The organism is Chitinophaga deserti, assembly GCF_003149455.1.
GTDB classification, from domain to species: Bacteria; Bacteroidota; Bacteroidia; order Chitinophagales; family Chitinophagaceae; genus Chitinophaga; species Chitinophaga deserti.
The window spans coordinates 852,291-909,414 of sequence record NZ_QFFK01000001.1 but is presented as its reverse complement, the minus strand read 5'-3'; the positions used below and the strand labels follow the sequence as shown (position 1 = coordinate 909,414).

Annotated in this window: 60 protein-coding genes (2 of these 60 only partly in view); 42 read left to right on the top strand and 18 right to left on the bottom strand. The window is 49.7% G+C overall.

Translation table 11 applies throughout. The features are described 5' to 3' along the window. The 6 genes in view from DEV76_RS03660 to trmB are tightly spaced (at most 45 nt apart) and all read right to left on the bottom strand, a layout consistent with a single transcriptional unit that may run on beyond the window. A protein-coding gene (locus DEV76_RS03660; protein WP_157962698.1) for a histidine kinase crosses the window boundary here: on the bottom strand, positions 1-1,128 show its 5' portion. Its footprint begins 939 nt before the window's first position; the window shows 1,128 of its 2,067 coding nt (coding positions 1-1,128); it begins with the start codon at positions 1,126-1,128; its stop codon lies off the left edge, out of view. An 8-nt stretch (positions 1,129-1,136) separates the two neighbouring features. Beyond that, positions 1,137-1,376 carry a 4a-hydroxytetrahydrobiopterin dehydratase gene (locus DEV76_RS03655; RefSeq protein ID WP_109695168.1) on the bottom strand — a complete coding sequence of 80 codons (240 nt, stop codon included), beginning with the start codon at positions 1,374-1,376 and terminating at the stop codon, positions 1,137-1,139. A gap of 45 nt (positions 1,377-1,421) precedes the next feature. Then, the gene (locus DEV76_RS03650; RefSeq protein ID WP_109695166.1) at positions 1,422-1,865 is read right to left on the bottom strand and encodes an IPExxxVDY family protein; all 444 of its coding nucleotides are present in this window, start codon (positions 1,863-1,865) and stop codon (positions 1,422-1,424) included. A 30-nt stretch (positions 1,866-1,895) separates the two neighbouring features. Beyond that, positions 1,896-2,309 (bottom strand): MGMT family protein, encoded by a 414-nt coding sequence (locus DEV76_RS03645; RefSeq protein ID WP_109695164.1) that lies wholly within the window; start codon positions 2,307-2,309, stop codon positions 1,896-1,898. After that, positions 2,242-2,439 carry a DUF5522 domain-containing protein gene (locus DEV76_RS03640; RefSeq protein ID WP_109695162.1) on the bottom strand — a complete coding sequence of 66 codons (198 nt, stop codon included), beginning with the start codon at positions 2,437-2,439 and terminating at the stop codon, positions 2,242-2,244. Before DEV76_RS03640 ends, DEV76_RS03645 begins: the two co-directional genes overlap by 68 nt. After that, entirely contained in the window at positions 2,411-3,118 is a 708-nt protein-coding gene (trmB, locus tag DEV76_RS03635; protein ID WP_109695160.1) for a tRNA (guanosine(46)-N7)-methyltransferase TrmB, read from the bottom strand. Before trmB ends, DEV76_RS03640 begins: the two co-directional genes overlap by 29 nt. Positions 3,119-3,779: 661 nt before the next feature. Between trmB and DEV76_RS03630 the strand changes: the two genes are divergently transcribed. Then, positions 3,780-4,247: an Lrp/AsnC ligand binding domain-containing protein gene (locus DEV76_RS03630; protein ID WP_109695159.1), complete on the top strand. Its 468-nt coding sequence runs from the start codon at positions 3,780-3,782 to the stop codon at positions 4,245-4,247. A 76-nt stretch (positions 4,248-4,323) separates the two neighbouring features. Here DEV76_RS03630 and DEV76_RS03625 read toward each other — a convergent pair whose 3' ends face one another. Continuing rightward, on the bottom strand, positions 4,324-5,364 hold the full coding sequence (locus DEV76_RS03625; protein ID WP_109695157.1) for a tryptophan 2,3-dioxygenase family protein: 1,041 nt from the start codon (positions 5,362-5,364) through the stop codon (positions 4,324-4,326). A gap of 119 nt (positions 5,365-5,483) precedes the next feature. Continuing rightward, positions 5,484-6,269, bottom strand: a complete 786-nt coding sequence (locus DEV76_RS03620) for an SDR family oxidoreductase (RefSeq protein ID WP_109695155.1) — start codon at positions 6,267-6,269, stop codon at positions 5,484-5,486. A gap of 173 nt (positions 6,270-6,442) precedes the next feature. Between DEV76_RS03620 and DEV76_RS03610 the strand changes: the two genes are divergently transcribed. The 11 genes from DEV76_RS03610 (at position 6,443) to DEV76_RS03560 (ending at position 19,512) form a co-directional block, all read left to right on the top strand. Further along, complete coding sequence (locus DEV76_RS03610; RefSeq protein ID WP_109695153.1) at positions 6,443-7,141, top strand: DUF4290 domain-containing protein; 699 nt, start codon at positions 6,443-6,445, stop codon at positions 7,139-7,141. Then, positions 7,138-8,451, top strand: a complete 1,314-nt coding sequence (murA, locus tag DEV76_RS03605; RefSeq protein ID WP_232826863.1) for a UDP-N-acetylglucosamine 1-carboxyvinyltransferase — start codon at positions 7,138-7,140, stop codon at positions 8,449-8,451. Before DEV76_RS03610 ends, murA begins: the two co-directional genes overlap by 4 nt. Before the next feature lie 5 nt (positions 8,452-8,456). After that, a complete protein-coding gene (gene gmk / locus DEV76_RS03600; protein ID WP_109695151.1) occupies positions 8,457-9,026 on the top strand; it encodes a guanylate kinase in 570 nt (189 codons plus the stop codon). A 57-nt stretch (positions 9,027-9,083) separates the two neighbouring features. Continuing rightward, entirely contained in the window at positions 9,084-10,355 is a 1,272-nt protein-coding gene (locus tag DEV76_RS03595) for a hemolysin family protein (protein WP_109695149.1), read from the top strand. 625 nt (positions 10,356-10,980) lie between these two features. Continuing rightward, entirely contained in the window at positions 10,981-11,826 is an 846-nt protein-coding gene (tatC, locus tag DEV76_RS03590) for a twin-arginine translocase subunit TatC (RefSeq protein WP_109695147.1), read from the top strand. A 39-nt stretch (positions 11,827-11,865) separates the two neighbouring features. Further along, on the top strand, positions 11,866-12,324 hold the full coding sequence (rpiB, locus tag DEV76_RS03585; RefSeq protein WP_109695145.1) for a ribose 5-phosphate isomerase B: 459 nt from the start codon (positions 11,866-11,868) through the stop codon (positions 12,322-12,324). A gap of 122 nt (positions 12,325-12,446) precedes the next feature. Beyond that, positions 12,447-13,964: a M28 family peptidase gene (locus DEV76_RS03580; RefSeq protein ID WP_109695144.1), complete on the top strand. Its 1,518-nt coding sequence runs from the start codon at positions 12,447-12,449 to the stop codon at positions 13,962-13,964. Between the two features lie 127 nt (positions 13,965-14,091). Beyond that, entirely contained in the window at positions 14,092-16,425 is a 2,334-nt protein-coding gene (locus DEV76_RS03575; RefSeq protein ID WP_109695142.1) for an ATP-dependent helicase, read from the top strand. Between the two features lie 62 nt (positions 16,426-16,487). Further along, entirely contained in the window at positions 16,488-16,949 is a 462-nt protein-coding gene (locus DEV76_RS03570; RefSeq protein ID WP_109695140.1) for a regulatory protein RecX, read from the top strand. Positions 16,950-17,023: 74 nt separating this feature from the next. Continuing rightward, positions 17,024-17,815, top strand: a complete 792-nt coding sequence (locus tag DEV76_RS03565) for an amidohydrolase (RefSeq protein WP_109695138.1) — start codon at positions 17,024-17,026, stop codon at positions 17,813-17,815. 32 nt (positions 17,816-17,847) lie between these two features. After that, positions 17,848-19,512, top strand: coding sequence for an ArnT family glycosyltransferase (locus DEV76_RS03560; protein WP_109695136.1), 1,665 nt, complete (start codon positions 17,848-17,850; stop codon positions 19,510-19,512). Positions 19,513-19,571: 59 nt separating this feature from the next. Here DEV76_RS03560 and thiL read toward each other — a convergent pair whose 3' ends face one another. Both thiL and DEV76_RS03550 read right to left on the bottom strand, forming a co-directional pair. Then, positions 19,572-20,600 (bottom strand): thiamine-phosphate kinase, encoded by a 1,029-nt coding sequence (thiL, locus tag DEV76_RS03555; protein ID WP_109695134.1) that lies wholly within the window; start codon positions 20,598-20,600, stop codon positions 19,572-19,574. 3 nt (positions 20,601-20,603) lie between these two features. After that, positions 20,604-21,377 carry an inositol monophosphatase family protein gene (locus tag DEV76_RS03550; protein WP_109695132.1) on the bottom strand — a complete coding sequence of 258 codons (774 nt, stop codon included), beginning with the start codon at positions 21,375-21,377 and terminating at the stop codon, positions 20,604-20,606. Between the two features lie 85 nt (positions 21,378-21,462). Between DEV76_RS03550 and DEV76_RS03545 the strand changes: the two genes are divergently transcribed. Further along, entirely contained in the window at positions 21,463-23,004 is a 1,542-nt protein-coding gene (locus tag DEV76_RS03545; RefSeq protein ID WP_109695130.1) for a GH3 family domain-containing protein, read from the top strand. Between the two features lie 11 nt (positions 23,005-23,015). Beyond that, positions 23,016-23,654 carry a LysE family translocator gene (locus DEV76_RS03540; RefSeq protein WP_109695128.1) on the top strand — a complete coding sequence of 213 codons (639 nt, stop codon included), beginning with the start codon at positions 23,016-23,018 and terminating at the stop codon, positions 23,652-23,654. A gap of 105 nt (positions 23,655-23,759) precedes the next feature. Here the strand turns inward: DEV76_RS03540 and DEV76_RS03535 are convergent, their stop codons facing one another. The 6 genes from DEV76_RS03535 to DEV76_RS03510 form a co-directional block, all read right to left on the bottom strand. Then, the gene (locus DEV76_RS03535; protein ID WP_109695126.1) at positions 23,760-23,945 is read right to left on the bottom strand and encodes a hypothetical protein; all 186 of its coding nucleotides are present in this window, start codon (positions 23,943-23,945) and stop codon (positions 23,760-23,762) included. Positions 23,946-24,007: 62 nt separating this feature from the next. Then, a complete protein-coding gene (locus DEV76_RS03530) occupies positions 24,008-24,457 on the bottom strand; it encodes a DUF6934 family protein (protein WP_109695124.1) in 450 nt (149 codons plus the stop codon). 227 nt (positions 24,458-24,684) lie between these two features. Continuing rightward, on the bottom strand, positions 24,685-25,722 hold the full coding sequence (locus DEV76_RS03525) for a 2-oxoacid:ferredoxin oxidoreductase subunit beta (protein ID WP_109695122.1): 1,038 nt from the start codon (positions 25,720-25,722) through the stop codon (positions 24,685-24,687). 32 nt (positions 25,723-25,754) lie between these two features. Then, positions 25,755-26,099 carry a carboxymuconolactone decarboxylase family protein gene (locus DEV76_RS03520; protein WP_109695120.1) on the bottom strand — a complete coding sequence of 115 codons (345 nt, stop codon included), beginning with the start codon at positions 26,097-26,099 and terminating at the stop codon, positions 25,755-25,757. Positions 26,100-26,638: 539 nt separating this feature from the next. Continuing rightward, positions 26,639-28,420 carry an N-acetylmuramoyl-L-alanine amidase gene (locus DEV76_RS03515; RefSeq protein WP_109695118.1) on the bottom strand — a complete coding sequence of 594 codons (1,782 nt, stop codon included), beginning with the start codon at positions 28,418-28,420 and terminating at the stop codon, positions 26,639-26,641. Between the two features lie 93 nt (positions 28,421-28,513). Continuing rightward, entirely contained in the window at positions 28,514-30,307 is a 1,794-nt protein-coding gene (locus tag DEV76_RS03510) for an acyl-CoA dehydrogenase family protein (RefSeq protein ID WP_109695116.1), read from the bottom strand. Positions 30,308-30,413: 106 nt separating this feature from the next. Between DEV76_RS03510 and DEV76_RS03505 the strand changes: the two genes are divergently transcribed. Beyond that, complete coding sequence (locus DEV76_RS03505; RefSeq protein WP_157962697.1) at positions 30,414-31,220, top strand: alpha/beta fold hydrolase; 807 nt, start codon at positions 30,414-30,416, stop codon at positions 31,218-31,220. A 3-nt stretch (positions 31,221-31,223) separates the two neighbouring features. Next, positions 31,224-32,369: a glycosyltransferase gene (locus DEV76_RS03500; protein ID WP_109695112.1), complete on the top strand. Its 1,146-nt coding sequence runs from the start codon at positions 31,224-31,226 to the stop codon at positions 32,367-32,369. 22 nt (positions 32,370-32,391) lie between these two features. On the opposite strand, the gene DEV76_RS03495 is transcribed toward DEV76_RS03500, so the two are convergent. Continuing rightward, positions 32,392-33,384, bottom strand: coding sequence for a terpene synthase family protein (locus DEV76_RS03495; RefSeq protein WP_109695110.1), 993 nt, complete (start codon positions 33,382-33,384; stop codon positions 32,392-32,394). Positions 33,385-33,716: 332 nt separating this feature from the next. Between DEV76_RS03495 and DEV76_RS03490 the strand changes: the two genes are divergently transcribed. From DEV76_RS03490 to DEV76_RS03385, 22 genes are all read left to right on the top strand, one after another. Beyond that, on the top strand, positions 33,717-34,847 hold the full coding sequence (locus DEV76_RS03490) for an ABC transporter permease (RefSeq protein ID WP_109695108.1): 1,131 nt from the start codon (positions 33,717-33,719) through the stop codon (positions 34,845-34,847). Positions 34,848-34,895: 48 nt separating this feature from the next. Continuing rightward, positions 34,896-35,327, top strand: a complete 432-nt coding sequence (locus DEV76_RS03485; protein WP_157962696.1) for a hypothetical protein — start codon at positions 34,896-34,898, stop codon at positions 35,325-35,327. An 87-nt stretch (positions 35,328-35,414) separates the two neighbouring features. Continuing rightward, the gene (locus tag DEV76_RS03480; RefSeq protein ID WP_109695105.1) at positions 35,415-36,485 is read left to right on the top strand and encodes a glycosyltransferase; all 1,071 of its coding nucleotides are present in this window, start codon (positions 35,415-35,417) and stop codon (positions 36,483-36,485) included. 49 nt (positions 36,486-36,534) lie between these two features. Next, a complete protein-coding gene (gene gldC, locus DEV76_RS03475; RefSeq protein WP_109695102.1) occupies positions 36,535-36,882 on the top strand; it encodes a gliding motility protein GldC in 348 nt (115 codons plus the stop codon). A 12-nt stretch (positions 36,883-36,894) separates the two neighbouring features. After that, a complete protein-coding gene (locus DEV76_RS03470; protein WP_109695100.1) occupies positions 36,895-37,347 on the top strand; it encodes a GatB/YqeY domain-containing protein in 453 nt (150 codons plus the stop codon). Positions 37,348-37,354: 7 nt separating this feature from the next. After that, positions 37,355-37,891: a CvpA family protein gene (locus DEV76_RS03465; RefSeq protein WP_109695098.1), complete on the top strand. Its 537-nt coding sequence runs from the start codon at positions 37,355-37,357 to the stop codon at positions 37,889-37,891. A gap of 74 nt (positions 37,892-37,965) precedes the next feature. Beyond that, positions 37,966-38,742, top strand: coding sequence for an alpha/beta fold hydrolase (locus DEV76_RS03460; RefSeq protein WP_109695096.1), 777 nt, complete (start codon positions 37,966-37,968; stop codon positions 38,740-38,742). A gap of 114 nt (positions 38,743-38,856) precedes the next feature. Then, entirely contained in the window at positions 38,857-39,519 is a 663-nt protein-coding gene (locus DEV76_RS03455) for a CBS domain-containing protein (protein WP_109695094.1), read from the top strand. A gap of 19 nt (positions 39,520-39,538) precedes the next feature. Next, the gene (locus DEV76_RS03450; protein WP_109695092.1) at positions 39,539-40,981 is read left to right on the top strand and encodes a POTRA domain-containing protein; all 1,443 of its coding nucleotides are present in this window, start codon (positions 39,539-39,541) and stop codon (positions 40,979-40,981) included. Then, positions 40,982-41,872 (top strand): NAD kinase, encoded by an 891-nt coding sequence (locus DEV76_RS03445; RefSeq protein ID WP_109695090.1) that lies wholly within the window; start codon positions 40,982-40,984, stop codon positions 41,870-41,872. A 59-nt stretch (positions 41,873-41,931) separates the two neighbouring features. Continuing rightward, positions 41,932-42,795, top strand: coding sequence for a type IX secretion system protein PorG (porG, locus tag DEV76_RS03440; protein ID WP_109695089.1), 864 nt, complete (start codon positions 41,932-41,934; stop codon positions 42,793-42,795). Between the two features lie 139 nt (positions 42,796-42,934). Next, positions 42,935-43,696 (top strand): isoprenyl transferase, encoded by a 762-nt coding sequence (locus DEV76_RS03435; RefSeq protein WP_109695086.1) that lies wholly within the window; start codon positions 42,935-42,937, stop codon positions 43,694-43,696. Beyond that, positions 43,677-46,418, top strand: coding sequence for a BamA/OMP85 family outer membrane protein (locus DEV76_RS03430; protein WP_109695084.1), 2,742 nt, complete (start codon positions 43,677-43,679; stop codon positions 46,416-46,418). Before DEV76_RS03435 ends, DEV76_RS03430 begins: the two co-directional genes overlap by 20 nt. Before the next feature lie 52 nt (positions 46,419-46,470). After that, positions 46,471-46,986: an OmpH family outer membrane protein gene (locus DEV76_RS03425; RefSeq protein ID WP_109695082.1), complete on the top strand. Its 516-nt coding sequence runs from the start codon at positions 46,471-46,473 to the stop codon at positions 46,984-46,986. 69 nt (positions 46,987-47,055) lie between these two features. After that, on the top strand, positions 47,056-47,592 hold the full coding sequence (locus DEV76_RS03420) for an OmpH family outer membrane protein (protein ID WP_109695080.1): 537 nt from the start codon (positions 47,056-47,058) through the stop codon (positions 47,590-47,592). Positions 47,593-47,828: 236 nt separating this feature from the next. Then, positions 47,829-47,984, top strand: coding sequence for a 50S ribosomal protein L34 (gene rpmH / locus DEV76_RS03415; protein WP_012788729.1), 156 nt, complete (start codon positions 47,829-47,831; stop codon positions 47,982-47,984). Next, positions 47,981-48,409: a ribonuclease P protein component gene (locus DEV76_RS03410; RefSeq protein ID WP_317048070.1), complete on the top strand. Its 429-nt coding sequence runs from the start codon at positions 47,981-47,983 to the stop codon at positions 48,407-48,409. The genes rpmH and DEV76_RS03410 overlap by 4 nt, the downstream gene beginning before the upstream one ends. Next, a complete protein-coding gene (gene yidD, locus DEV76_RS03405) occupies positions 48,406-48,639 on the top strand; it encodes a membrane protein insertion efficiency factor YidD (RefSeq protein ID WP_109695076.1) in 234 nt (77 codons plus the stop codon). Before DEV76_RS03410 ends, yidD begins: the two co-directional genes overlap by 4 nt. Before the next feature lie 43 nt (positions 48,640-48,682). After that, positions 48,683-50,341: a S41 family peptidase gene (locus DEV76_RS03400; protein ID WP_109695073.1), complete on the top strand. Its 1,659-nt coding sequence runs from the start codon at positions 48,683-48,685 to the stop codon at positions 50,339-50,341. A gap of 102 nt (positions 50,342-50,443) precedes the next feature. Further along, complete coding sequence (locus DEV76_RS03395) at positions 50,444-51,253, top strand: endonuclease/exonuclease/phosphatase family protein (protein WP_109695071.1); 810 nt, start codon at positions 50,444-50,446, stop codon at positions 51,251-51,253. Positions 51,254-51,337: 84 nt separating this feature from the next. After that, entirely contained in the window at positions 51,338-52,726 is a 1,389-nt protein-coding gene (locus DEV76_RS03390; protein ID WP_109695391.1) for a Gfo/Idh/MocA family protein, read from the top strand. Between the two features lie 14 nt (positions 52,727-52,740). Further along, complete coding sequence (locus tag DEV76_RS03385; protein WP_109695069.1) at positions 52,741-53,517, top strand: 3-keto-disaccharide hydrolase; 777 nt, start codon at positions 52,741-52,743, stop codon at positions 53,515-53,517. Between the two features lie 68 nt (positions 53,518-53,585). Here DEV76_RS03385 and DEV76_RS03380 read toward each other — a convergent pair whose 3' ends face one another. Then, positions 53,586-54,182, bottom strand: a complete 597-nt coding sequence (locus DEV76_RS03380) for a superoxide dismutase (protein WP_109695389.1) — start codon at positions 54,180-54,182, stop codon at positions 53,586-53,588. A gap of 257 nt (positions 54,183-54,439) precedes the next feature. Between DEV76_RS03380 and DEV76_RS03375 the strand changes: the two genes are divergently transcribed. The 4 genes from DEV76_RS03375 to DEV76_RS03360 all read left to right on the top strand — a co-directional run. Continuing rightward, a complete protein-coding gene (locus DEV76_RS03375) occupies positions 54,440-55,132 on the top strand; it encodes a LuxR C-terminal-related transcriptional regulator (protein WP_198651927.1) in 693 nt (230 codons plus the stop codon). A 208-nt stretch (positions 55,133-55,340) separates the two neighbouring features. Then, complete coding sequence (locus DEV76_RS03370; RefSeq protein ID WP_109695065.1) at positions 55,341-55,550, top strand: hypothetical protein; 210 nt, start codon at positions 55,341-55,343, stop codon at positions 55,548-55,550. A 184-nt stretch (positions 55,551-55,734) separates the two neighbouring features. Continuing rightward, positions 55,735-56,679, top strand: coding sequence for an SPFH domain-containing protein (locus DEV76_RS03365; protein WP_109695063.1), 945 nt, complete (start codon positions 55,735-55,737; stop codon positions 56,677-56,679). Between the two features lie 32 nt (positions 56,680-56,711). Continuing rightward, positions 56,712-57,124: the beginning of a hypothetical protein gene (locus DEV76_RS03360; protein WP_109695060.1), read on the top strand. The gene runs 1,030 nt beyond the window's last position; the window shows 413 of its 1,443 coding nt (coding positions 1-413); its start codon is at positions 56,712-56,714; its stop codon lies beyond the right edge, outside the window.

Sequence of the window (57,124 nt, the reverse complement as noted above, 5' to 3'; positions counted from 1 at the left end):
CACGGGTTCCGTATTCCGGAAAAATGACCAGATGGCCAGCAGGTATAAACTGAGAGAGCCGAAAAGGAAAAAGCGTATCAGTGGGTGGTGGCGCATCCGCCGCCCGAGGGCTATGAATGATATTCCGAATGGTATCAGAGAAAGAAAGGTGGCCCAGGTGAATATCTCTCCCGGTATCGTGAAATCGCCCATGGCCATAAATACCCAGCAGGCCACGATACATGCCGCATAGAAGATGTTACTGTAAAAGTAATACCGTTCCATCAGCGGGTACCGCTCCCGGAGGTTCAGGAACGCATTCCCGAAAAGCATAGCCATTAGGTAGAAACACCCGATCAGTGCAGGTACATCCCAGAAATATTTCAACAGTGGCGTAGCGTGGAAAAACGACAGCTGGTAAGGCTTTGTTTCCAGCCTGAGGCAGAAAAATAAGATTAGCCCGAGGAGGTAAGCTGCGAAATACATGCTGGGCTTATCGGGCAGCTGCACATAATTAATGACGGTAATGCTGAGCAATACGATCAGCATGCCGATAACGATCTGGATCAGCAGCACTTCTCCTTTATAAACATTCGCTTCCCGGTGGCGGAACTGTGCATAATGAATGGCGTCGTACAACACGGGCATCAGTTCGTTTTCACGGTAGTAAGGGTTTACGAGATGAAGGTAAAAGGTACGTGCCTGGCCGGCAGGTACTTTAAGGGGAAAGGCGTAATTGTCCCAGCGATCAGCGTCGGGAACATATAGCATCATGCCTGCGGTAGCTTCCAGCCGGAGCTGCCCGTTATCGCCGGAGGAGTAAAAATATAGTTGCTCCTGCCAGCCGGTAAAGAGGTACACGAGGGAGTCTACCGGCCCGCTGTTATGGAGGGTGAGGCGGAACCAGGCGTCGTGTTTATTGTGAAGGAGTTTTTTGCGGGGGTGGAATACGGAAGTGTCTTGCTGATAAGCCAGTCCGGGCGCCTGGCTCACCGTAGCCTGTCCGGCAAAAACGGTGAAGTAGCTCCGGATGTCGATGCCATTTACAGGGCGCGACAGGTTGAGCGACAGTGTATCCTGTGCGCTGACGGGTTCCATCCTGAGGAGGGCGGAACAAAACAACAGGCATATCAGGGATAAGCGATTCACTCTGCGGATTACGGATTTGGGACGATTTTATCAATAATACCAGCCAGTGCACGGTCTTTTTCGGTGACGGTGTTACCTGCGCTATGGGTACTCAGCCAGATCTCCACCTTGTTCCAGGTGTTGGTCCAGGTGGGATGATGGTCCATTTTTTCCGCGGCGAGGGCCACATTGGTCATGAAGGCGAATGCTTCGCGGAAGTTTTGGAAGGTGAAGGCGCGGTAAAGGTGCCGTTCTGTTTCCTGCCACATATCAGATATTTTTTGCGGTGAACGGTTAAGGGGTGGGTGGCTACGTTAGAATATGAGATTAATGCGGTTGCGGATATCCCGCAGGTCCAGCAGCGACGCCATTTGAACTAATTCGGCCTTTCTGCACTGTTCAACGAGGGCTTTCACATCGGGAGCCTGGTAATAATTGCCTTTGATAAGCCAGAGGTAATCCACATGCTTCAGTTCCGGGAGCAGGAATTCGGCCTTGCAATGGTTATTATAGAAGTAATGCGCGGCTGATTTGGTGAGCTCCTGATGTTCGTATACGGTAAAAAAGAAACCCCGGCGGTGCTTGGTAAGATTAATTTCCAGCGAGTTATTTACCCTGAAGTCAAAACCCAGCTGTTTGTTGAGTTGCCAGCAAAGCTGGTAGTCTTTCGCCTGGGAAATAATCCCGGCCAGCCATGCGTCTTCAAAAAAATCTTCCACCAGTTGGTCCTGGTCCAGCTTCAACTTTAGTACAGACATGCGGTAAAGTTATCGAAAAAGGGGATGGACCTACCGTATCTTTTTGGGTAACGCTGTGTTCTTTTTGGGCAACGGCGGGTTCCAGAACTTATCCGCGAAGCCGACGACCTGATTATTGCGTATTTCGACCCCTTCCTGTTCGAGGAGTTCCTGCATAAGTGTGGGGGTGGCGAAGTGATCTTTACCGGTCAGGAGGCCTTTGGAGTTAACAACGCGGTGTGCGGGAACGGGAGGGTGAGCTTTCCCGGCCTGGTGCATGGCCCAGCCCACCATACGGGCGGTAAGGCGGATGCCCGCACGCTCGGCAATAGCGCCATAGCTGGTAACACGCCCCCTTGGAATCTTGCGGGCGATGGCAAAAACCTTGTCGGTAAAATCAGGCTCCGTCTTTCTGCCGGCGGGCTTCGAGGAGGAGCTTCCTTTTTTCTCCGGGGACTTTTTCATAATTAAACGGGCAATGCAGGCATCCGTTTCCGCAGCAAAATCCCCTTTCCAGGTGGAATTTTTCGGTCAATACCACATATCCCTGCTCGTTGTAATAAAAATCAATATGTTCCTGCAGCTGCTTCTTCATCCGTTGCGAGATTCGCGGCCTTCCAGTCTATCGGGGCAGCCGGTAAGGCAAATTTAAGAAAACGGATAATGCGCCCGTCGGCCAGGTGCATCCCTTCATAATATGTCTGAATCTGCAACAGTTCGGGAACGGGGGAAAGGGCGTAAACGTCCGGCACATCGGTAATGAGCTGGCACCCGATTCTGGAAATCACCATTTTGGTGAAGGCATACAGCTCAGGGGAGTCGGTTTTGAGGCAAACGGTGCCACCTTCGCCAAGTATCTGCTGATAGAGGGCGAGGAACCGGGGGTGGGTGAGCCGTTTTTTGGATTTGGACTGGCGGAGAAAGGGATCAGGGAAGGTTATCCAGATATCTTTTACTTCGCCGGGCGCGAAATAATCGGTAATTTGCTCGATTTGGGTACGGAGGAAGGCTACATTGGCGATCTTTTCATCAATAGCGGTTTTGGCGCCTTTCCAGATGCGGTTCCCCTTGAGATCTACCCCCATAAAATTCGCTTCGGGGTATTTCCGGGCCAGGCCAAGGGTATAATCGCCCTTGCCGCAGGCCAGTTCCAGGGTAAGTGGCTGGCTGTTGCCAAAGTGGCGCTGCCAGTTCCCCGGCATATCTTTCGGATAGATGAGTACGTTAGGGAAAGTCTCAATTTCCGCGAATCGCTGTAGTTTCTTATGTCCCATGAGGGCGCAAAAGTACGAAAAGGGATGAAAATGTGGCCGGCAGAAGAGAGCGGCATTTGATTATCAGGGGATTTGTATCGCGGTAAAGCTTGATTTCCAGCAGGGTTATTCCTACCTTACCCCAGGGTAACTCCTGGTTTAAAGAAGGGTTAAAGCGTACTTAATGTATATAAAAGGTACTCAAACCCAATACAGTATTGAGATTAGTACGAAAAGATATACATACAGGTAGGGAGAAGTAGCATTACAGTATCCGGGAAGTATCCATACAGGATGGGTAACGTGAAGGTGAGGAAGCTGATCGGTTGAGCTAAATGAAGAACGCACCGGCGTAAACCAGTGCGTTCCGAAGCTGTAGGAGTAGGAGTCGAACCTACACGAGGCAGTTAGCCATAGCACAAATAAGATTAGTGGTCAACCCATTACGCTACGTTTATCCCGTGATCCTCACCCTCGAGACGAGAGGGCATGTCTGCCAATTCCATCATCCCACAAAATTTGATGATTTCCCCTGGCGGGTAAGCGTTGTTTTCAACGATTATGATGCAAATCTAAAGAGAGGGGGTATTTTTTGCAAATATTTTAATAGAAATTTTGGAAATTTCGAGATTTTTTAAATATTTGCATGTAAGTTTAAAACATTCAAAAACACTTTGTCAAAATGAGCCACAATTTGAATATTGACAAACTGGACCTTCAGATCATCAGCGAGATGATGTCTAATGCTGAAATCTCCTATGCAGACCTTGGGAAGAAGCTGTTCGTATCAGGCGGTACGATCCACGTGCGAATGAAGAAGTTGCAAGAACTGGGTATAGTTAAAGGTACGAGATTACATGTAGATTTAAAAATGATCGGGTACGACGTGATCGCTTTCATCGGGATTTTCCTCGAAAAAAGCTCACTCTACGATTCCGTGGCCAAAGAATTGCGCAAAATGCCGGAAATCGTTCGGTTGAACTACACCACCGGCAGTTACAGCATGTTTGCAGAAATCATTTGTAAAGATATCACTTCGCTCCGCCGTGTATTGCACGACGAGCTACAGAAAATCAAGGGCATCGAGCGTACGGAAACGTTCATCTCCCTCGAAGAGAGCTTTACGCGCACCATTAATGTAGTGGAGTAGCAGCAATTGTTTCACGTTATGAGCAAAGGCAAAAAGGGAGACGGTTACCGTCGCCCTTTTTGCCGTTTTGGAAGTCTTATCTGAAACCTAACCTCCTCCCCATTGCCGGACTTAATGCCGGCAGCTTCCGCCGCTCAATAAGAAAGCTCGTTAACCGGGCTATATCCGCAAAGATGTAATGCTTGTCCAGCGCACCTTTCAGGTAATCCCTGCCGGTGCTGCCGCCCGTACCGATGCGGGTACCTATCACCCGTTGCACCATACTCATGTGCCGGTAACGCCAGGTACTCAGCTGTTCATCGATCTCCAGCAGGCTGTTCAGCAGCTGGAAAGGCAACTGCAGCAAGGGGTATCCGCGGTATAGCATGATGAAGAGTGCGGCACGGCTCGCCCGGGGAGATAAATGCCCGGCCCCTTCCCCGTCTCCAAATACTTTATCGAAATAAGCGCGATTGGCCTGCTCGGCTTCCGCAAGACCGCTCATATATATATTCCGGTAATCGCTGAACCAGAGGGATTCGCCGCTGGTAGCGGCATTGGTAGACGGCTGGTAGTCGGCCCAGTTGCCTGTTTCCTCAAAGAAAGGCATGCGCTCCAGCCAGTCGTTCAGGAGCTTTAGCACAGAAGGTTCCTTTTCGGCCCGGCGGATGATATCGATCTTGTCGGGGGTAAGCTGGGAAATGTAATATTCCTGCCCGAAACGGTTTTCGTATTGCAGGCCGAGCCTGGCTTCAAGGGTTTTGAACTGCCAGCTCTGGAAGCCCGATGCGGGGCGCAGCATATCGCGGAAGTCGAGGAAGTCCATCGGTGTCATGGTTTCCATGATATCGATCTGCTGAACGAGCAGCTTCAGGATGGTAACAGAGCGGTTGAGGCGGTGAACAACGGTTTGCAGCTCCGGAGAGTTGTCGTTCACGGCTGGTTTACTCATGATGTCAGCCACGGATTCCACTTCAAAAAGCAGTTGTTTGAACCAGAGTTCATAAGCCTGGTGGATGACGATGAAAAGCATTTCGTCGTGAGCGGGCATCCCGAGCTTGTCGCTTTCCGGGTGCTGAGCGTTCAATATGGCGTCCAGTTGCAGGTACGGGCCGTACTGCACATTTGATTGTTGCATGTTGGGAATTGTGATAAATAAAGGAATGGGCCGCGGGGGCGGCCGTTAGCATAATAACGGTCGGCGGCGGATCAGGTTGGACTTTTGATGATGTTTTTCCAGATATTCATGGAGTGGATTTACAGACTGGGAGTTTTGCCACCGTCTACCGGCAGGTTGATGCCGGTGATGTATGCGGCGGCGGGGGAAGCGAGGAAGGCAACGGCGGCGCCGAATTCTGCGGGGTCCCCGAATCGTTTCATGGGGATTTCGAGGCGCCATTCTTCGGCAACGGTTTCTTCAGGAACGCCACGGCTTTCCGCATTGGTGCGGAAGAGGCTGCGAAGGCGGTCGGTAGACATGGAGCCCGGCAGTACATTATTTACCGTGATGCCGAAAGGCGCCATTTCTCCGGCGAGCGTTTTAGCCCAGTTGGCCACGGCAGCGCGGATGGTATTGGATACTCCGAGGTTGCGGATGGGCGCCTTCACGGAAGTGGAGATGATCTGTATGATGCGGCCGAAGCCTTCGGCTTTCATGCCGGGGATCACAGCCTGGGCCATGATCTGGTTACAGACCACATGCATCTGGAACGCCTGAAGAAAGGCGCCGCCTTCTGCAGCGAGGATGGGCCCGCCGGAAGGACCTCCTGTATTGTTGACAAGGATGTGAACGATGGTTTTGTCGGTAATGGCAAGGATGGTGGCCTGTACCTTTTCGGGATGGTTGAAGTCTGCCGTGCGGTAGTCGTGCTGCTGGCCTTTCGATGTGTCGAGGGAGGCCACGGCGTCTTTCAGCGCTGCGTCGCTGCGGGCGAGCAGGATGCAGTTAGCGCCTAAAAGGGCGATTTCCCGGGCGGAAGCAAGTCCCAGGCCCTGGGAGCCTCCGCAGATAACAGCGGTTTTACCGGTCAGCGACAAATTCATACGGTAAAAGTAAGGAATCAGGCCCGCTTCCCGTGCGGCGTATGATTTTTTTTCATTAGGTTTGCATGACGCAATACTGCACGTCTGGCCGTTCCATAATAGGTATATTTTTTGTTACTTCGCGATAGAACGGCTGAATTTCAAGCATATTTACGGATTTACAAATTAGATTAATGGAATATAACACCGCGCGCAACCACCTCATCATGCGGGAGTACGGCAGGAACGTACAGCGGATGATTGAATATATATTGACGCTGAAAGACCGTGAGCACCGTCAGGAGCAGGTATCTGCCGTGATAGAGCTGATGGGCATCCTGCAGCCGCACCTCCGTAACGTGGAGGATTTCCGGCATAAACTGTGGGATCACCTCTTCCTGGTGTCTGATTTCAGGCTGGATGTGGATTCTCCATACCCCATCCCCACCCGGGAAACGCTGAAATCAAAACCCGAGCGCCTGCCTTATCCCAAGAAGCACCCGCGCCACCGCCACTTTGGCAAGAACCTCGAAAGAGTGATCGATAAAGCCCTTGAAGCCAAGAACCCCGAAATGAAAGACGGTTTCGTTCAGGTTATAGGCAACTATATGAAGCTGGCTTATGGCAACTGGCATAAGGAAAACGTGCATGACGACGCGATCCGTGCCGAGCTGAGTGCCATCACCAGCGGAGAGCTGCAGTATTATCCCACTTCAGGCAACGCCAACCCGGCGCCCGTAATCAGCCTGGAACCCCAGTTCCGTGCCCCCGGCAACACTACAGCACCAACTGCAAGTGTGAAACGCAAACAGTTCCAGCAGGGTAAATACAAGCAGAACAATAACAACAACAACAAGAACAAACACAACAAATACAAAAACAGGAACAAGTGATTAACGCGTTCGAAGTACGAGGCGGCAACCGTCTGAAAGGAGAAATTATACCGCAGGGAGCCAAAAACGAAGCATTACAGATTATCAGCGCGGTACTGTTAACACCCGGAAAAGTAACCATCAGTAATATCCCCGACATTGTGGATGTAAACCTGCTGATAGAATTGCTGGAGGATGTTGGCGTAAAAGTTAACCGCGTTTCCCGCTCCGTATGCGAGTTCCAGGCCGATGCGGTGAATATGGACTACCTTGAAAGCCCTGAGTTCAAAAAGAAATCCGGCCGCCTGCGCGGCTCCGTGATGATGGCCGGTCCACTACTGGCCCGTTTCGGTAAAGCTTACATCCCCAAACCCGGTGGCGACAAGATCGGCCGCCGGAGGCTCGACACACACGTGATCGGTTTCGAGCGCCTGGGAGCTTCCTTTACATACGATACCGGAGATAACTACTTCCGCCTGGAGTCGCCTAAAAGCGGCCTGAAAGGCACATATATGCTGCTCGACGAGCCCAGTGTTACCGGCACCGCCAACATCGTGATGGCTGCTGCACTGGCTAACGGAGTAACCACCATCTATAACGCAGCCTGTGAACCTTACCTTCAGCAGCTTTGCAAAATGCTTAACAGCATGGGCGCAAAGATCAACGGCGTAGGATCCAATCTCCTCGAAATAGAAGGTGTTTCCACACTCGGCGGCTGTGAGCATGCCATGCTCCCCGATATGATCGAAATCGGCTCCTTCATCGGCCTTGCGGCTATGACCCAGAGCGAGATCACGATCAAGAACGCCGGCATCCAGAACCTTGGCATCATCCCCGAAAAATTCCGCTTACTGGGAATCCAGATGGAATACCGGGGCGACGATATTTACATCCCCTCGCAGGAAAGCTATGAGATTCAGAACTTCCTCGACGGCTCCATCTTAACCATTTCGGACCATCCCTGGCCCGGCTTCACGCCCGACCTGCTGAGCATCGTGCTGGTAGTAGCCACACAGGCCCGCGGCAGCGTGATGATACATCAGAAAATGTTCGAAAGCCGCCTGTTCTTTGTAGACAAACTCATTGATATGGGCGCGCAGATCATCCTGTGTGATCCGCACCGTGCAGCCGTAATCGGACTTGGCCGCCAGCACCCGCTGAGAGGTATCACCATGAGCAGTCCCGACATCCGTGCGGGCGTATCCCTGCTCATTGCGGCACTCAGCGCAGAAGGCAAAAGCACCATTCATAACATTGACCAGATCGACCGCGGTTATCAATACATCGATGAGCGGCTACGGAACCTGGGAGCAGATATCAAGCGCGTTTAGATTACATGGCATCCAACAAGATCATTATTATCACCGCTCCTTCCGGTGCGGGTAAAACCACCATCGTACGCAAGCTGCTGGCTGATATGCCTGCGCTTGCTTTTTCTATTTCCGCCGCTACCCGTACGCCCCGCGATACGGAAGTACACGGAAAGGATTATTACTTCATGTCTCCCGAAACCTTTCAGGAACATATCGAAAAGAACGATTTCGCGGAATATGAAATGGTATATGCCGGGAAGTATTATGGTACCCTGAAAAGCGAACTGGAACGTATCTGGGCCAACGGGCAAACACCCATGGTAGATATTGACGTGAAAGGCGCACTCAGCATCAAGGAAAAATACCACGGAACTGCCATGACCATATTCATCCAGCCGCCATCGCTCGACGCATTGAGGGTGAGGCTTAGTGAAAGAGGAACCGAATCGCAGGCGAGCCTGGAAGAAAGGTTGGGGAAAGCCCGATACGAACTGTCTTTTGCCAGCGAATTTGATTATATTGTTGTAAATGAGGAACTGGATAAGGCGTACGGCGAAGTGAAAGGCCTTATCGAGAACTTTTTGGGCCGTTAACCGTTATTGATTGGGGCCTGAAACAGGCGTAACCCGCTTAAACTATATCTTGAACGGATGGATATTTACACGATTGTTTTACTGGTTTTGGTGATACTGCTGGCGGGTTTTTTCGCCGGTATGGAAACAGCATTCGCAAATATTAACCGGCTGAGCATTGAGCTGAAGAAAAAGCAGGGCCGCGTGGCCGGTAAAATATTAGCCGGTTTCAGTGATCACCCCGCCAAAATTCTTGCTACCAGCCTCATCGGGTTAACGATCAGTATCGTTATCTACAGTATGCTTGTGGCAGGATGGCTGGACAGGCTGTGGCTGACTATCTGGAAATCGGAAGAGAAAGTGGCCGAAATGGTTGCGCTGACGCTGACGATTGAGATTTGTGCTGCCACATTGCTTGTATTGTTCTTCGGGTTTTTCATTCCCCGGAGCATATTCCGTTCAAGGCCCGAAGCACTGCTGAGCTTTTTCGCCTGGCCTATTTCCTTTTTATCTAAGCCCTTTTACGTGATCGGCGCCATGCTGGAATCGATCTCGGAATGGATACTCAAATACCTGTTCAACGTGCGTATCGTGGAGAATAAGAGCTCCTTTGCACGGGTGGACGTAGAGTATTTCACCCGTCAGAGCCAGCAGCATATGGGTGAAAGCCAGGAGCTGAATACCGAGTTGTTCGAGAATGCCCTGAGCCTGGTACACGTGAAAATCAGGGGTTGCCTTATTCCGCGTAAAGAGATCGAAGCACTCGATATAACCGCAACGATTGAAGACTGCCGGAAGAAGTTTATGGACACCAAATTGTCCAAGGTGATCATCTACGAACAAAATATTGACAATATTCTCGGATATGTGCACCAGCTGGATATGTTTAAGAATCCAAAAGAGCTGAGATCAGTCATTCATCCGATACTGGCAGTACCGGAAACGATGAGCGCCATAGATCTGTTGGGAAAATTCAACAAAGAGCGCAGGAGCATTGCCTGGGTGGTGGATGAGTTTGGCGGTACAGCCGGCATTGTGACGATAGAAGATGTGCTGGAAGAGATATTCGGAGATATCAAGGATGAGCATGATGTGGAAGAGTTTGTGGAGAAGCAGATTGCTGAGAAGGAGTATATTTTCTCCGGCCGTCTGGAACTGGATTACCTGAATGAGCGCTATGGGTTTGATTTTCCGGAGGATGAAAGTGAAACGCTTTCTGGTTATATAATCTCACATTATGAAACAATTCCGCGCTTAAAGGAGCGGATTATCATCGATAATTACGAATTTGATGTGCTGAATGTGACAGATACCAGGATTGAGATGGTGAAAATGAAGATACTGGATTAAAAGAATCCGGCCTGATAATTGCAGTATTGGAAGAATATTGCTAAGCTTTTTGCGGCTGCCAAAAAATGGATATATTTATCTTAATGAGGGTTAAAAGCAGCCTAACTGCTGATTTGCAAGAGCTTAGAAAGCGATTTAAGTAAAATTTATCGTTATATATAATATATCCGTTGCAAAATCGTTTTTTACAAGAGTGGTATGAAATTAACACGAAAGGAATTACGATAGGTGCTGATACGTAACACAATAATTTGATTTTTGTTAAAAGGTTGTAAAAAACTTTGTTACAACATTGATAATACGATATTTCTTTCTATTTTTGTTTTAAGAAAATTGAATGCTTTAGTAACGATTACGAACTTACATCTGAATAGCTTGCCGTAAAGGATGCTGGTTCTAATCTAAACAGAAGCGAATAAAGACATTCTCGAATTCAACTTTTTTGGGGTTAACAAACAATGGATGAAAGGCCGGCTCTTGATTCTTCTCGGGCTGGCTCTTTTTTTTTACCCTAAATCCATCTCCACTCACTTTCTCGTAATTTTCTTTTTACCTTAGCCATCGTTTTTTTTCACAATCAACTCTTCGGGGCATGTTATATTTGTGCTCCTGATTCTGATACCGCATGTTAAAAAAGTTATTCTCGAGTAACGAAGAAAAAGCAGAGATGTCGTTTTTTGACCACCTGGAAGAACTCCGGTGGCACCTTGTACGTTCTGCCGCAGCGATTGTAATCGTGAGCATTTTGGGCTTCGTATTTACCGACTGGATCCTTACAAAAGTAATCTTCGGCCCCACCCAGGCCGATTTTCCGACTTATAAATGGCTGTGCTCCGCCAGCCATGCATTAAACCTCGGCGATAAACTGTGTATTACTCCTCCGCCTATCGTATTTCAGAACACGAAAATGGCAGGGCAGATCATGCTGCAGTTCAAACTCGCCATGATCATCGGGGTTATAGGCGCTTTCCCTTACGTTTGCTGGGAGCTGTGGCGCTTTATCCGCCCCGCTCTTAAAGACAACGAAGCGAAAGGCTCCAAAGGCGTTATTTTCTGGATCACTCTCCAGTTTATGCTGGGTATTGCTTTCAGCTATTTCCTCATCGCTCCCTTCATGATCAACTTCCTGGCCAGTTACTCCGTGTCGGAAGTGATCAAGAACGATTTCTTCATCGACGATTACTTCGGCCTGATGTCGCAGATCATTCTAGGTATGGGTGCATTGTTCGAAATGCCCATCCTCGTGTATTTCCTCACCAAGCTCGGTGTTCTCACGCCTACCTTCATGCGGAACTACCGCCGCCATGCCATCGTGGTGATCCTCGTGCTGGCTGCCATCATTACACCGCCTGATGTACTCGACCAATTACTCGTTTTCGTACCTTTATACCTGCTGTACGAAATAAGCATCCTCATTTCTGCCAGAACATACGCGAAGAAAGAGAAGGCCGAAATAGAAGAATGGTCCTGATAAAACTAAACGATAACCACCAACATAAACCCATAGGGTATGGAACAGACGACATTTGATCTTGCCTTGCCGGTAGCCATCGGGTCGGACCACGCAGGGTTCGAATACAAGGAAGAAGTGATCTCTTACCTCGAAGGAAAGGGAATACAGATAAAAGACTTCGGCACTTATTCTGCCGATTCAGTGGATTATCCTGACTTTGCACATCCTGTTGCATCTGCCGTGGAAGACGGTACGCATGCTTTTGGCATTCTTATTTGCGGTAGTGCCAACGGCGTGGCTATCACTGCCAACAAACACCAGGGAATCCGCGCAGCAATTTGCTGGGGTGATGAACTGGCCCGCCTGGCGCGCAGCCACAACAATTCCAATGTACTTTGCATCCCTGCACGCTTTGTAAGCGTACCCACCGCTACCGAAATGGTAGATGTGTTCCAGGCTACGCCTTTTGAAGGCGGCCGTCACGAAAACCGTGTAAAAAAGATCGCCTGCGTCTAAACGCGTAAGGCTGATTTTTTAGCAGATATTTACAGAGAGGCTGTGCAAACAGCCTCTTTTTATTTGAATGGTAACGGTGGCAACAGCCGTAAACCTTAATTTTAGCGCATAAAAACCTGCCAATGAAGAAACAATCAATGCTGGCCTGCTTCCTCGTAATAGGGACCGCAGCATGCGCCCAAAAGGCCTCCACGCCCCTGAAGCGCTCCGCGGCCACATCCTACGCGGAAACCATTACGCCTTCTAAGCTGAAGAAACACCTGTATATAGTAGCAGGCGATGAAATGGAAGGCCGCGAAACCGGCAAGCCCGGTCAATACAAAGCCGCCAAATACATCATCGAGCAGTTCAAAGCTGCAGGGCTTCAGCCCGGTGCAGGCAACGGAGAATGGGAACAGCCATTTTCCCTCATGCAGGACTCCCTGCAGCGCAGCACTATTCAGGCAGGTGGTAAAACCTTTACGTTCGGACAGGAATTCTATGCTTCCGTAAAAGATGCCGCTAATCAGCAACTGGGTGCTACTTCAGCCGTATTCGCCGGTTTTGGTGTAACCACCGAAGCCAATGATCCTTACAAAGGCGTTACCGCTACTGATAAAATCGTTGTGATTGCCGATGAGGAACCTGGTAAGAAAGGGGCTCCTATTACAGAACGTCTGCGTAATGCTGCCAACCATGGTGCAGTTGCCGTATTCGTTGTAAGCGAACGTAACAACCTGGGCGGCCGCGGTGGTTCCCGCATGCGGAGAACCGGCCTGTACTGGCCCATGATGAAAACCATGGAGTATATCCCCAACTGTTACTTTGTAGCGCCGGATGTGGCTGCCGCCATCTTTGGCAAACCCTGGAGCGAGCTGCAGGCTGCTGCCAAAGCAGGTAACTCTACTCCTGCAACAGGTGAGGTTACCTCCCTGGAGTTCAGCAAGGGTACAGAAGAGATCAAATCCAGTAACGTACTGGGTATATTACCCGGCACCGATCTGAAGGATGAATATGTGTTCCTGACTGCGCACTACGACCACGTGGGCATCATCAACGGGCAGATCCATAATGGCGCAGACGATGATGGCTCCGGCACTGTAGCGGTGATCGCCATGGCAGATGCTTTTATGAAAGCCAAAAAAGCCGGTAAAGGCCCCCGCCGCACCGTGGTGTTCATGACCGTATCAGGTGAAGAGAAAGGCCTGCTGGGTTCACAATACTATACGGATCATCCCATCTACCCCCTCGAGCAAACCGTTACCGACCTGAACATCGACATGATTGGCCGTATAGACGATGAGCATAAGAAAGACACCAATTACGTGTACATCATCGGCGACGATAAGCTCAGCTCCGACCTTCGCCCCATCAGCGAAGCGGCTAACAAACATACCGGTCTGAAACTCGATTACAAGTATAACGACCCTAACGATCCTAACCGTTTCTACTACCGCTCCGATCATTACATGTTCGCTCAGCATAAGATCCCCATCATCTTCTACTTCAATGGCGTGCATGAGGATTATCACCGTCCGGGAGATAAACCTGATAAAATCCATTACAACCTGCTGGCGAAGCGTGCCAAGCTGGTGTTTTACACCGCCTGGGAAGTCGCTAACCGGGCCAGCCGCCTGAAGGTGGACAGGAACGAGAAATAAAAAATTGAAAACGGTCCCGGCTCAGCCGGGACCGTTTTTTTATGCCCTGAAAGCACTGGGATTTATCCACTTATTTCGTGATCCGGCCGTCAAATCGTACTTTTACAGCCTGCAAATTTTTTCAGTGATGAGTGCAAACTATTTAGAAGGATTAAACGCTCCTCAGCGTGAAGCGGTGGTCACCCTACAGGGGCCTGTAATGATCATTGCCGGCGCCGGATCGGGCAAAACCAAGGTACTGACCACAAGGATCGCTCACCTCATGCGTAACGGGGTGGACTCCTTCAACATACTTTCCCTGACGTTTACCAACAAAGCCGCCAAGGAAATGAAGGAACGTGTGGAGAAGATCCTCGGCAGCAACGAGGCCCGTAATCTCTACATAGGTACCTTCCACTCCGTGTTTGCCCGCCTGCTGCGTGCAGATGCCCCGAAGATGGGATATCCCAGCGATTTCACCATCTATGATTCCGACGATGCCAAAAGCGTGGTTAAAACCATCATCAACGAACTCAACCTCGACGATAAGCATTACAAACCCAATCTCGTATATAACCGCATTTCCGCGGCTAAGAACAGCCTTATAGGGCCGGATGCTTACCAGGTGGACTATTACCTCCAGCAGGAAGACCAGCGCGCCAGCCGCCCCCTTACAGGCAAGATCTACGATATGTACGTGAAGCGCTGCTTTAAGAACGGCGCCATGGACTTCGATGATCTGCTGTTCAAAATGTACCAGCTGCTGAAAGGCTTCCCCGATGTACTGGCCAAATACCAGCACAAGTTCAAATACATCATGATCGATGAGTATCAGGATACCAACCCTGCCCAGTATGAGATCGTGAAACTGCTGGGTGCCGTACATGAGAATATTTGTGTGGTGGGAGACGATGCCCAGTCTATCTACTCCTTCCGCGGTGCTACCATCCAGAACATCCTCCAGTTCGAAAAGGATTATGACGATGTGAAAGTGGTGAAGCTGGAACAGAACTACCGTTCCACCAAATCGATCCTCCATGTGGCCAACGAAGTAATATCGAAAAACAAGGGGCAGATCGAAAAGAACCTGTGGACAGATAACATAGAAGGGGAAAAGATCAAACTGATCCGTACCAATACCGATAATGAGGAAGGCAAAAACGTGGCCGACACCATTGCCGAATTAAAGCTCCGCAATCACTACAGCAACCGCGACTTCTGCATACTTTACCGTACCAACGCACAGAGCCGCTCCTTCGAGGAAAGCCTGCGCCGCCAGGCCATACCTTACCGTATCTTCGGCGGACTGTCATTCTACCAGCGTAAAGAGATCAAGGATTTCATCGCGTATCTGCGTGTAATCATGAACTCCCGTGATGAGGAAGCCATTAAGCGTATCATCAACTACCCGGTTCGCGGGATTGGTAAAACTACCATCGAGAAAGTTTCCATCCTCGCCAACGATCAGAATATCACTTTCTGGGAAGTACTGGAAAGAGCCGGTGAGTTTGGGTTTAAAGGCGGTACGCTCGAAGCCATCAGCAACTTCGTGATTATGATCCAGAGCTTCCGTGTGATGCTGGAGAAGCAGAATGCATACGAAGTGGCCGTGCAGGTAGGTAAGAGCACCGGCATTGTGAAAGAGCTCTTCAACGACAAAACCACGGAAGGCCTTGCACGCTATGAGAACGTACAGGAGTTATTGAACTCTATCAAGGAATTTACTGAAACGCCCACTGAAGATGGTGAGCTGCTCAACGATAAAACACTCGGCATCTACCTCCAGCAGATTACCCTGCTTACGGATGCTGATAACACCAACGATGAGAACAGCGATGTGGTGAAACTCATGACCATCCACGCTTCCAAAGGGCTTGAATTCCCGGTGGTATTCAACGTAGGGCTGGAAGAAGGACTGTTCCCCAGCGGGCTTTCCATTAATTCTAGGGAAGAGCTGGAAGAAGAGCGCAGGCTCTTTTACGTGGCAGTAACCCGTGCAAAGAGCCGTTTGTTCATCACGTACGCCAATAGCCGTTACCGTTTCGGCCAATTGCAGCAGAATGAACCCAGCCGCTTCCTCGAAGAAATTCCGGAACAATACCTCGACCGCAGCTATGCCGGTGGCGGCCTCCGCAACAGTGGCAGCATGGGTGGCGGTGCTTCCTGGGGTAATATGTTTGATAAGCGCAAAGCACCAGGATCACCAGCAGGCCCTGCCCGCCCGGCTCAGCAGCAACCGCAGCCCCGGGTTATTTCATCTCCCTCCGGCAGCAACCATACCCCTTCTGCTAACTTTGCCGCAGATGATCCGGGAAATATGGAAGTAGGCATGGACGTAGAGCACATGAAATTCGGCTTCGGTAAGATCACCGGGCTGGAAGGTGCTCCCAACAACCGTATTGCAACGGTAATGTTCCCCAAGGGAGGTGGCGAAAAGAAGATAATGCTCAATTACGCCAAACTGATGATAGTTCGGCAGTAATACGATCAATATATTACTCACCGGGCCGGCCGCACAACGGCCGGCCCTTTTTATGGAATGCCATGAGTAGCAGCGAAATGGAAAAGCTCCGCCACTACTGCGCTTACCAGGAGCGGTGCCATTCGGAAGTGAAAGAGAAATGCCGGGAACTGGGGCTTTACGGTGATGCGGCCGACGAAGCCATTGCCCAGCTGGTTCAGGATAATTTCCTCAATGAGGAACGCTATGCACGCGCTTATGCAGGTGGTAAATTCAGGATGCGGCAATGGGGCAAGAAGAAGATCACCCTCATGCTGAAACAGAAACAGGTGTCGGATTATTGTATCCGGAAAGGATTGTCGGAGATAGACGGTGACGAATACGACCGTGTATTACGGCAGCTGGCAGAAAAGAAATATGCCAGTCTGAAAGGAGAACAACCGGTAAAACGCACCTGGAAAACACTACAGTTTCTGTTGCAGAGAGGTTACGAACAGGATCTTTCCAGGGGTGTTATTGAAGAAATTTCAAAAAACAGGGAATAATCCTGCCTGATTTCAAAACTTTCTAAGTCTTTGCAGTGTAATTTTGAGGTCGTTTTGCACGAATCCGTTATTGTATGTCAGATTTAACCGTTTCGCTCATTCAGGCGAATTTGCATTGGGAAGATATAGCGGCCAACCTGGCCATGTTCGATCAAAAGATCGATGCCATTAAGGAAAGGACCGAAGTGATCCTGCTGCCCGAGATGTTCAGCACTGGTTTCAGCATGCAGCCCGAAAAGCTCGCAGAAAAGATGGACGGCTCTGCTGTACAGTGGATGAAGCAGAAAGCGAAGCAAAAGAATGCCATCATCGGCGGCAGCCTCATCATCGAAGAAGATGGTGAGTATTACAACCGCTTTATCTGGATGCTTCCCAACGGACAATACGGCGTGTACAATAAACGTCATCGTTTCGGCTTTGCCGGAGAAGATAATTATTACGCAGCCGGAGAGAAACGCATCATTGCACAGGTAAAAGGCTGGAAAATCTGCCTTACCATCTGTTACGATCTCCGGTTCCCAGTATGGAGCCGCAATACGATTAAGGAAGACGGCCAGCCGGAGTATGATGTACTGGTAAATGTGGCCAACTGGCCGGAGCGCCGTAATGTGCCCTGGAGAGCCCTGCTGCAGGCACGTGCTATCGAAAATCAATGCTACATGATCGGAGTTAACCGTGTGGGTAATGACGGTAATGATATCTACCACAGCGGAGATTCCAGCATTATAGACCCTGTCGGGGAGATCGTTTATCATAAAGCACACGACGAAGATGTATTCACATACACCCTGTCGCGTCAGCATCTAACAGAACTGCGTGGGAAATTCCCCTTTATGAAGGATGCAGACAAGTTTATGATACTCTAAAAAGCGGCGGATTTGGCTAACTTCGCCCCACTATGATCCGCTTTTTTACAAAGAATCAGTACAAAAACACCATACTGGCCCTCTGGGCCATACTAGCCCTCATTCAGGCATGCTTTACAGAGCTGATGGATGATGAGGCTTATTATTGGGTGTATTCACGCCACCTCGACTGGGGTTATTTCGATCATCCCCCCATGATTGCCCTCCTGATCAAGGCGGGATATGCCATCTTCCACAATGAACTGGGTGTAAGACTGGCCATGGTGGTGCTGAATGTAGGTACCCTCATTCTTACGGATAAGCTGATTTCCCAGAAGAACAACACCGTTTTCTATCTAATTCTCGCCGGCATGGGAGCCATGCAGCTGGGAGGGATCCTGGCAGTGCCTGATATTCCACTCATCTTCTTCGCTGCATTGTACTTCTACCTCTACCGTAACTTCCTTGCCGCTCAAAACTGGAAAAACACCCTGTTGCTCGGATTGAGTATGGCGCTGATGTTTTACAGTAAATACCACGGCGTGCTGCTGGTGTTTTTCACAGTGTTGTCGAATCTCCATCTGCTGAAGCTTCCCCGCTTCTGGATGGCAGTACTGATTACGACAGCTCTCTTCTTCCCGCACCTTTACTGGCAATATACCCACGACTTCCCATCGCTTCAATACCACCTCGTTGAGCGCAATGCCAAGGCGTACCATATCAGTTTTACACTGGATTACCTGGCAGGGCAACTGCTGTTATTCGGTCCATTGGTAGGCTGGCTGCTGCTGTACTATGCATTTAGAGTACCGGTGAAGGATAGTTTTGAACGGGCCATGAAGTTTTCACTGATAGGGGTGCTTGTATTTTTTGCCATCAGTACTTTCAAAGGCCGGGTGGAAGCCAACTGGACCGTCATGATCTTTACGCCATTGCTGGTGCTGGCCCATCAGGGCATCGTGCGGCAGGGGTATTCCCTGAAGTTCCTGAAAGCCGTATGGATACCATCGTTGATTCTGGTATTAGTAGTACGGGTGTATATGATGTGGGATTTCCTGCCCGGGGTACGAATCCGTCCGGAGCTGCATCACAACAGGGAATGGACGGCTGTAGTGAAGGAGCAGGCTGCCGGCCGGCCGGTAGTATTCATCAACAGCTACCAGCAGCCTTCGAAGTATATGTTTTACCAGGGCGATATGTCATTCAGCCTGAATACGATACGCAGCCGCCGGAGCCAGTACAACTTCTGGCCTATGGAAGAAAAACTGTGGGGGAAAGAAATCTGGTTAGCTACCTCCGACAGGAATTATTTCCCCGATGAGAAGGGGATACCTACAGCACAGGGTGAATTTTTCGGTAAGTCTGTACCCAACTTTCACTCCTATACTCTTTTACAGCTGATACCGGCCCAAAAGGAATTTACCCGGACTAAAGACGGGCAGTATCGTTTTGCAGTTAAGAACCTCTACCACCAGGATCTGCCGGTTATTGGCAATGGTCCTAAACTGAAGTACCTGATCTGGGAGGATCCCGAAATGCCTCCTGTGGTTTGGGATACAGAACTGCATTTGAAGGATTTAATAGGAAAGGATTCGGTAGATATCCATATCCCGGGTTCAAAAATGCCGGGGAAGTATAAGCTCAAATTGGGGTTTGAAGCCGTTGAGGGCATGGACCCAACTCATAACAGTCCCGTTTTCAGGATAAACGATTTGTAATCAAAAAAGCCCGGTGCAACTGCTGCACCGGGCTTTTTTGATTTTATAGCGGAATTACACTATTTGAAAGCGTTCCATCCCTGAGCGGTGATTTCGTGTTTGTTACCTCCGCGGGTAATGATATGGGCACCTTCTTCAGGGCCTGTCATGTACCCGATCACGGCAATCTCTTCGTTGAGGACGATCTTGTCGTAATCTTCCTGTTTCATGGTGAAAAGGAGCTCATAATCTTCCCCGCCGCTCAATGCACAGGCGGTAGGGTCAAGTCCGAATTGCATGGCCATTTGGCGGGCATCGTCGTGTACGGGGATCTTGTCTTCGTAAAGCACGCAGCCTACTTCGCTTTGGCGGCAGATGTGGAGTATTTCGGAGCTGAGTCCGTCGCTTACATCCATCATGGAAGTGGGAAGGATCTCCTTTTCGGCCAGGAAAGTTATAATATCGGGACGGGCTTCAGGTTTCAGCTGACGGCCGATGATATATGTTTGATTTTCAAGGTCTGGCTGCACTTTTGGGTTCTCCAGGAAGATCTGTTTTTCCCGCTCCAGTATGGTAAGGCCCAGGTAGGCAGCACCAAGATTGCCGGAAACACAGAGGAGGTCGCCTTTTTGAGCGGTAGAGCGTTTTACGAATTTACCGGGAGCTACTTCCCCGATAGCGGTAACGCTGATAACGAAGCCTTTCTGGGAAGAAGTAGTGTCACCGCCGATGAGATCTACGTTATAACGTTCGCAGGCCGCATACACCCCTTCGTAGAACTCTTCGAGCGCTTCGAGGGAAAAGCGGTTGGAGAATGCGATGCTCATGGTGATCTGGGTAGGCACGGCGTTCATCGCATAAATATCAGAAAGGTTGACAATCACTGACTTATATCCCAAATGCTTCAGCGGGGTATACATCAGGTCAAAGTGAATGCCTTCCACAAGCATATCCGTGGAAACAACGGTTTGTTTACCGAAATGGTCGATCACAGCGGCATCATCTCCCACGCCGAGAATGGTGCCGGCGTTATGGATCTCAATATTACGCGTCAGGTGGTCGATAAGGCCGAACTCCCCGAGGTTATTTATTTCAGTTCTCTCTTCCATGATTTATTGAATACGGTTGATCGCTTCCAGCATGCCCTGGTGAATATGGCCGTTGGTAGCGAGGATGTGCGGTTGGTAGGGGGAATAAGCTTTTCCTTCGAAATCTGTCACTTTCCCGCCTGCTTCCTGAACAATGAGGTATCCGGCAGCGGAATCCCATGCGTTAAGGTGGTGTTCCCAGAACCCGTCGAATCGGCCACAGGCAACCCAGCAAAGGTCGATGGCTGCGGAGCCGAGGCGCCGTACGGGAAGGCCCTGCTGTACGAACGACTGGAGGGTAGCCATAGGGTTGCGGGTGGAGTTTTCGAATTGATATGGGAAACCGGTTACAAGACAGGCATTGGCCAGGTTGGCTTTAGCGGAAACGGAGATTTTACGGTCGTTGAGCGTGGCTCCAAAGCCCTTCTGGGCAAAGAACAGCTCGTTCATAACCGGGTTATACACGGCTCCGAGGATCATTTCGCCATCCTGCTCTACCCCGATGCTTACGCAGCAGAGGGGGATGCCATGGGCGAAATTGACGGTACCATCGATAGGGTCGATGATCCATTTAATATCGGAGGCAGTTTCAAGGGCTCCGGCTTCCTCACTAAGGATAAAATGGTCGGGGTAATCTGCCCGGATAACGTTGATGATGGCTTCTTCAGCCTTTTTATCAGCCTCGGTCACCAGGTCGTTGACCGTACTCTTATGGGAAATCGTGAAAGTACCGTTAAAATATTCCTGCAAAACTTTTGCCCCGGCTTCAGTAGCTTTGAGTAACGTAGTTTTCAACATGGCGCAAATGTACGAAGCTTAGCCAACTTCCCCGAATTACAACGAATTAACTATTTTTGCTTTTTAAAACTAGAATCCGCGATTAATGGCCATTATTGGTAACCTTATATCCAGATCCCTCAGAATCAGGAAACAGTTCACTTTTAAACTGGGGACACCGCGACAATACCAGATGCAGGTATTGCGCCGGTTGATGGAAAAAGCGAAGCATACGCAGTTCGGCGAACATTATCAGTTTGAGGACATCCTGCATGCCCCCAATTGGGTAACCCGTTTCCGGCAGTCGGTGCCTGTGCATAACTACAACAAGATGCATTCCGAGTGGTGGTATAAATGCCTGGAAGGGGTAGCCAATGTAAGCTGGCCGGAGAAGATCAAGTACTTCGCCCTTAGCTCCGGAACATCAGAATCTGCCAGCAAGCATATTCCTGTAACTAGGGACATGCTGAAGACGGTGAAAAAGGTGGGTGTGAAGCAGCTGTATTCCATGGCTAACTTTAACGTACCGCCGAAATCGTTCACCAAGGGTATCCTCATGCTCGGGGGCACTACCAGCCTGTTTGAGAAAGGGGATTACTATGAAGGAGATATGAGTGGCATCCAGGCCAAGAATATCCCCAAATGGTTCCGCCGCTTTTATAAACCCGGCAACCAGATTTCCCGTAAGCCCAATTGGGAACAGCGTATCAAGCTGATCGTACGGAAAGCCCCCCAGTGGGATGTAGGTACGGTTTGCGGTGTTCCTGCCTGGGTACAGATCGTACTCGAAGAAATCATCAAGTACCATAACGTTAAGCATATTCATGAAATATGGCCTAACCTGGCTATATATATCCATGGCGGGGTGAGCTTTGAGCCTTACCGCGACAGCTTCCAGCGCCTGCTGGGTAAGCCCATTACCTTCATTGAGACTTACATGGCCTCCGAAGGCTCTTTCGGCTTCCAGGCACGCCCGGGAGTTAAAGGCATTAAGCTGGTACTGAACACGGGTATCTTCTATGAATTCATTCCTTTCAACGAAGAGAATTTTGATGCGGACGGTGAAGTAAAGCCGAATCCCAAATCATACATGATTCATGAAGTGGTGGAAGATCAGGAATACGCCGTTATGCTCTCTACCTGCTCCGGTGCATGGCGTTACCTTATCGGCGACGTTGTGAAGTTCACTTCCGTGAAGGAGCATGAGATCGTGATTGTAGGCCGTACGAAACAGTTCCTGAGCCTGGCGGGTGAGCATATGAGTATCGATAACATGAACAAAGCGATCGATACCGTGCAGAAGAAGCTGGGTATTACCATCCGCGAGTTCACTGTGGCAGGGTTCCCTTACGAGAATCTTTTTGCTCACCGGTGGTACATCGGAACTGATGCATCCAATGTAGATGCCGCCAAAGTAAGGGAGATCATTGATCAGACCCTTAGCGAGGTAAACGACGACTATGCGGTGGAAAGAACCTCCGCATTGAAAGATATTTTCGTGGAAATCATGCCTAACGAGGTATTTATCGATTACCTGCGTTGTAAAGGCAAAGAAGGAGCCATGAACAAGTTCCCGCGCGTACTGAAGGGCGAAAAGCTCAAAGACTGGGAACAATTCCTCATCACCAAAGCAGGCGTTAAAGCCTAAGCGTTCCGGGAATGACTGCCGCCATTATCGCAGGGTTAGGTTTAGGCGTGTTTTTATCGGTCTCGGTAGGACCGGTGATTTTCGCTATTATTAAGTACAGCATCAGCAACGGATGGCGTGCGGGGATTAGTTTTGCCCTCGGCGTATCCGCCAGTGATATCATGTTTGTACTGCTGGGGAATCTTGCATCATCTTTTATCAGCAATTTAGGAAGCCATACACGGATCATTGGAATCAGCGGGGGCATCCTCCTCATCTGCATGGGTGTTTATGGCCTGTTCTTTAAAAAGGTAAGACTTACCACAGGTGATGAGCGTCCGGAAATGTTCCGTACACGCGATTATGCCAAGATCTGGTTAGGGGGCTTCCTCATGAATACCCTTAACCCGGGAGTGATCCTGTTCTGGCTGGGCGTATGTGTGGCCAATGCCCCGCTGGATGTCAGCTACCGGGTTACCATGTACAGCGTTTGCTTATTGTTTGTACTGGCAGCCGATGTTCTCAAAGTATTCGTATCCGACAAAATCCGTCATAAACTCACACTTACCAATGTACACTGGCTCAACCGCATAGCCGGAGTATGCATGATCATCTTCGGCCTTGCACTGCTATACCAGGTGCTCTTTGGTGGTGGTGATTTTTCGCACTAGTAATTCACGTATTTATTTTGAAGGTGTGCAATCAAACTGTTGAATGCACACCTTTAAATTGCATAGCATCAGGCACAGCAGGAGGTGCAAATACTTTTTTAGTATTTAGCGGTGAGGATGTTTGGCTGCAAATTTAATTGCCTCTTCCCTTTTTCGTTTAAAGAATGGATGGTTGCTGGAATCAGGAAAATAATCATTTGGCATTATTTTGTCATTTGCAGATTCTCTTTCCATCCATTTTTTAAGATCAAACGGTTCCTGATTTTCTTCCTTCTTTGTTTCTTTTTTCATGATTTAATTTGTTTTTGAGTAAACAAGTATCACAAGCATTTATTGACGTAACAGCATCCGTTTCATTTGACCTCAGTTCTGGTGATTAACGATAATGCTGAGTAGTTCTCGTTGCTGTCAAAGTTTTTCCATTCATTATCTTTTAAACCTTGAACAACATAATTTTCCCGAATTCTAAGTAAATGCTGTACCACTTTAATCTGATATAATCTTGTTCTCGATGAAGTGCTGCCACGGACTTCAATTCTTGTATCCGGAAATGCATCCAGGAAAAGCATAATTGCCTTGGCCACGGTAGCAAGAATTTTATCGCGATCATTATTATTACTCCGCGCTAAATCATCCAATGTTTGATTTGCATTCTTCCAGTTTCCAAAGGCCAGGTTAAACTGGTTTTGATCACAACATTGAAATTCGATTCGTTTCAATATCTGCCCTTTCGGGCCCTCACTTATAAAAGTATGTGTTAACAAATCTTCAGATGAAATCACCGGATAAGAATCCAGGTTCATAAAACAATGGTTTAAATAATTATCGGGCAGGTTAACAATTCAAATATCCGGTAAAGAATCTTCCCGGCATAAAAATGCATCTCCGGAAATCGGAGATCAACATCAGTGTAGCTATATGCTGGTGGCTTGTATTACGCAGTGAGAAAGGAACTCCGTCAAATCGGAAATCCTGATATAAAAAAAGGCCGCAATGTATGCGGCCTTTGATATAATAACTCGTGAATGTATTAAGCGATTGTCCAGGTTTCATTACCTGCCAGGAGTTTATCGAGGCTGCCGGGACCACGCTTTGCAGTGGCTTCTTCCAGCTGGGCGGCCATGATTTCGTCGTAGGTAGGACGGAAGATCTGGTAAAACACCCCAAACGGACGGGGCAGGTGCCCTTCGATCCGGGCATCGTCGAACATACGGGTGAGGATCTGTGCTTTGCCGAAATCCTGTTCGTCGTGAATCCAGAGGTCGGAAGCACTGAACTGTCCTTCGTTCAGATCTACCACTACAGGCTTATGCCCGTCGAGGCGTATACCCAGGTTTTTCTGTGCACCAAAGATCAGCGGCTGGCCCTGCTCAACGAACAGGGAATTGTCTGCCTTGCTGGACTTCTCTGTAAATACTTCAAAAGCGCCATCGTTGAAGATGTTGCAGTTCTGATAGATTTCGAGGAAAGAAGCACCCTTGTGAGCATGGCTGCGTTTCAGCATCTCCTGGAGGTGCTTGGGATCGCGGTCCATACTACGGGCAATAAACGTAGCATCTGCCCCCAGTGCAAGTGCCATGGGGTTAAACGGATGGTCGATACTGCCGTATGGAGTGCTCTTGGTGACTTTATTGGTTTCTGAAGTAGGGGAGTATTGTCCTTTGGTAAGACCGTAAATCTGGTTGTTGAACAGCATGATGTTCACATCGAAATTACGGCGCAGCAGGTGGATGGTGTGGTTACCGCCGATGGAAAGCCCGTCGCCGTCGCCCGTTACGATCCAAACGCTCAGCTCAGGCCTGGTGGCTTTGAGGCCGGAGGCGATTGCTGTGGCGCGCCCGTGGATCGAGTGCATGCCATATGTGTTCATGTAATAAGGAAAACGGGATGAGCATCCGATGCCGGATACGATCACGATGTTTTCACGGGGTATGCCCAGGCCGGGCATAATGGTTTGCACCTGTTTTAATATGGAGTAATCCCCGCAACCCGGGCACCAGCGAACTTCCTGGTCGGTTGCAAAATCTTTTGCCGTTAATGGCTGCGGAGAAGCAGTAGCTGTTGACATTGATTTGTATATATAAAGTTTGGAATGTAAAGTTACGAATTGATCAGTTCTTCCCAATATTCCGCTGCGCGCCTGGTATGAGGAATTACAATTGTGCCGCCTACTATATTCGCCACCGCAAAAACCTCGTATATTTCCTGTGTGGATACTCCCTGCTCATGGCACTTTCCCAGATGATATTTAATGCAATCGTCGCACCGGAGCACCATAGAAGCCACCAGGCCCAGCAATTCCTTCGTTTTCACAGGTAAGGTGCCTTCGGCATATGTATTTGTATCCAGGTTGAACAGCCGGTTGATCACCAGGTTCTGCTTTCCAAGGATCACTTCATTCATTTTGCTCCGGTATGCGTCAAATTCTTCTACCAGTTGGCTCATAAGATCGTATCTTATCAACGGATAAGGTTAAAGATACGAAATATCCCCCTTTCGCTGTCCAGCAAAGATAATGATTAATCTACTAATATGGTAGGGTATATGTTCCCGGGGAAAAATACTCACTTGTGGGTATTGCCGCCATCCTGTCAATTGGGCACCTTTGTAATGTGGTACCGGCTTCCGTCCGGGCCAGAAAGCCCGGCCCCTTTTCCCGGTTTACAATTAACAAGACATGAGAAATTAACCGCCTTACGGCGAGGACGCATACGTGTTAATATTAACCACTGCATCCCGCGCAAAGAATCGTTCTGGATATGGAAATACCTTCACCGGTATTACATGGCTCCCTCTGCGGGGGCCATTTCTGTTCATATCTCAGGGGTTATCCGGGCACAAATGCATACTTACTCAAATCTTACTGTAATGGTACCCTATAGTATATAAATCCGCGCTTTTCCTTTACTGCATTGGGTTTAGTACCATTTTATATACATTAACCCTTCTTTAAGTATACAGTAACCCTTCTTTATAGCTGAAGATCATGGGTTTAATGCCACGGTATTTTTAGCTGATCCTGCATATCCTTCTTCCACAAAATCTTTAATCCCTTCCACGATCTTCCCTGCCATTTCGCGGCGGAAGGCCGGGTCCAGGATCTTCATTTCATCTTCAGGATTGCTCAGGAACAGGGTTTCCACCAATACGTTGGGGTATTCGGTAGGACTGTTCAATGCAAAATTGAAGCTGCCTACGTTCCCGAATTCCTTCAGGCCCAGTTCCAGCAGGCGTTTATAGATGTGCTGGCTCAGCGGGCGGAAGCCGATATGCTTGTAGTAAGTGCTGGTGCCCTGGATGCGGATGGGGTCGGCAGAGGAATTAAGGTGGATGCTTACCAGCAGATCAGGGTCTTTATCCCGGTAGGATACTACGCGGTAGCCATTGTCTACGTAAGAATCATTCACCCTTGTCATCACCACGCGGGCGCCTGCCTCCTGGAGGGCCTGCTGCAGGGCCACTGATACTGCCAGTGCCATTTCCTTTTCATATACCCCGGTAGGCCCCTGCGCACCAAGGTTCCTCCCGCCATGGCCGGCGTCTACTGCAATGGTAAGGTTACCGAGGCCCGGTTTGGAAGGCGGGCGCTTCACCTTTACGGTTAATATGCTGCCGTTGTAATACACCTGGTGGCCCCAGTGCTGGGTATGCTTCAGTTCAATCACCACGCGCAGGATATCATCTTCCGGCTGCTCGTAATACACGTTTTTAATGGCTTTGGTATTTTCCAGCTGGGTGATCCAGTTGGTATTGGACGTGGCGCCGAAAATGTCAATAACGATCCGTGCCGGGTCGTTTTGCTGGATAGTCCGGTAAGGCAGTTTGGTGTTGAGACCTACGGTCACATAATCGAAACGGTCGTCGCCCCATACCCGCCACGACCCTGTGAGGGATGATGGCGGGAAGGTACCTGCCGGCAGGAGCTTCACAAATTCCTGCGGAATCCAGGCGCTGAGGGTTTTAGACAGCTGAACACGGTAATCACCATCGGCTTTGCCGGTAATGTTCAGTACTACGCCGGTATCCAGGCTGCCCATGCGTGCACCGCCGAGGCGGTCTTCACCCAATCCGTATTTCAGGATTGGATCATCGCCGGTGGTTTTGCCCACCAGTGGCTGTGCCTGCGGATCGCGGAGGGTGAATATATTGGGCGTAAATCGGTTGACGCGCGTGCCTTCGAATTCGAGAGATACCGGCAGCTGCTTACCCTGAATGAGCGGGTCGGCACACTGTACGGTGTAGGTGCCCTGGTAGATGCCGGGCATGGTTTGGTGATCGCTCACGGGGAGTTCGCTGAGCGTGATGGCATCGCCCAGCCTCACGGTACCTCCGGGTATGGCTTTCACACGGATGCGAATGATATCGCCGGGGGCAACAGTAAGGTTGCCTGCAGGAAATGTCTGGATAGAAGCAATGCTGACGCTGGAAACGGGCTGCGGCGCCTGGGGTATGTTGTAGCTGTACCAAACGGAGCGCTGAGTAGAATCGCCATTTGGGCCTATAGATTTCAACAGGAATTCGTTACCGCCTTCCCTGAGGGTTACTTCTATTGCGAAGGCACCGGTGGGGTAAACTTTCTGGGGTTCATCGTTGACGAATACCTGACACGATTTGCAGGTTGCCCCAACGAGGAATTGCCTTGCGGCAGATACGCTGTTATTAGATTTTCCCGGCTGGGTAAGGCGCAGAAAGCTTTTCTCCTGAGCCAGAGCGGGTGCGGTGATACAGACCGCAAGCAGCAGGCTCCCTAATTTCCGATTCGACATAGCGCTGGTTAAAGTCCTAAAAAAACAAGGAACAAGCAGTGTGCCTGTTCCTTGTAAAGTTATCTAATTCAATTGTTAACGGGTTGCCGCTCCTCAAAAAGAGTATTTACCGTCACTGATAAGTTTGTCGGCAATACGGCGGCGTGCGTCTTTAGTATTGAAAGGAGTTGTTTTGGTAAAGCGTTTCAGGCCGAGGAGCATCATACGTTGTTCATCGCCTTCTGCGAAACCGTTGATCGCATCCCTTCCGGATTTATGCACACGGTCTGCAGCATCGGTGAGGTAAGTGCGTACGATATCTGCCTGGAGGGCGGTGGCGGCTTCTCCTCTTTGTTCGGTGAGTTTAATAAGGCGGAGCAGGGCGCTTTCACTCACGAATGTTTCGATGGCCATATCGGCAATGTTCATAAGGATCTCCTGTTCGGATTCCAGCTTCATCATGAGTTTCTGCGCTGCGGCGCCTGCGGAGAGGAGGATGGCCTTTTTCAGATTGGCGATCACTTTCTTTTCCGCGGCAAAAGCACTTTCATCTTCACTGCCGAAATCGGGAATGCTCATCAGTTCTTTCTGAACGTTCATGGCGGGAGTCATGAGGTCGATCTTACCTTTCATGGCACGTTTGAGCGTCATGTCGAGCGTGAGGAGGCGGTTGATTTCGTTGGTGCCTTCGAAGATGCGGTTGATGCGGGAGTCGCGGTAAGCTTTGGAAATAACGTATTCATCGCTGAAGCCGTTGCCTCCGTGAATCTGCACGCCTTCGTCTACCACAAAATCGAGTACTTCGGAGCCATTTACTTTGAGGATGGCGCATTCCACAGCATATTCTTCTGCGGCGCCAAGCAGGGCTTCGTTGAATACTTTACCGGCGGCGAGCAGTTCGTGCTCCTGCTGATCTATCAGGTGCGCGGTACGGTAGAGGGCGGAATCGCATACCCATATACGAATGGCCATTTCGGCCAGTTTATGCTTTATAGCGCCGAAGTTGGCGATGGGTTGTTTGAATTGTTCGCGCGTTTTGGCGTACTGGATAGAAATGTTGAGGCTTCCTTTTGCACCTCCCTGCGTGGCAGCGCAGAGTTTCAGGCGGCCTATGTTCAGGATGTTAAAGGCGATGAGATGCCCTTTGCCGATTTGCCCCAGCACGTTTTCGGCAGGTATTTTAGCGTCCTGGAAATAGATCTGCCGGGTAGAGGAACCCTTGATACCCATTTTATGTTCTTCGGGCCCGAGGGTAAAGCCGGGGGTACCTTTTTCTACTATAAATCCGGTGAAGTGCTCGCCGTCTACTTTGGCGAATACGGTGAACACATCGGCGAATCCTGAGTTTGTGATCCAGATCTTCTGGCCGTTGAGGATATAATGCTTGCCGTCGTCGGTCAGTTTAGCAGTGGTTTTGGCGCTGAGCGCGTCGGACCCGGAGTTGGGTTCAGTAAGTGCGTAAGCACCCTTCATTTCACCGGAAGCGAGTTTGGGTATGAAGCGCTGTTTTTGCGCTTCGGTGCCGAAATAGAGGATAGGGAGCGATCCGATCCCTGTATGGGCGGCCATGGCTACGGAAAAGGAGTGCCCGGCGCCAAGGGCTTCATTTATCAGTGTTGCGGTAATGAAATCTTTACCCAGCCCGCCGAGTTCTTCGGGGAAAGCTGCACCCAGGAGGCCCTGTTCGCCGGCCTTATCCAGCAGGGAAGGCATGAGCCCTTCCTCCAGTTTGTCGAGCCGGTCAATCACCGGTGTTACTTCACGGGCAATGAAAGTTTCAGCCATTTCCTTAATCATCAGCTGTTCTTCCGAGAAATCTTCCGGAATAAAAACGTCTGCGGGGGATGCGTCTTTCACGAGAAACTCCGCCCCTTTCAGGGCTGCTTTGCTATTTACCGCGGTATCCATTTTGCATGATTTTTTTAGTCTACTCGTAATTTACCGAGTTTATGGGAATTGACAAATTATGATTCCGGGGCATAATGTTATAAATTCGCATTCCCGAAAACACCCCATGGAGTTCAGTCTATCATATCTTGACAGTACCTTTTCCGGCATGCAGACCGGTGAGGGGGAAGAACTGCTGATCTGCTTCCACGGCTTCGGGGAGAGTGCATCGCACTTTCGTTGTATGGATGCGGGATTGGGCAATATATTTACTATCGTTGCGTTAGATATGCCCTTTCACGGGAAAACGGTCTGGAAGGAAGGCCGGCCTATGGAAAAACGGGACCTTGCAGCACTCACGGAAAAAATATTGGAAAGAACCGGCAAACAAACGTTCTCCCTCCTGGGTTATAGTATGGGCGGAAGGCTGTCCCTGTGCATCGTTGAACAGATGGCAGACAGGATCAGGCACCTCATCCTTGCGGCGCCCGACGGGTTGAAGAACAATCCATGGCATATGTTTGCCACCAGAACCATATTGGGAAACCGGATCTTTTCGTACAACACCCGCAATCCTGCGCTGTTTTTTCGCCTGCTGACTTTTTGGCGCCGAAGCGGCCTTTTGAACGAAAGCGTCTACAAATTTGCCCTCCACCGGATGGACCGCCCGGAGAAAAGGCAGCTTGTGTATAATGTCTGGACCATCATGCGGCGTATGCTGCCCCATAAAAAGCGTTGTAAACGCCTCATGGCGCAGCATCATATCAGCACGTTGCTGATATTCGGTAAATACGACCGCGTGATCCCCCCCGTCATCGGAGAAAAGTTTGCCGACGGCTCTTTTCCATGCCAGGTGCTGGTGCTCGACAAAGGGCATCAGTTAATTTCGGAATCACTGGGATTCATCATTAGAAAAAATATTTCGACTACATAGGAAATGACTGCTTTATTGATCATCACGCTCGGGCTTGCTTTATTGTACGGTATATTAATGCTGTCGTATCTCTATGGCTGGAGCCGGTTGAAGAATTTCGACCCTTCCGCTCACGCTTATACGTTTAACACGAAAGTGTCGGTTATTATCCCGGCACGTAATGAAGAACGCAATCTTCCCCCGCTGCTGGAAGCCCTTCAGCAACAGAGTTACCCTTCAAATCTGTTTGAAGTGATTGTGGTAGACGATTTCTCTACCGATCACACGGCAGATACTGTGCGCTATTTTCCGGCTTCCAACATGCGTGTTATCCGCATGTCGGATCATCTCAGCCCGGAAGAGCGCCTTAATTCCTATAAGAAGAAAGCCATCGAAACGGCCATCGCCGCATCTACCGGCCACCTGATCGTAACAACGGATGCTGATTGTGTGATGGGCCCCAAGTGGCTCGAAGCCATCGTGAAATGTTACGAAACCCACAAACCCCGCTTCATTGCCGCACCAGTGGCGTATTATAAAGAAACCAACTTCTTCAAGAAGCTGCAGTCGCTCGACTTCATGACCATGCAGGGTATCACCGGAGCAGTGGCATACCTCGAATCGGGGACCATGTGCAACGGTGCCAACCTGGCTTATGAAAAGCAGGCTTTCGAGGAAGTAGGCGGTTTCACCGGCATCGATATGATCGCTTCCGGAGATGATATGCTGCTCATGTACAAAATCTCTCACGCTTACCCCGGCAGTATCCACTATCTCAAATCGCGCGACGCTATTGTTCGCACGCTGCCGGTTGATACCGTAAAAGGTTTTATGAATCAGCGCATCCGCTGGTCGTCGAAGGCAGATAAGTATGAAGACAAGCGGATTACCCGTGTGCTGGTGATCGTATACCTCTGGAATGTAATGCTGCTGCTGATGGCCATAGTGGCCATTTTTACACCGGCGCTGCGCATGTGGATCCTGTGGCTGATGGCGTATAAAGTGGTATTGGAATTACTTTTCCTCATACCCGTTGCCGCATTTTTCAGCAAAGGATCGCTCCTTCCGTGGTTCATACCCGGACAACCTTTTCATATCATTTACGTTGTACTGGCCGGATGGCTGGGCAAATTCGGAACTTACGAATGGAAGGGGCGGCAGGTACATTAGCCGCCCCTTTTTTTTCGTCAGATCAGATCCGGGAGATGAGCCAGTTGCCACTGGCAGTTTCACGGATGTGCATACGGTACCTTGCAGTGTCGCCGAAGCTCCAGTCGAGGTTAGCCCTCATCCAGGCTTTCAGGACACTGATGTAACGCTGTAGTTCGTCGTTCACTTCTTCTCCGAACGATGGCACCGATTCACTCAATTCAATAAACCGGCGCACTTCGTTGTCGTGCATGCGGGCGGCCTCTGCTACGGCTGCTTCCAGCGTTAGCGCTCTTTCTTCTTTTAATACCACCACGAGGTTGTGAACATCGCCCTGGCGCCGTTCTTTGTCGAACGAAAACAGGTCGTTGGCCCAGCATACCACGTTGTTGCAGGCGAGGGATAACTGCTGCACCACTTCGTGGTTGCGTACTTCGTCGGGCAAATAAATGTTTTCGAGGATCTCAATGAGCTCGATGTCGGCATACAGTGCGCCGGTGTAAGGGCGCTTTTCGATGTAATCCGCTACTGAAGGTGCTTTGTGGGCCATGCGGTTTTTCACTTCCCAAAGGCAGGCGTCCAGGTAATCGGTCATGCTTTTCACGAAACGCTGCTGCCATGCAGTGTTGCCAAGGCGGCGCATACGCTTCCAGAGATCGGCGAAGCTGTCTGCCAGCGCCATCCCTTCTTCCGGCGCCACCACCGTATTGTTACGGAGGATCTGGCTTACGAAGGAATGAACCATTTGCAGGAAATCGAGTTTACCGAACATGGACTCGTCGTTCTTGTCGTCCAGCAAAAACAACCAGGTGTTGAATTCTGCGGCAATGCACAATTCGAAACGCCCGGCGGAAGGGAATGCGCGGGAAGAAAGCATGGCGAATTTGGCGCGGTTAAAGCGTTCTTTCGCTTTTTCTGATTTTACCAGACCAAACCGGCTGGCCCATTCTGCTGTGTGTTTTTCGGCTTCTTTTGCGAAAGGATTGAGCATAGAAGGGAAGGGGCAGAAAATCTGCGGCAATTGGAGTGTTTCCATAAACTGTGTCGTTTAATGATGATTATAAAATCGGGTATAGATTATCCAGGGATTGTTCACTAAACTGGTTACGTCTCAAGCATAAAAATCTCAGGTATCTGTGTCGTGTCTTAAGCTGTTATTCTCGTTGGGAATGGTATCTGTCTGTCAGAAATTACGCAATTTGGTACCCCTGCTATTGTACGGATTCATGTGCGCATGTTGATTTTCGTGTGATCACAAAAGAGCATGTGGCGTATATGGCCTTATATATTCGCCTTCATCATAAATGAAAAAAAACGCGCAGGCAAAGCGGTAAAAATGTCTTGTATTTACGCTATTTTGGGAACAGCATGGATGCATTTACCCAACAGGCATGGAAAAGGCTCCGGCGCAATAAAGGCGCTGTGGCAGGACTGGCCGTCATTATTCTGGCGCTGCTGGCGGCAGTATTCGCATATTACCTTGCGCCCGACGGTACGTCGTATGCCAACCGGATGGTGCTGGAGATAAGCGGGCAAAAGCCCGGTTTCTCTGTTCACATGCTTTCCGTTCAGCAGGCGCATGCCCCGGAAAAAGAAGGATTTTTTCACCGCCTCATATATGGTAAAACACCCTCCGATGTACTGGTGCCGGTTTCGTCCTGGCGGTTTTCCAAAGATTCAATCGTAGTGGAAAAGTATGTGGATGAAGTAACCACTGCCACCGAAAGCTACCCGCTGGCGCATGTGCTGTATGGGAAGGATTCAGTTATTACAGATATTTCCGCTGCACAGCAGGCTATAACACAGGAGCATCTGTTTCGGCAAACCTTCCACCTCGGTACCGATAAGTTTGGGCGCGACATTCTCAGCCGCCTGCTTGTAGGCACCCGTGTAAGTCTGAGCGTAGGCTGCATCGCTGTATTGATATCTCTTACCATTGGTATTCTGCTGGGCGCTGTGGCGGGGTATTTCCGCGGAGCTGCAGACGAAGGGGTGATGTGGCTGATAAACGTGATCTGGAGCATGCCCACGCTGCTGCTGGTATTCGCCATCACACTGGCACTGGGCAAAGGATTCTGGCAGGTGTTCATAGCAGTGGGGCTTACCATGTGGGTGAGCGTGGCGCGCATCATCAGGGGGCAGGTGCTGGGGCTCCGGGAGCTGCAGTTCGTGGAAGCCACCCGTGCACTGGGCTACGGGCATACCCGCACCATTGTGCGCCACATTCTGCCAAATATCCTCGGGCCTGTGATGGTGGTAGCTGCCGGTAATTTCGCCACAGCCATCGTGGTGGAAGCAGGCCTTAGCTTCCTCGGAGTAGGGGTTCAGCCGCCGCAACCTTCCTGGGGCCTCATGATCAAGGAGAACTATAATTTCATCATAACACACAATCCGCTGCTGGCCCTCGCCCCGGGACTGGCCATCATGCTGCTTGTACTGGCTTTCAATCTGCTGGGGAACGGATTACGTGATGCTATGGACGTCCGTGGAAAAATTTGATGAGTATTATATTTATTTTTAATTTTAAGTATAATTAATAACCATAGCATGTACCTGACACGATCCCTCTTTCTGTTAATGTGCGCCTTCGTTCTGGTAGCGCCGGGCTGTAAAAAGAAGAAAAGCGGTGATCCGGTTCCCAAGCCGGCAGAAGAAGCGGAATTACAGGCAGAGCTGCCGGGGATCCATCTTAACCGGGACGATAATGCCGCTCAGGGCGCTACGCTGGAGTTTTCCATCAAGCTGATCTCAAATCCGCTTCCGCCGGAAGGGGTTACCATTACCATCACGGCTACAGATCCTTCGGGAGCTGTAATTGCCCAGAACCCGGCGTACAAAAGCAAGGAAGGAACGGTTAGTGTTTCCCTGATCAACCTTCCCAAACGGCAGGTGGCAGATATTGTGGTGACTGTTACCAGCAATAACAAGCCGGGGAATACGAAAACCTACCGATTCGGGGTTATGAACAAGACCATTTAAGTACTGCTTCCATAAAGTAAAAAGGGGATTCCCGGCCGGGAACACCCTTTTTTTATTTAGGTTTGTGCCCTGATTCAATCGATTTAAATGCGTATAGCTGTGAATGCGCTTCCCCTTATCCAGGATTCACCTGCCGATACGGGGAATGTGTCTACCGAAATGCTGGTCCGGATTGCGCGCCTGCACCCGGAAACGGAATTTGTGCTTGTTGCCGGGAAAGCCTGGCTCCCTGCCGATCCCTTGCCGCTGAATGTGGAAGTGGCGGTTACCAGGCCAATCCTGAAAGGGAAGCTGGGGAACTACCTCTGGCGGAGCTATCAGTGGCCGCGCATGTTGAAGAAGCTCCGGGCCGACAGGGTTTTGTATTTCGATGAAGTGCTGCCCGTTCCCCTCGATACCCCCGCTTTTCTCGTGATGACCCGTAAGAGCACTCTGCCTTTTGGCCCGGTGACCGACGAAAACATCCGCCGTTTCAGGAAAGTGCTCGTGTTCTCCGAATTTGCAAAAGAGCAGCTGGTGAACCGCTTCCCGCGTCTGGCAGAAAAGATTGAAATGCTGACACCGGGTGGGAACGAGGCTTATATACCCCTGAACTGGGAAGAAAGAGAAGAAGTGAAAAGGGAATATGCCGATGGGATGGAGTACTTCCTCTCCGTAGGCAGTATAGACCCTTCGAATAATATCATCCCCCTCCTCAAAGCCTTTTCCATGCTTAAAAAGCGGCTCCGTTCCAGCATTAAGCTGGTATTGGCGGGCAGGGCTACTGATGAAGGTGAAGACATTGTGCAGGCGCTTCAGACATACAAGTTCCGGCAGGATGTTATCTGGGTGAAGGATGCTGACCAGGAGAAACTGGCCCGGCTTACCGGAGGCGCATATGCCATTGTACATACCGCCGGGGCCGATGCCATGGCGGTTCCTGTACTTGCCGGGCAGAAATGCCAGGTGCCTGCCGTGGCACTTTATGCAGGAGCCTCGCCGGAAGCCGGTGGGGATGCCGCCCTCAATTCAGTGCCCGACGATGTAACAGATCTTTCTGAAAAGATGAGCGCGCTGTATAAAGACGAGATGCTGCGCAGCCGCCTTCTGAACCATATTGGCCGCGTTCCCAGCTGGGATGATGCCGCCGAAACCCTCGGGCAGATCGTCACTTCCTGACTTTGCCCGGTAATTGCTTATTTTTGCGACTCAAACCGATAAAAAGTACATGACTAAAAAATCTACCATACAGATACAGGTAGGGCTCGATGAGCAGAAAGTGCCCGAGTCCATTGAGTGGACGGCTACCGACAGTACCGCAGACAAAATGAATAAGGCGAAGGCCATGATGGTGGCTTTCTGGGATGGAACCGACCGTACGGCCATGCGCATCGATCTCTGGACCAAGGAGATGATGGTGGATGAAATGGCTGATTTCTTTTATCAGACCTTCATGACCATGGCGGATACCTATCAGCGTGCCACGCCCTGGGCCGATCAGGCGAACGACCTTCGTGCCTTTGCGACCGAATTCTACAAGAAATTCGAAGAGAAACTCAAGAATCAAAACCAGTAACAATCCAGAAATATGTCTTTAGAGCTTACTATCAACGGTGCAATTAAAACTGCCATGCTGGCTAAAGCTGAAGCTGAGCTCCGTGCATTGCGTGCCATTAAAGCGGCTATCCTTGTCGCTAAAACTGCAGAAGGCGCAAGCGGGGAACTCACCGATGCAGACGAGCAGAAGCTGTTACAGAAACTTGCCAAGCAGCGTAAAGACTCCATTGAGATCTTCCGGCAGCAGAACCGTACCGATCTGGCGGTGAAGGAAGAAGAGGAACTGGCGGTTATCGAGCGCTACCTCCCCAAGCAGCTTACGGAAGATGAGCTGCGTGCGGAAGTTTCCGCCATTATATCCGCTGTAGGCGCTTCGGGCCCTGCAGATATGGGCAAAGTAATGGGGGCTGCCACCAAGCAGCTGGCAGGTAAGGCAGACGGGAAAGCCATTTCTGCCCTTGTGAAGGAATTACTGACCAAATAATCCGGCTTTGGCCATTGATGTCGTTTTTGCCATCCTGATAGCGTTTGCGTTATACCGGGGATTTGTCCGGGGCTTTATTGCCGCGGTATTTTCCCTTATAGCCTGCGTAATAGGCCTTGCTGCTGCCCTGAAGTTGTCTGCCGTACTGGCGGAATGGCTGGGGAAGTCCGGAATGGACGGGCGGTGGTGGCCTGTGGTGTGCTTTTTCATTGTTTTCCTGGCAGTGGTGGTTTTGATACGCCTTGGCGCGGCTGCCCTGCAGAAAGTGGTGGAATGGTCCATGTTAGGATGGCTTAACCGGCTGGGAGGCATCCTTTTATATGCTGTGGTTTTTACAATTGTATACAGCGTGCTCTTGTGGCTGGCCAACCAATTATACCTGCTAAGCCCGGAAACGAAGCTCCAATCCGTTGTGTATCCCTATATCGAGCCTGTGGGGCCCTGGGTCATGGACCGGCTTGGAAAGATAATCCCCCTGTTCAGGGATGTTTTTACGGAACTGGAAGCCTTTTTTGAAAGGGCTGCCACGAGGATTCCCGTATAAAACCCAGATAACGGAGGTTATTTGAATTAAGAAAAAGAATTATTTTAGCGCAAAATTGACTTCAAGCAACGGTAATGAATTACGAAATCAAAACACAGGGCAAATTCAAGTTCATCGAAGAAGGGGAAGGAGAACCGATTATACTTTTGCACGGACTGTTCGGTGCCCTGAGTAATTTCAGCGGAACCATCGAGTATTTCAAGCAGAACTATAAGGTGGTTATCCCCATGCTGCCCTTGTTTGACCTGAATATCCTGGAAACCTCCGTAGGCGGCCTGGCCAAATACGTGCATAAATTTATTGAAGCCCGCGACTACAACAACCTTCACCTCATGGGTAACTCCCTGGGGGGCCATATCGGGCTGGTATATATCCTGAAACATCCCGAAAGAGTTAAATCGCTCATCCTCACCGGCAGTTCCGGCCTTTACGAGAATGGAATGGGTGAAACCTATCCCAAACGCGGCGATTACGAATATATCCGTAAAAAGACCGAACTGATCTTCTTCGACCCTGCCATGGCAACAAAGGAACTGGTGGATGAAGTGTTCGAAATTACCAGTAACCGGTTGAAAGTCATAAAGATTATAACCCTTGCCAAATCTGCCATCCGCCACAATCTCGGGGAAGAGCTCACTACCATAAAGACACCGACCCTCCTCATCTGGGGCGTTAATGACACGGTGACCCCTCCCATGGTAGGCGAGGAGTTTCATAAGCTGATCCCCAATTCCGAACTGCATTTCATCGATAAATGCGGCCACGCGCCCATGATGGAAGTGCCCGACGAATTCAATGCGATCATGCACGATTACCTCCACCGCTTAAATAATAAAGCCGTAGCACAGTAGTAGCCGTTTATCACCGCTGCCGCGCCATTGCTCCGTGTTTACGTAATTTTTAATAGTCCGCCCGCTGGCTATTGGAATATTCTTTGCTATTATTGTAAAAGAAACACGATCTCTATGTTGGTGCAGGAACTTATATCGACAGTTGTGCCAGTGCTGCTTCCTCAAGACACTGGGGCGAAAGCGCTTCGGCTCATGAATGAATTTCATCTGACGCATTTGCCGCTGGTAGTGGATAATAAGTATGCCTACCTGCTTGAGGAAGATCAGGTGCTTGATTGGGAAGATCCTGACCAACTGCTGGAATCGGCTGTACCCGGTACACTGAAGCCCGCCGTTCCGGAAGGCGCACACTTTTATGAGGCACTGAAGGTTTTCTATGACATGAGAATATCTGCCCTCCCGGTTATTTCCCGTGAGGGGGAATACCTCGGCGTCATCACACGCGATAACCTCCTCGCCGCCCTTGCGCAATACAATGGTGTAAAAGAACCCGGTGGCGTTGTAGTCCTCGAAATGGAACCGCGGGATTACAGCCTCAGCGAAATTGCGCGTATCGCGGAAAGCAATGAAGTAACCCTCCTGAGCGTAAATACACTCACCAACCCCAATACTGCCAAACTGGAAGTGGTGCTTAAAACCAACCGTCAGGAAATGCAGGGGCTCCTTGCCACCTTCGAAAGATTCAATTACACGATCAAATACATGTTCAGTGAAGAGCTGGAAGAAGATCTCCTCAAAAAGAACTACGATCTGCTCATGAATTACATCAGCATGTAGTTTTCGAAAATGCAACTGTTTGCGCACTGTTTTTAACATATCCGGCCTGTGGCTTTGCCTGCTTGCCGCACTGCCAGCCCGTGCACAGGTCAGGGATACCCTTTCGCCAGCCACGCCTCCGCAGGAGCTTACCATCATGCAGGACACCTCATATATTGTGGTGCGTGACATCGTTGTGGCCGGTAATAAACGAACCCGCCGCTCCGTCATCCTGCGCGAAGTAGGCATTAAACCCGGTGATACCATCCGGCTCCGCAGCCTTTCCACCATACTCGAAACCAACCGCAAGCAACTCCTCAATACCTCCCTCTTCCTGAATGTTTTAATGAATGTTAAAGACTGGAACGGAAACGAGGCCAATGTGGTAATCGATGTTTGGGAAAGGTGGTATCTGCTCGCTTTCCCCGTCTTCAAACTGGCAGACCGTAATTTTAACCAATGGTGGGTAGAGCAGAAGAAAAGCCTGCGACGTGTTAATATCGGCGTGAAAGCATGGCAGGATAACCTCACCGGCAGAAACGACGAGCTTTACGCCGACGTGTCTTTCGGATACACACAGAAGTTTGTATTGGGGTATACACTCCCCTATATCGATAAAAAGCTGCGCCATGGCATTGGATTTTCTGCAGCTTTCAGCAGGAACCGGGAAATAAATTATGTTTCCGAAGATAATAAGCAGCAGTTTTTCCGGCAGGATGATTTCCTGCGCAGGCAGATGGCCTTCGGGGTTAGTTATACCTACAGGAAGGCTATTTCCACGCGGCATCAGGCTTTTTTAACCTACCACAACGAACGGGTGTCCGATACCGTGGCGAAGCTGAACCCGGATTACCTGGGCGGCGGGCGTACGGAGGTTAAATATGCAGAATTGGTGTACCGGCTGGACTATATTAAGGCCGACAGCTGGCAGTATCCCCTGATCGGACAGTCATTCAGGGGTGAAGTATCTAAGGCCGGGCTGGGATTCCTCAACGACATCGATTACCTGAAAATCCGCCTGAAAGGCGCCAAATACTGGCAATATGCTCCCAAAACCTATGGAGCTGTTAGTTTACTGGGGCAGGTGAAGTTTCCCAACGACCTGCCATATGCAGCTTCCCGCGCTATGGGGTACAGTGACGATTATCTGCGGGGGCTTGAGTATTATGTGGTAGACGGGACGGCCTTTTTCATTCTCAAAAATACCCTGCGGCGGGAATTGCTTAACTTCAAGGTGCGATTGCCCATTGTGCCAAAGAAGTTCAGTAACCTCCCGATCCGTGTAATGGCGAAAGCATACGGAGATGTGGGATACGGGTATTCGAAGCTTGGCCTGAGCGGGGTTCTGAGCAACCGGATGCTCTATACGGCCGGGCTGGGGCTGGATATCGTTTCATTCTACGATACCTGCATCCGGTTCGAATACAGTATCAACCAAATGGGAGAAAAAGGACTATTTTTACACGCTAAACTGGATATGTAAATGCATGTAGCCCTCTACAGCCGTGGCTTTGTTAAGGATGATCTGGAAGATATACAACTGTTGCTGAATGAGCTGGCCCGGCAGGAAATTGTACCGGTCGTGTATGAGCCTGTTTACAAGGAGCTCTGCGCGCACATCCAGTTTTCACCCGATACCGATACTTTCTCCTGTGCTAAAGATCTTGACAGCCGTATAGAATTCCTGGTAAGCCTCGGTGGCGACGGTACCCTGCTGGATACCGTGAGCTTCGTACGCGACAAGAATATCCCTGTAATGGGGGTTAATTTCGGGCGTCTTGGCTTTCTGGCCGGTATAGGGCGTAATGCGGTACATGAAGTGGTGGATTCCCTCGTAAGCCGCAGCTATGTGGTAGATAAGCGGAGCCTCCTCCACCTCGATGCCAGTACACCCCTCTTTGGAGATGTGCCCTACGCGCTTAACGAATTCACCATCCACAAGAAGGATACCTCCGCCATGGTGAAGATCCATACCTACCTCAACGGGGAGTTTCTGAATACTTATTGGGCAGACGGGCTGATTGTGGCCACACCTACCGGCTCTACCGGGTATTCCCTCAGCTGTGGCGGGCCGGTGGTATTCCCTGAAGCGGCTAACTTCGTTATAACCCCTGTGGCTCCTCATAACCTGAACGTTCGGCCTATTGTGGTGCCAGACGATAATGTGATCTCTTTTGAAGTGGAAGGACGGTCTGACCAGTTCATCTGTACGCTGGATTCCCGGATGGAGGTGATCGATAACCGGGTGCAGCTGGCTGTGAAGAAAGAGGATTTCACGTTTCAACTGCTTCGCCTGAACGAAAGTAACTTCCTGCATACGTTGAGGGACAAACTGTTATGGGGGATCGATACCCGGAATGCGAGGGGGAAATAGGCGGGGTGTAAATTTTTTGTCATACGAAAAAGCCCTAATTTACGTTCTTAGTCATATTTATGCTGATCACGCGATTTTTATGCAAGACCACCGGGATAGCGGCCCTTTTTTGTGCCGGATGGCTCAATAATGCCGTAGCACAGCAGGAGCTGAGCTATGTGGGGGAACTGGGCTTTACGGCCGGGGCATCCCATTATTTCGGTGATCTGAACACCCATGGCGGGCTAAAGTCTCCCAAACCAGCCCTCGGCATATTTTACAGGAAGTATTTTAACGATTATATAGGCGCCCGGGCTCACTTCAGGTATATGAATGTGGGTTATTCCGACGTGTACAGTGAAAACGATTTTCAGCGGAAGCGGAACCTCAGCTTCAACTCAGACATATTTGAGTTGGCGATCCAGGGGGATTTTAACTTCTTCCGATTTGAGCCGGGGAGCGATGATTACAGGTTTTCGCCCTATCTGACGGTGGGGGCTTCCGGGTTTCATTACAATCCATACGCTTATTATCAGGATAAGAAATATTATCTCCAGCCATTAGGGACGGAGGGGCAAAATTCCTCCATGTACCCCGACCGTAAGCCATATTCGCTGTTTAACTACGCTTTTTTGATAGGCGGCGGATTGAAGTACAGTCTTAACCGGAGGCTGAACCTGGGGCTGGAGGTGTTGTTCCGGTTTGCCCAGACGGACTATCTGGACGATGTAAGTACTACCTATGCAGGGATTTCTGCGTTCCCGCAGAAGCCGGACGGGAGTAGTACGATAGCTGCCATTTTGCAGGACCGTTCTACGGTTACGAGCAACCCGCCGATCGGGGAAATCGGGCGGCAGCGCGGCAATAGCCGGGATAAAGATCAATTTGCCACTATAGAGCTTACCCTTGGCATCCTTTTCACCTCTTACCGCTGTAAATTTTAACCCCTAATCCTCTGCGGACGGCCATTCCCGTTAAAACTACGTTAAAACGGCCCGCCCCCCTTTGCAGGAAAGGCCATAAAGTTATTTTTGTATCTTTGCACACTTTTAGTAAATCTGTTTTAATACGCCTGATTTAGTCATGAGTTTGAAGGATCAATTAGACCTGCAACGACTGCCCCGACACATCGCCATTATTATGGACGGTAATGGCCGTTGGGCCAAAGAGCGGGGTCAGGACCGGCTGTACGGGCATCATCAGGGAGTAGAAAGTGTGCGGGATATAGTAGAGGGTTGTGCTGAACTGGGCATTGAATACCTGACGCTATACGCCTTTTCTACCGAAAACTGGGACCGCCCGGTTTACGAAGTTAACGGTATCATGGAGCTGTTGGTGACTACCATCCGCAAGGAAGTGGACACCCTCAACCGAAATAATATCCGGCTGCATGTGATTGGAGACATGAACATGCTGCCCCCTCATTGCCAGCGGGAGCTGGAGGAAGCGCGGGAAATCACCGCCCCTAACAAGGGCCTGAGCCTCGTGATGGCCCTCAGTTATAGCTCCCGGTGGGAAATACTGGAAGCCGTGCGTGCCATCGCACGCGATGCAAAGAATGGAAAGCTTAATCCGGACGATATCAACCACGAAAGCTGGTCCAAATATCTCTGTACATCCCAACTTCCCGATCCCGAACTAATGATCAGGACCAGCGGAGAACACCGCATCAGCAATTTCCTCTTATACCAGCTCGCTTACGCGGAACTGTATTTTACCAATACACGCTGGCCAGATTTCCGCAAAGAGAATCTTTACGAAGCTATACTCAATTATCAAAACAGAGAACGTCGATTCGGCAAAACAAGCGAACAAATACAGCAGAATGAAGAAATTGTTTCCTAAAAGCCTACTGGCCGTAGTTTTATGTTGCAGCGCGGGAATGTCTGTGCGTGCCCAGCAAAGGGATACGGTACCCCTGCCGAATAAACCGGCAGAGATCAGCCCCTGGTCCCTGGGCAATCCACAGCAATACGAGATTGCCGATATCGCCGTTTCCGGCACCGAATTTCTCGATAAATCCCTCCTGCTTTCGCTTTCCGGCCTCAACGTGGGCGATAAGGTAGTGCTGCCGGGCGATCACTTTGCCAAGGCTATCCAGGCACTCTGGGGACAACGCCTCTTCTCCAACATCGCGATTTACATCATCAAAATAGAAGACAGCAAGATCTGGCTGGAAATTACCCTCGTGGAAAAGCCCCGCATGTCTAACTTCTTCTGGAAAGGAATCAAGAAAACCGAAGGCGACGAAATCACCACCAAGGCCGGTCTCCGGAAAGGAAGCGTGGTTACCGAAGCCATGCAGCAGAACACCTATAACGTTATCCGTAAATTCTATGCAGACAAAGGCTTCCGCAACGTCAGCATGAGAATGGATATCCGTAAGGATCCCGCTCCTGCCGTGAACTCCGCCACCGTTTACTTCATCGTGGATAAAGGCCACAAGGTAAAGGTGAACGATATCAACATCGTAGGCAACTATAACGCTGCTGACAATACGATTAAAAAGAAAATGAAGGGTACCAAGGAACTGAGCCGTTTCACCCTGTATCCGGACAACGCCAACGCATGGGTCGACAGTATGGCTACTACCGACACCTACTGGCAGGATATGGGCTACCTCTCCGCTACCCGTACCCTCGAGAAATTAGACCCCTACTTCCGCTTCCACCTCTTCTCCTCTGCCAAGTTCAACGACTCCAAATACGAAGAAGACAAGGAAAAGATCATCGCTTATTACAACTCTAAAGGTCACCGCGATTTCCAGATCGTAGACGATACGCTGTATAACAATGCCAAAGGAAACCTGAACATTGAAATGAAGGTAGACGAAGGCAAGAAGTATTACTTCGGTAACATCACCTGGAGAGGCAACACCGTATATAGCGACACCATCCTTTCCCGTGCAATGGGTATCAAAAAAGGAGACGTATATAACCTGGAGCTGCTGAACAAGCGCCTCGGAACGCCTCCCGGCCCTGAAGGCGGAGACGTTAGCTCCCTCTATATGGACGATGGTTACCTCTTCTTCCAGGTAGATCCCATGGAGGTAGGTATCCGTGGAGATACCATTGACTTTGAGATCCGTATGCAGGAAGGTCCGCAGGCAACCATCAAAGACATCCGTATTGCAGGTAACGAAAAAACAAACGAGCACGTGATCCGCCGCGAACTGCGGACAATGCCCGGTGATAAATTCAGCCGCCAGAACCTTATCCGTTCCCAGCGCGAAATTTCCCAGCTCGGCTTCTTCAACCCTGAAACCATTGGCATCAACCCCGTTCCCAACGTACAGGAAGGAACCGTGGATATCGATTATAAAGTAGAAGAAAGAGCGAACGATCAGCTGGAGCTTTCCGCAGGCTGGGGTGGTTACATCGGTCTTACCGGTACCCTCGGTGTTACGTTCAACAACTTCTCTCTCCGTAATATCTTCAGAAAAGAAACATGGGATCCGCTGCCCTCCGGCGATGGCCAGAAGCTGAGCGTGCGTATCTCATCCAACGGTAAGGCATACCGTTCCTACAACTTCTCCTTCACCGAGCCCTGGCTTGGCGGGAAAAAACGGAACCCCTTCTCCGTAAACTTCTACAGCACTTACCAGAACCCGAACGCTTTCGCGGAATATTATAATATGCCTGTTGCTAACGGCGGTGCCTACTTCCGTGTACTTGGTGGTTCGGTTTCCATCGGTAAGCAGCTGAAATGGCCGGATGACTTCTTCTCCATTATGTACTCTGTGAACTATCAGCGCTATAAGCTGAAAGATTTCAACTACTTCGGAATGGAAGGCTTCGATAACGGTACGGCTAATAACCTTTCACTGCGTATCACACTGGCACGTTCTTCTGTTGACCAGCAGATCTTCCCCCGCAGTGGTTCCAGCTTTATGCTGTTCGGCCAGTTCACACCTCCTTATTCTGTGCTGAACCCCGACAAGGATTACAAATCCCAACCGATCAGCGAGCAGTTTAAATTTATCGAGTATCAGAAATACCGTATGAACGCGGAATGGTATGTACCGCTTTCCCGCCCCCGCGGCAGTGACAATAAATCGCTGGTACTGAAAGTGGCTGCCAAGTTCGGTTATGTGAGTTCATATAACAGCCGCACCACACTTTCGCCCTTCGGCCGCTTTGAGCTGGGTGGTGATGGTTTGAGCAACTTTGCTGTATATGACCGCGACATTATCTCGCAGCGTGGTTATCCTGTATATTATACGTCTAACCCCAAGCTGAATCCTGAAAGCGGTGCGCCTCCGGGTGGTTACTCCGGCTTCACCATGTTTAATAAATATGTGGTGGAACTGCGCTATCCCTTCAGCCTCAACCCCAGCTCTACCATTTTTGGCCTGATGTTCCTGGAAGCGGCTAACGGTTACCGAGATATTAAAGAATACGATCCGTTCCGCCTTCGCCGCTCGGTTGGTCTGGGTGCGCGGTTCTATCTCCCCATGTTCGGTCTGCTCGGGTTCGACTATGGCATAGGTTTGGATAGATTAACATCCGACGGCGGCCTGAAGAACGCAGCTAAATTTACCTTCATGCTGGGCTTTGAGCCGGAATAAAAAAATAATTATATATTGCGAAGCCTGATTTTCGCTAAAAAAATTACGACCGATGAAAAGAATCTTAGTTACCATGATTTTAGTGCTGGGCGCCATTGGAGGCACCTATGCACAGCGGTATTGTGTAATTGATACGAAATACATCCTGGAAACCATCCCCGACTACAAAGACGCGCAAAAGAAGCTCGATGCGGTAGCGGAGCAATGGCAGAAAGAGATTGATGCCAAATTCCAGGAAGTGGACAAGATGTACAAATCCTACCAGGCGGAAGCCGTGATGCTGACCGATGATCTGAAGCGCAAACGTGAAGATGAGATCATTGCGAGGGAGAAGGAAGCAAAGGATTTGCAGAAGAAGAGATTCGGCTATGAAGGCGACCTGTTCAAGAAACGTGAAGAACTGGTGAAACCCATTCAGGACAAGATTTACAATGCCGTACAAAAGCTGGCTGCCAGCAGGATGTATGACTTTGTGCTTGACAAGTCCGGTGGTATCACAGTCATCTTCGCTGATCCGAAGCTGGACAAAAGTGAGGAGATTCTGAAAGCGCTGGGTGTCAAACAATGATCCCTTTAGACAACAGACCTATAAAAATTAAACATTCTACATTCTTTTAATCAACAAGACAACATCATCATGAAGAAGTATGTAATCATCGCTATTGTCGCGTTCACCGGGTTTTGCAGCGTGAAGGCCAATGCTCAGACCAAAATCGCCCATATCAACGCCCAGGCTTTGATCGAATCTATGCCCGAATATAAAAAAGCGCAGACTGATATCGAGGCTTATGCCGCTACACTGGAGAAAGAGAGCGGGGCTCTTGTTGCTGAATACAACAAGAAAATGAAGGACTTCGAGAATGCTCCTAAAGATGAAAGCGACGCTATGAAAGCGGTTAAAGTGAAAGAGATCCAGGATATTCAGAAAAGACTGCAGGATTACGAACAGGTAGCCCGCGAAAAGATCGGTCAGAAACAAGGCGACCTCCTGAAGCCCGTTTACGATAAAGCCCGCAAAGCGATCGAAGATGTTGCTAAAGAAAAAGGTTACGGCTATGTGATCGACAACTCCGGCGGAACCCTCCTGGTTTCTCCTGCAGGAGACGACATTCTGAACACCGTGAAGACTAAGCTGGGTGTATCCACCACTGCCGCTCCCGCAGCTGCTAAATAAGCTTGAAAATCATTAATATAGGGGCCCGGATACAAACCGGGCCCTTTTTATTATCCTGATTATCAGGAATTTCCGGTCAGAGAAATATTCCATTGACTTTTTTCGGACTTTCCTTTTCATTTTAAATTTTTTCACCTACCTTTGCCTTCCGTTTTAAACGGGGCTGATCACAGTCTGCCCGCCCGAAAAACGGATGGGTAACAAGTTTTGAGTTCAAGTAGAAAATATTAAAAACGATGAAACGTACTTTTCAACCGCACAACAGACGCAGAAAGAGCGTACACGGTTTCAGAAAGAGAATGGAAACTGCCAACGGACGTAAAGTATTGGCATCCCGCAGAGCTAAAGGTCGTAAGAAACTGACCGTATCTGACGAGCGCAAGCTGAAATAATTCCGTCATCAACTCATATTGCCATAAAAACTTATTCTTTTAACAGAGAAGAGAAGTTAAAGAGCAGGAAAATGATTGAAACGCTTTTTCGTGAAGGAAAAGCGTTTTCTATTTTCCCCTATCGAGTGATCTTCATGCCCGCCAGCCTCACAACGGATAAATATCCGGTTCAGGCCGGCTTCAGTGTGTCGTCCCGCAAGTTCCCCCGTGCCGTAGACCGTAACCGTATTAAACGCCTCGGCAGAGAAACCTACCGCCTCCACAAACAGGGCCTTTACGATGCCCTCCTAGCCAATTCCCGCCAAATGGCCGTGTTTTTTATCTATATCGATAAAAAAATCCCCGATTTCACTTCCCTTCAGCCTAAATTTTCGGTAATTTTAGAGAAACTCGCCAGGGAAGCCGGTAGAAAAGAACAGCCATGAAGCGATTGATGCAAATTTTGAGTATCCCGTTTATTTTACTGATTAAGATATACCAGTGGTGCATAAGCCCGCTGTTGGGAGCCAACAAATGCAGGTACACCCCCACTTGCTCCCAATATGGCCTCGAAGCATTGAAGAAACACGGCCTCTTTAAAGGAGGATGGCTCGCCGCCAAAAGAATCCTGAGCTGTAACCCCTGGGGAGGCCACGGATACGACCCGGTTCCCTGATACGGTACACCACCTTTTCACTCATCCAGAAACACCGACAAGCATGCGGAAATCCAGGAAAATAATACTGTTCGCCCTGATCGCCATCGCCTCTCTGGCCGTTGCTTTCAGAAACAGCGACAAATACTTCCTCATCGCCAAAAACCTCGACATATTCGCTGCTTTCTACCGCGAACTGAACACCTATTATGTCGAAGACCTCCCGCCCGATAAACTCATCCAGACCGGTATCGAAGCCATGCTCGAAGAAACCGACCCTTATACCGACTTTGTTCCAGAAGAAGAACTCGACGAACTGCGGTTTATGGCTACCGGGAAATATGGCGGCGTAGGCGCCTCCATTTACACCGAAGGGGAATGGACTTCCATTACCGATATCTACGAAGGCAGCCCCATGGATAAAGCAGGCATCAAAGCCGGCGATGTCATCATTTCTTTAGATGGCAAAAGCGCCCGTAACATGGAACAGGACGAAGTGAGCCGCTACCTCAAAGGAACTGCCGGTACCACTCTCGCCATCGTGCTCCGCCACCCCATCAACAACACCGAAAAAACATATAAGATAGTCAGGGAAGATATCAACGTGAAGCCGGTAAGCTACAGCGGAGTGATCCGTAAGAATGTGGGCTATATCAAAATGACCCAGTTCACGGAAGGCAGTGCCGAACAGGTACAGCAGGCTTTCGAGAACCTTCGTAAGCAAAACCCTTCACTGGCAGGCGTTGTGCTTGACCTACGCGGAAACCCCGGCGGCCTCCTCGAAGAAGCAGTATCACTATCCAATATCTTCATCGACAAAGGAAAGCTCATCGTAAGCACCCGCGGGAAAGTGAAAAGCTGGGACCGCGAGTATAAAACCAGTCTTTCCCCTATCGACAATCACATTCCCCTGGTTGTACTCACCAGCCGCTCTTCCGCCTCCGCCTCTGAAATTGTGGCCGGAGCCGTACAGGACCTGGACAGGGGCCTTGTGGTAGGACAGCGTTCTTATGGTAAAGGCCTTGTACAAACTACCCGCCCCCTTCCTTACAACGCCAAGCTGAAAGTAACCACCGCACGATATTATACACCCAGCGGACGCTGCATACAGGCGATCGATTATGCGCACAGGAATGAAGACGGAGAAGCGGATTACGTGCCGGACTCCCTCCGCAAATCATTCACTACCGCTGCAGGAAGGCCTGTGAAAGACGGTGGAGGTATTGAGCCGGATGCACGTGTCGAAAGCACCGTCCTCAGCCAGGTAGCCATCACCCTGCTCCGCAAGCAATTCATCTTCGACTATGCCACGAGATACTATTACGCACATCCGCAAACGCCTGCCGGTAACACTGAATTCGTGACCGATGAAGTGTTTGAAGAGTTCCTGAAGTTCCTCGATGGTAAGGATTACAGTTACAAAACCCGTAGCGAAGAAGCCCTAGACAATTTCCGGGCTACCGCCAGAAAAGAGAAATACTACGATGGCCTGCAAAAGGAATTTGATGCTTTGCAGGTAAAAATGAAGCACGACAAAAAGCAGGACCTTCTCCGCAACAAATCAGAGATCCGCCAGTTACTGGAAGAAGAGATCGCTAACCGCTATTACCCCCAGGCAGGGCGCATAGAGCGTTCGCTCGTGTGGGATAAGGATGTGGAAGAGGCTGTGACCCTTGTACAGAGCCCGCAGAAATACCAGCAGCTGCTGACAGGGAAGAACTAAACTGACACCGTTTATCATAAAAACAATTTAGCCATGCACGATTTGTTGCATGGCTAAATTGTTTTTCGTTTTTTTATGTCTGCGCATTCAATCGTCCATAATATGAGTAACCATCGCTATTTCGCAGCATTCCTCGCGATATTTTCACTTGCAGCCTGTACCGCCGGCAAGCATTCCCAATCTGCTAAAACAACGTCCGTCAGTGTTGTAAGCTATAACATCCACCATGCCAATCCCCCTTCGGTAGACGGGAAGATTGATATGGATGCCATTGCCCGGGTATTAATTGCCGCAAAGCCCGACCTGGTGGCGCTGCAGGAGATAGATGTACATACCACCCGCTCCGGCAGCAGTTTACATCAGGCCGAAGATCTGGCGAAGCGCCTGGGGATGAAAGCCTTTTTCTCCAAAGGGATCGATTATGCCGGTGGGGAATATGGTATTGCCGTACTGTCTAAATACCCGGTGCTGGAAACGAAGCGTTATCCCCTTACCACGCTGGCCGGTACCAATGGAGAACCCCGCTCGCTGGCTACCATGCTGGTGGAAATGCCCGGCGGGAAGAAGGTGCTGATGGCCTGTACCCACCTCGATGCCCAGCGGAACGACTCTAACCGCCTCGTGCAAATGCGGGAAATGACGGAAATACTGTCTAAACAGCCTTACCCGGTAATTGTGGCCGGAGATATGAATGCTGCTGCCGGAGGGCCCGTTATTGCGCAGCTGGATGCCCATTTCCAGCGCAGCTGCAACGATTGTGCCCCTACCATCCCGGTCATTAATCCGCGCCGCTGTATCGATTTTATTGCATTTACCAAGGGTAAGTTTGCCGTACTCAGCCATGAGGTGATCCCGGAAACCTATGCCTCTGACCACCTGCCCGTTAAAGCGGTGCTGCAACTATCCTTTTAGTTGCAATTGTATTTGCAAAAATTATTAATTAAATTGACCAATCGCGAAACCACACGTACACGTAAAATCTATAAAAGTAAAAGCATGAAGGAAATTAAAAAGAATGATTCCCGCCGCGGCTTCATCAGCAAGATGGCCATGGGAGTTGTGGGAGCTTCTCTGTTCCCGAATATCATCACCGCTGCCGATAAGAAGAGAAACCTGGAGCAACTGAAAAGGCAGAAAGATCATTACAGTGCCAACGACCAGATCCAGATCGCCCTTATTGGTGCGGGTGGTATGGGAACGGCAGATACCAATACTGCTATCTCCGTACCCGGTGTTAAGCTGGTAGCAGCCTGCGATCTGTACGACGGCCGCCTGGCTGATGCCAAGAAAACCTGGGGTAACGATATTTATACTACCCGTGATTACCGTGAGATCCTGCAGCGTAAAGATATTGATGCAGTAATCATTGCTACGCCTGACAGCTGGCATAAAGACATTTCCGTGGCAGCAATGAACGCCGGTAAGAGCGTGTATTGCGAAAAGCCCATGGTACATGACGTAAGCGAAGGCGCTGCCGTTGTGGAAGCACAGAACCGCAATAAAGGCGTTGTATATGAAGTAGGCAGCCAGGGCGTGAGCTCCCTCGGTAACGAGAAGGCCCGCCAGCTGTTGAAAGACGGTGCAATCGGTGAGCTGAACTATGCAGAAGGCTTCTGGGCACGTATGTCTCCCTTCGGAGCATGGCAGTACCCTATCCCTGCTGATGCTTCCCCTGCTACTGTGGGTTGGGATGCTTTCCTTGCCAACAACAAGAAACGCGACTTCGATCCGCTGCGCTTCTTCCGCTGGAGAAACTACCGCGATTACGGTACCGGTGTATCCGGAGACCTGTTCGTGCATCTTTTCAGCAGTCTCCACCTCGTAACCGGCTCTATCGGACCTGAGAAGATCATGGCTACCGGTGGTCTTCGTTACTGGAAAGACGGCCGTGAAGTGCCAGACGTAATGCTCGGCATGTTCGACTATCCGAAGACAGACATTCACCCTGCTTTCAACCTTTCGCTCCGTGTAAACTTTGTAGACGGTACCGGCGGCACCAACTACCTCCGCATGGTGGGTAGCGAAGGCTCCATGACTGTTGAGTGGGATAAAGTGACCCTTTTCCGTAACAAGGCTTATGCTGCAACCGACGATCCGTTGCTGCAGACTAAGAATGCACAGGCTAACGGTAAGCAGTATGTATACGAAAGGAAGCAAATGATGGACCCTGACAAGCTGATCTACGAAGCGGAAGAAGGTTACAAAGGTGCCCATTTCGATCACTTCTACAACCTGTTCAACGCTATGCGTACCAAGGGTAAAGTGGCTGAAGACGCACTGTTCGGCTTCCGTGCTGCAGCTCCCGCGCTGCTGTGTAACGACAGCTATTTCCAGAATAAGATCATGTACTGGGATCCTAAAGCGCTCAAAGTGGTTAACAAATAAAACGGTGTGATTGTATGAAGAAGATGATGCTGCCGGTATTCGCGGCTACGGCATTAGGACTGGCTTCCTGCGGGAATGCAGGTTCTGAAGGTGAGAAGAAAGACTCCGTTACCGCCGGAAGCGAAAACATCGCAACGGCGCCCGAAGTAATGAATGTATTGACCGAAGCAGAAACTGCCGCGGGATGGAAACTGCTGTTTAACGGCAGTGACCTTAACGGATGGCGGATGTATAAGGGGAAAGACGGTAAAACATGGAGCGCATTGGAAGGTACGTTGCATTGTACCGGCAGCGCTACCGATAAAAGCGATATGCGCGGCGACCTTATCACCAACGATCAATACGAAAACTTTGAGCTGGTAGCAGACTGGAAGCTGGCGCCGCAGGGCAACAGCGGTATCCTCTACCTGGTGACGGAAGAATTTGAGGCGCCTTATATGAGCGGCCCCGAGTACCAGATCATCGACGACAACAATTTCCCGGAGAAGCTGGAAGACTGGCAGAAGTCCGGTGCAAACTACGCCATGAACCCGCCTGCTAAACTGGCTGCAAAGCCCATTGGTGAGTGGAACCACACCCGCATAGTGGTGAACAAGGGTAAGGTGGAGCACTGGCTGAACGGGGAGAAAGTGGTGGAAACAGAAATGTGGACACCTGCGTGGGAGAAAGCTAAAGCAACCGGCAAATGGAAAACGTATAAGGGCTATGGTACTGCAAAGAAAGGGCATATCTGCCTGCAGGACCACGGCAGTGAGATCTGGTTCAAAAACATGAAGATCAGGCCGCTGTAAGGATGGCTAACAAAATAAAAAAGCCGGTTGTCTTATGACAGCCGGCTTTTTTTATGCGTTGGGTTCGCTTATTTGAAGCGTTTGCTGACAGCATCCCAGTTTACCACGTTCCAGAAAGCAGCGAGGTATTCTGCACGGCGGTTCTGGTATTTGAGGTAGTAAGCGTGTTCCCACACGTCTACACCGAGGATGGGGGTACCTTTTACTTCAGCTACATCCATCAGGGGGTTATCCTGGTTGGGAGTGGAAGTAATTTCAAGCTTACCGTCTTTCAGAATGAGCCAAGCCCATCCGGAGCCGAAGCGGGAAACGCCTGCAGCATTGAATTTCTCTTTGAAAGCATCGAAAGAGCCGAAAGTGCTGTTGATAGCATCGGCCAGTGCGCCGGAGGGAGTGCCGCCTGCTTTGGGAGCGAGGGATTCCCAGAAGAAAGAGTGGTTCCAGTGACCGCCACCGTTGTTACGAACGGCAGGGCTGATGCTGCCTGCAGCGGCAACCAGTTCTTCGAGGGATTTATTTTCGTTCTCAGTACCGGCGATAGCCTTGTTCAGATTGTCTACATAAGCCTGGTGGTGCTTACCGTGATGAATTTCCATCGTCATCTTGTCGAAGTGCGGTTCCAGCGCATCGGAAGCATACGGTAATGCAGGAAGGGTAAAAGCCATAATCCAATTTTTATGGGTGAAGAATTTATGATTCAATTGAGCATCAAATTTAAGCCCTGAATCCGGAATTGTCAAACCCTTTATCGTTCTGCTTGTTATACCCGCTGAGACCATGCTGCGGAGGATTTGGATATATGGCTTTTTATTTTATATTTACATAAAGGTGTTATAACATTTGCGCAGCGAATTTTTATATTCGTATAGTATTCATCGTTAGTTTTCACTATTGTTTGTTTAAAACATTCATAATGCAGGACATGGGCACAGAAAACCGCGATTCTCATGATGCACTGTTATCTGAGAATACGCAATTGAGGAGCCGGGTGGAGCATCTGGAGGCCATTATAGAAAAGGTACCGGCAATGCTGTATACGTCCAACAACTCGAAAAAGGCAGTGAATTGGTGTAACCTGCGGCTGACCGAAACCCTCGGATACAGCCAGGAGGAGGTATTCACGCTTGGGACAGATTTCTTCCGGCAGGTAACCCATCCGGACGATATGAACATCCTTGCCATCTCACAGCAGTCGTTTTCCGAACGCAAGAGTATGTTCGGCGGGGTTATGCGTGTACGCCGTAAGGGCGACGGAGAATGGTTTTGGGTGGTTGGATTAGGTGTACCTTTTACATTTGATCAGCACGGCAATGTGGTTGACGTGATATGTGTTTTCCTGGATTTCAGCAATGCGCTGGATACAGGTAACCAGATCACGGAAGCGCTGCGCGTAGTACTGCGCCGGCGGAATGAAGACGTACTTAACAAGCTGACTGCCCGTGAGAAAGACATCTTTATGCTGGCGGCCAAAGGCTTTAATAACAAGGAAATAGCGGAACGGCTGAACCTGAGCAGGTATACCGTTGAGACCCACCGCAAAAATATCCGGCTTAAATTGAAAGTCAGGAATACCCCCGAACTGGTAGCCCTCGCCCGGCAGATTGGCGTACAATAACCCTGACCCATACATGATTATCAACTTACATAGGTTCCTTTTATAATTTATAAAATCGCTACAACGCAAGTGTGATCCGGGGTTGGACTGGAAAAAATACCCAAGCTTGGGTATTTTCCGGCGTTCCAAACTCCACTAATTTAGTAGCCTGAAAAGAAAAGATACGGAGTTCATTTGGATAGTTTTTTGAGAGGTAATACTTATCGCTATGATAACCGAAGAGAAGGCGTATGATATCCTGGCCCTGGACAATAACGCCACCCCCGAGGAAATAATCGCCAGATATCAATCATTAAAGGACCAGTACAAGAAAATCAAGGAAGAGACGGCCGACCTGAAAACCCAGTTGGCATATCAGCTTAAGCAGATCGAACTGGATGACGTGTTCATATATTTCCGGAACTGTCAAAGAATATAACATAATATATTTCACGTGTACTGCCGATAATCCGGCAGTGCAGGATCATTCATTGTTTGTTAATTTCCCAAAAGCCCTTGCACCCGGTCTTACATCCTAGGTAGTTTGGAAACCCAGCTTATGCAGCATAATGATGTTCCGGTAAAGGAATTTGATTACCTTCAGGCATCAATTTCTTTATACTATGGATAACATTATTTTGTATGTAATTATCGCCCTCGCGGTCCTTATCGTACTGTCATGTTTCGTCACGGTACAACAGGGCACGGTGGGCGTTACCACTATTTTCGGTAAGTATAACCGCATACTGACCCCGGGGCTCAACTTCAAGATCCCCCTCATCGAGAAGGTCTTCAAACGGATCACGATCCAGAACAGATCCGTGGAGCTCGAGTTTCAGGCCATTACCATAGACCAGGCCAATGTGTACTTTAAGGCCATGCTGCTGTATGCCACTTACAACCAGGAAGAAGAAACCATCAAGAACGTGGCCTTCAAATTCATGGACGAGCGCTCTTTCATGCAGGCACTCGTACGTACCATCGAAGGCTCCATCCGTGGCTTCGTGGCTACTAAACGCCAGTCGGAAGTACTGGGCCTCCGTAAGGACATTACAGAGCACGTAAAGGAACAAATCGATCTCACCCTCGAGAACTGGGGCTTCCACCTGATCGACCTGCAGATGAACGATATCACCTTCGATGAAGCTATTATGCGCTCTATGGCGCAGGTAGTGGCTTCCAACAACCTCAAGGCAGCAGCCGAAAACGAAGGGCAGGCACTCCTCATCACCAAAACCAAAGCGGCAGAAGCAGATGGTAACGCCATCAAGATCGCTGCAGAAGCTGAGCGCCAGGCCGCACAGCTCCGTGGTAAAGGTGTGGCCCTCTTCCGGGAAGAGGTGGCTAAGGGTATGAGCCTTGCCGCACGTGAAATGCAACAGGCCAATATGGATACCTCTGTGATCCTCTTCTCCATGTGGGTGGAAGGCATCAAGAATTTCGCGGAAAACGGTAAAGGCAACGTCATCTTCCTCGATGGCTCTTCAGAAGGCATGGACAAAACCATGAAGCAACTGATGGGGCTCAATCAGATGATGGCTCCCGAGAATATGCAGCACAAGAAATAATAAGATCCTTTTATAAAAGCGAAAGCGGCCCATTGAGGCCGCTTTCGCTTTTTCATTTCATAGCGGTGTTTGAACATCCCATCTATCCCACTAAAGCCTTCACCGGATTTGACTTTGTAGCCCGGCATTTCAGGGATATTTTTCGGACTTATACCCCTTACACCATGCTCATTTACCGTTATCTCATTTTATCCCTGCTGGGGATCAGCCTGCTGGCCTGCCGTAAGAAAAAGGATCCATCGCCGGAACCGCCTCCCACCCCTGACACAGAAGTACCGGTCCCCGCTATCGGGCATCAGACCGGGAAGGGAATACAAAAAGGTGAACTTATTTCCATTCCTGTTGGTACGGAAGATCAGACTATCGAATACGTCGACAGCCGGTTACTCATCATGATCCCTGCCGGAACATTCTCCGGCCCTGCTACCATGACGGTGGAAGAAAT

Excerpts from the sequence above, each read along its gene's own strand:
- DEV76_RS03380 (WP_109695389.1), bottom strand. The coding sequence starts at position 54,182 with ATGGCTTTTACCCTTCCTGCATTACCGTATGCTTCCGATGCGCTGGAA.
- DEV76_RS03650 (WP_109695166.1), bottom strand. The coding sequence starts at position 1,865 with ATGTCTGTACTAAAGTTGAAGCTGGACCAGGACCAACTGGTGGAAGAT.
- DEV76_RS03505 (WP_157962697.1), top strand. The coding sequence starts at position 30,414 with ATGGAGTTCAGTCTATCATATCTTGACAGTACCTTTTCCGGCATGCAG.
- DEV76_RS03365 (WP_109695063.1), top strand. The coding sequence starts at position 55,735 with ATGGATAACATTATTTTGTATGTAATTATCGCCCTCGCGGTCCTTATC.
- DEV76_RS03550 (WP_109695132.1), bottom strand. The coding sequence starts at position 21,377 with ATGTTGAAAACTACGTTACTCAAAGCTACTGAAGCCGGGGCAAAAGTT.
- DEV76_RS03640 (WP_109695162.1), bottom strand. The coding sequence starts at position 2,439 with ATGAAGAAGCAGCTGCAGGAACATATTGATTTTTATTACAACGAGCAG.
- DEV76_RS03400 (WP_109695073.1), top strand. The coding sequence starts at position 48,683 with ATGCGGAAATCCAGGAAAATAATACTGTTCGCCCTGATCGCCATCGCC.
- DEV76_RS03490 (WP_109695108.1), top strand. The coding sequence starts at position 33,717 with ATGGATGCATTTACCCAACAGGCATGGAAAAGGCTCCGGCGCAATAAA.
- DEV76_RS03460 (WP_109695096.1), top strand. The coding sequence starts at position 37,966 with ATGAATTACGAAATCAAAACACAGGGCAAATTCAAGTTCATCGAAGAA.
- DEV76_RS03480 (WP_109695105.1), top strand. The coding sequence starts at position 35,415 with ATGCGTATAGCTGTGAATGCGCTTCCCCTTATCCAGGATTCACCTGCC.
- DEV76_RS03630 (WP_109695159.1), top strand. The coding sequence starts at position 3,780 with ATGAGCCACAATTTGAATATTGACAAACTGGACCTTCAGATCATCAGC.
- trmB (WP_109695160.1), bottom strand. The coding sequence starts at position 3,118 with ATGGGACATAAGAAACTACAGCGATTCGCGGAAATTGAGACTTTCCCT.
- rpmH (WP_012788729.1), top strand. The coding sequence starts at position 47,829 with ATGAAACGTACTTTTCAACCGCACAACAGACGCAGAAAGAGCGTACAC.
- yidD (WP_109695076.1), top strand. The coding sequence starts at position 48,406 with ATGAAGCGATTGATGCAAATTTTGAGTATCCCGTTTATTTTACTGATT.
- DEV76_RS03645 (WP_109695164.1), bottom strand. The coding sequence starts at position 2,309 with ATGAAAAAGTCCCCGGAGAAAAAAGGAAGCTCCTCCTCGAAGCCCGCC.
- DEV76_RS03620 (WP_109695155.1), bottom strand. The coding sequence starts at position 6,269 with ATGAATTTGTCGCTGACCGGTAAAACCGCTGTTATCTGCGGAGGCTCC.
- DEV76_RS03445 (WP_109695090.1), top strand. The coding sequence starts at position 40,982 with ATGCATGTAGCCCTCTACAGCCGTGGCTTTGTTAAGGATGATCTGGAA.
- DEV76_RS03530 (WP_109695124.1), bottom strand. The coding sequence starts at position 24,457 with ATGAACCTGGATTCTTATCCGGTGATTTCATCTGAAGATTTGTTAACA.
- DEV76_RS03625 (WP_109695157.1), bottom strand. The coding sequence starts at position 5,364 with ATGCAACAATCAAATGTGCAGTACGGCCCGTACCTGCAACTGGACGCC.
- DEV76_RS03430 (WP_109695084.1), top strand. The coding sequence starts at position 43,677 with ATGAAGAAATTGTTTCCTAAAAGCCTACTGGCCGTAGTTTTATGTTGC.
- DEV76_RS03565 (WP_109695138.1), top strand. The coding sequence starts at position 17,024 with ATGTCAGATTTAACCGTTTCGCTCATTCAGGCGAATTTGCATTGGGAA.
- DEV76_RS03595 (WP_109695149.1), top strand. The coding sequence starts at position 9,084 with ATGGATATTTACACGATTGTTTTACTGGTTTTGGTGATACTGCTGGCG.
- DEV76_RS03545 (WP_109695130.1), top strand. The coding sequence starts at position 21,463 with ATGGCCATTATTGGTAACCTTATATCCAGATCCCTCAGAATCAGGAAA.
- DEV76_RS03370 (WP_109695065.1), top strand. The coding sequence starts at position 55,341 with ATGATAACCGAAGAGAAGGCGTATGATATCCTGGCCCTGGACAATAAC.
- DEV76_RS03390 (WP_109695391.1), top strand. The coding sequence starts at position 51,338 with ATGAAGGAAATTAAAAAGAATGATTCCCGCCGCGGCTTCATCAGCAAG.
- DEV76_RS03385 (WP_109695069.1), top strand. The coding sequence starts at position 52,741 with ATGAAGAAGATGATGCTGCCGGTATTCGCGGCTACGGCATTAGGACTG.
- DEV76_RS03520 (WP_109695120.1), bottom strand. The coding sequence starts at position 26,099 with ATGAGCCAACTGGTAGAAGAATTTGACGCATACCGGAGCAAAATGAAT.
- DEV76_RS03375 (WP_198651927.1), top strand. The coding sequence starts at position 54,440 with ATGGGCACAGAAAACCGCGATTCTCATGATGCACTGTTATCTGAGAAT.
- DEV76_RS03580 (WP_109695144.1), top strand. The coding sequence starts at position 12,447 with ATGAAGAAACAATCAATGCTGGCCTGCTTCCTCGTAATAGGGACCGCA.
- DEV76_RS03570 (WP_109695140.1), top strand. The coding sequence starts at position 16,488 with ATGAGTAGCAGCGAAATGGAAAAGCTCCGCCACTACTGCGCTTACCAG.
- DEV76_RS03610 (WP_109695153.1), top strand. The coding sequence starts at position 6,443 with ATGGAATATAACACCGCGCGCAACCACCTCATCATGCGGGAGTACGGC.
- thiL (WP_109695134.1), bottom strand. The coding sequence starts at position 20,600 with ATGGAAGAGAGAACTGAAATAAATAACCTCGGGGAGTTCGGCCTTATC.
- DEV76_RS03540 (WP_109695128.1), top strand. The coding sequence starts at position 23,016 with ATGACTGCCGCCATTATCGCAGGGTTAGGTTTAGGCGTGTTTTTATCG.
- tatC (WP_109695147.1), top strand. The coding sequence starts at position 10,981 with ATGTTAAAAAAGTTATTCTCGAGTAACGAAGAAAAAGCAGAGATGTCG.
- DEV76_RS03485 (WP_157962696.1), top strand. The coding sequence starts at position 34,896 with ATGTACCTGACACGATCCCTCTTTCTGTTAATGTGCGCCTTCGTTCTG.
- gldC (WP_109695102.1), top strand. The coding sequence starts at position 36,535 with ATGACTAAAAAATCTACCATACAGATACAGGTAGGGCTCGATGAGCAG.
- DEV76_RS03495 (WP_109695110.1), bottom strand. The coding sequence starts at position 33,384 with ATGGAAACACTCCAATTGCCGCAGATTTTCTGCCCCTTCCCTTCTATG.
- DEV76_RS03535 (WP_109695126.1), bottom strand. The coding sequence starts at position 23,945 with ATGAAAAAAGAAACAAAGAAGGAAGAAAATCAGGAACCGTTTGATCTT.
- DEV76_RS03525 (WP_109695122.1), bottom strand. The coding sequence starts at position 25,722 with ATGTCAACAGCTACTGCTTCTCCGCAGCCATTAACGGCAAAAGATTTT.
- porG (WP_109695089.1), top strand. The coding sequence starts at position 41,932 with ATGCTGATCACGCGATTTTTATGCAAGACCACCGGGATAGCGGCCCTT.
- rpiB (WP_109695145.1), top strand. The coding sequence starts at position 11,866 with ATGGAACAGACGACATTTGATCTTGCCTTGCCGGTAGCCATCGGGTCG.
- DEV76_RS03435 (WP_109695086.1), top strand. The coding sequence starts at position 42,935 with ATGAGTTTGAAGGATCAATTAGACCTGCAACGACTGCCCCGACACATC.
- DEV76_RS03470 (WP_109695100.1), top strand. The coding sequence starts at position 36,895 with ATGTCTTTAGAGCTTACTATCAACGGTGCAATTAAAACTGCCATGCTG.
- DEV76_RS03575 (WP_109695142.1), top strand. The coding sequence starts at position 14,092 with ATGAGTGCAAACTATTTAGAAGGATTAAACGCTCCTCAGCGTGAAGCG.
- DEV76_RS03425 (WP_109695082.1), top strand. The coding sequence starts at position 46,471 with ATGAAAAGAATCTTAGTTACCATGATTTTAGTGCTGGGCGCCATTGGA.
- DEV76_RS03515 (WP_109695118.1), bottom strand. The coding sequence starts at position 28,420 with ATGTCGAATCGGAAATTAGGGAGCCTGCTGCTTGCGGTCTGTATCACC.
- gmk (WP_109695151.1), top strand. The coding sequence starts at position 8,457 with ATGGCATCCAACAAGATCATTATTATCACCGCTCCTTCCGGTGCGGGT.
- DEV76_RS03500 (WP_109695112.1), top strand. The coding sequence starts at position 31,224 with ATGACTGCTTTATTGATCATCACGCTCGGGCTTGCTTTATTGTACGGT.
- DEV76_RS03655 (WP_109695168.1), bottom strand. The coding sequence starts at position 1,376 with ATGTGGCAGGAAACAGAACGGCACCTTTACCGCGCCTTCACCTTCCAA.
- DEV76_RS03560 (WP_109695136.1), top strand. The coding sequence starts at position 17,848 with ATGATCCGCTTTTTTACAAAGAATCAGTACAAAAACACCATACTGGCC.
- DEV76_RS03510 (WP_109695116.1), bottom strand. The coding sequence starts at position 30,307 with ATGGATACCGCGGTAAATAGCAAAGCAGCCCTGAAAGGGGCGGAGTTT.
- DEV76_RS03420 (WP_109695080.1), top strand. The coding sequence starts at position 47,056 with ATGAAGAAGTATGTAATCATCGCTATTGTCGCGTTCACCGGGTTTTGC.
- DEV76_RS03395 (WP_109695071.1), top strand. The coding sequence starts at position 50,444 with ATGAGTAACCATCGCTATTTCGCAGCATTCCTCGCGATATTTTCACTT.
- DEV76_RS03455 (WP_109695094.1), top strand. The coding sequence starts at position 38,857 with ATGTTGGTGCAGGAACTTATATCGACAGTTGTGCCAGTGCTGCTTCCT.